Origin of the sequence: Chryseobacterium viscerum, from assembly GCF_002899945.2 — a bacterium.
GTDB classification, from domain to species: domain Bacteria; phylum Bacteroidota; class Bacteroidia; order Flavobacteriales; family Weeksellaceae; genus Chryseobacterium; species Chryseobacterium viscerum.
In genome coordinates this window covers 459,490-517,160 of the sequence record NZ_PPEG02000002.1, presented here as the reverse complement: position 1 = coordinate 517,160, position 57,671 = coordinate 459,490, and the positions used below count along the sequence as shown (strand labels likewise).

The window sequence follows — 57,671 nt, the reverse complement described above, 5'->3', positions numbered from 1 at the left end:
AGATTAGAATTGAGTAAGAGTTCCTGCTGTGGTAATGGCCATAGATTATGATGTGATTTCCAGTTCGGCTTGACCGATATCAATGTATTGAGACGGTTCATACGTTTCAGATCAAGAAAACGATGTCCCATTTCGGTAAAGAACTCTTTTCTGTTTTCAAGCAGTATTTCATTGAGAAGTTCAGGCTGTGTCATTCCACCTGTCAAAGCAGAAAGACCTGCTCTCTGTCTTGTGGCGTTGATATAAGGCAGTGCCTCAGATAATTTATTCTGCTGTACTATCGTCTCTGCGAACAGCAGATAGGCTTCCTCCAATCGGAATACAACCGAGTATTCGGTGGTATTATTGGTTCTGTTCTTATATTTATCCGCCCTGTACCACGTATTTCCGTTAAAAGTGACCGCCACCATCCAGTTCGGTTTTCTCAGGTCTCCATTTGAAAAAGAGTTAACAAGATCCTGGGTTAGCGCATAACTGTCTGGTGCAGAATTATTGAAATAATAAGTAGATGCTTCCTTAGTTCCTTCTCCCGGATATTTAGGTTTTAACTGCCATAGAATATGAGTTCCCGATTTTTGGAAGACTTTGGTTATATTATTCTCGAACTGGTACAATGGGCTTTGTACAATACTTTTCAAAACAGTTTCCGCATCATTCCATCGGTTTTGCAGCATATAAATTTTAGCGAGCATGAGCTGTGCTGTCTTTTTGTTGGGGTAAATCCGTTCTGCATTGCGGTAGTCATCTGTTAACAAATTGGCTGCCTGACCCAGGTCACTTTCCAGTTTGGCTACAACCTCTAAGGACGGTGTTTTGGATAAAGATTGATTGATCTGATAATTGGTGCTCACTACATATGGAATATCCCCGAAGATCTGCTGCAGATAAAAATACAATATCGACCTCATAAGAAGGGCCTCACCCTTGATTCTACTTTTTTCAGCTGCAGGTAATGCTGACGAATTTTCTACCCCTTCTATAATAGCGTTGGCGAGATAAATGTTCTGGTACGTCCCGGACCAGTACGAGTAAATGGTGTAATTGGCAGCGATCTGCTGATTACGATAGAGATCGAAAAGCGCATTAACATATATTGTGACATAACAATCAAGATCATCGGTATAAGATCCGAAAAGTTTACCTGCGTTATCTCCTGCAATGGGTGAACTATCCCGCATTCCGGCATATAACCCTGCAAGCGCCGCATTAGCCGTCTGCACGTCTTCAAATACCTGATCTTTCGTGATCTGATTATTGGGAATTTCTACTTCCACCAGCTTCTCACATGAGATGGTGATTTTTAATAGGAAAAGTATAATGATGAGATATAGTATGTTAAATGTTTTCATAAGTAAGGATTTTAAAGATTAAACTGAGCGCCAAAAGAATAGGTTCTGAGTGGTGGCAGAAAGCCCATACCCAAAAACTCAGGATCGATTCCAAAATAATTGGTCCATGTGATAAGATTCTGTCCCTGAAAAAAGACCTTTACATCTTTAAAGACAGAATTTTTCAAAGGGATTCGATAACCCAGCTGCAGGTTTTTCAGACGGATGAATGAGGCATCTGAAACTGCTGCGGTACTGTTTTGGAATAAATTATGGGCTGTACTCACACCTGATCTGTACGGCATATAGAAGCCACCCTGATTTTCAGCAGACCATACATTCAAAATTTCTAACGGCTGATTGGTCATCCCACCGGGTACGGGCATGATGCTGTTATAGTTTCTGTTTCTTTGTTTGACAAATTGAAATAAAATTGACAGATCCCAGTTTTTGTAGTGCAACGTATTGTTCCAACCTCCGAAATATTCTACGCCTATTTTTTCGATGACTTTATTATCATCCGGTGAGGATATTTTACCATCCCCGTTAAAATCTGTAAACCTGTACTGTCCTGTCTGTGGATCGATTCCTTCCAGTTGGTAGACCTTTATGATTGAGGTAGGCTGACCGATTACATACTGATTGGCATAGGTCGATCCTTCCAGTCCGGGAAAAGAAATGAGTTTATTTTTAGGAAAACTGATATTGAAACCTGTTTCCCATTGAATCTCCCCTGATTTAAAAGGACGTGCATTCAATTCCAATTCAAATCCGGTATTCTCTACCGTAGCGGGCAGATTCGCTAATACGGATGGAAACCCTGTCACAGAAGGGAGCTGAATCCCTACTAATTGATTAGAAGAAAGATTGCGGTACCACGCTGCAGTAAGATTGAGTCGGTTTTTAAAGAATCCCAGTTCAAGGGCTGTTTCCAGTTTTGTGGTCTTTTCCCAACTGTAATCCGGATTGTACAGGCGGGAGGGCAATAATCCCGTAGTTCCATTATATATTGATGAAGAAACCGCATAGGTATCTAAATACTGATAATCCCCGATTTGATCACTTCCGGCAGAGCCATAGCTCCCACGAAGTTTTCCAAAACTGAGCCATTTGTTATCTTTTAGTAAATTTTCCTTTGAAAAAAGCCATGCAGCACCGATGGCACCAAAATTGGCAAAACGCTTATTGGGACCAAATCGGCTGCTGCCGTCTCTTCTTCCTGTAATATTTAGAATATACCTGTTTTTAAACTGATAATTTAATCTTCCGAATACTGCCGCATATCGATATTCGGTACGGATCTGGTCAGAGATTATTTTGGTCTGTGCAGCGCCAATATTCTCTATAAATACATTGCTCTCAAAACCTACACCGGTCATGGTGCCCTGTTTGTTCATTTCCCGCTGGAATGTACCTCCAACTAAAGCATCAAATTCATGCTCATTCTTTTTATACGTCCAGTTGATCTGAGGCTCGATGATAAAAGAAAACCGATCATGATTATTTTTTGAGGCTCTGGAAGTCGCACTAGACTGTCCCAAGGCAAAAGAAGGGTTGTACATCGTATGGGGTTGCAGCGCCAATTCATCAAAGATCTGGTAATTGATTCCCCCGTTGAGCTTGATTTTGATATTGGGAAACAGCTCATATTGGGTATTGACGTTGGTTAAGAACTGTTTGCTTTCATTTGAATAGGTGCTGTTATAGGCTGCCACAGGATTGGCAAAGGTATTGTTCTCCCAGTTGAGGCTTCCGTCCTGATGATAGAGATCAGGGGCATTGGGTGACAGCCAATACGCTTGTCGGGTGATATCAGACCTCAGTACGTTGTTTTTCTGAATAGAAAACAGATTGGATATGGTAAGCTGGAACTTCTTATCCGGTGAGCGATGAGAAATGTTACTGGAAATGTTATTGCTGAGATACTTAAAATCCCTCCCGAAGGCGGTGGTCTGTTCGTTGTGTCCCAAACTCAGTAAAAAGGTAGTGGTTTCACTGCCTCCCTTAAGTGAAAGCTGGGAGTTTGACGAGGCTGCCGTATTGCCGATCAGCGTTTTTACCCAATCTGTATTTCGGTTTTGACCCCATGTACCGTTAATATCATAAGCGGTAGCGGGATAATTGGTGATGCCGTCATTGGCAAACGCCTGTCTGCGCATATCCAGATATTGCTCGGTGTTCATCATTTTCATCTTCGATGCTACTTGACTCAGCCCATACGAGGTTGTAAAATGTAGCCCAAGTTTTCCGGATTTACCTTTTTTAGTGGTGATCAGGACAACACCATTGGCACCGCGCGATCCATAGATCGCGGTGGCATCAGCATCTTTGAGTATTTCTAAACTTTCGATATCATTCGGATTGATGCTGTTAAGGGGATTGATGCTGGCTCCGGGCATGATGACCCCTGAATAGGGAGAAGTCATCTCACTTCCCATCGGTACGCCGTCAATAATATACAACGGGGCATTTCCCGCAGTTCTCAAACTATTTTTTCCTCTGATCTGAATATCAAATCCTCCTCCGGGAACTCCTGAGTTCTGGGTGATATTGACTCCCGCCATACGTCCCTGCAAGGTGGACAATACATTGGTAACAGGCTGGTTTTCGATGTCTTTGGCCGTTACTTTTGAAATGCTTCCGGTACGTTCTTTATCCTTAACGGCGTAGTAACCGGCATTGAGAACGATCTCTTTGATCAATTGTTCCCGCTTTATGGTATCGTTAGGACTTTGTATTTCTGCTTTTACAAGTGCTTTATTTTGCGGGATAGTTTCCGGATCACCGGTTTCTGAAAGATTTGTCTTTGAAGTGCCGGGTTTTATTTCTTTGATGATCACCGAATTAAATTTGATCAGCACTTCAAAAGGCAAGCCTTTAAGGATCTTTTTCATACAGTTTTGTACACTTTCATTGGTGCATTGTACGCCCTGTATGGTATACTTTTCCAACGCTTCTGCGGAATAGGCGTATTCCAGCTGATTGGCGGTTAGAAAATCACTCACTGCCTTTGCAGCCGATATTTTCCCTGTCCGGTAATTTACCCTCTTGTCGGAGATGTGCTGCTGCGCACATAGAGCCGACAAATTGAGAAAAACCAGGATTGCTGTATAGACAACAACATTTTTCATATTTTTGTATTGTTAAATTAGTAACGCGACGAATAATTGTTATTAGTTTTCCTGACCGACAGCGCCAACTGTCGGTCTTTTTGTTACCTGATTATCACGTATCGGATATGACGTGCATGACAAGACACTGCCATATTCTATTTTTCCAATCTGTATGTAGTATCATCGATGTTGAGATTGAGATCAAGATGTGCGGCTATCGTACCGAGAATAGCTGCGGGTGAGACATTCGTATTACTAAGAGAAATTTTATGATCTGCATACTTTGCAGGATATTCAACCTTAACCTGATAGGTTTTCTCAATCACTTCAATGGCATCCTTTACACTGGATTCATTAAAAGAAAGCAGGATCAAAGAATTATCAGCTTCGTATAAATCAGGTTTGTTTCTATCCTCCTTTAACCCTGTAATGGTCGCTACATGCGGTTTACCGTAATTGCTGAAGGTTTTTCCGGGTGCCATAAAATATTCTTCTTTGGTATTTGTTTTTTTGACGGCAACTCGTCCTTCAAAAAGATCGACCTTAAAAGTAGTGCCATCCTGAACCACTTTAAAAACAGTACCCAGTACCCTTGTCTCATAATTCAGCCCATGAACAATAAAGGGATGGTCTTTGGATTTTGCTACCTTAAATATGGCATCGCCCTCTAAATACACCTCCCTGGTATTAGCGGGAAATGATTTTTCAACAGTCAGTCTGGCTCCTTTTAAAAGTTTAATGACGGAACCATCAGCGAGTTTAATGGTTGAATCTCTGGCCTCTGCAAGATATACATAGGGAGCTGTGAGCATATTGTATCCAATGACACTTCCCACAGATAAGAGTATCAGCGTTGCTGCTACTGAAACGATCCTTACCAGGTGCTTTCTGCGTTCCTTAATATCTATTGATTTTTTGATGTTCTCCCACATCAGCTGCTGCTCATCAGGAGTGGGTGGTTGTAAGCGAGTTTTTTTTCCGTCCATAATAAAGAGGTCCTTTATTATATATTAGTCCGGAATCGAAAAAAGGATAGTTGTTTTAGTAAAAATTTAACTTATTTTAAGAAATTTTAACTTGATTCAAGGGTTTTTGTGATGGTTTTTGAGGAAGAGCATAGCTTCAGAGAGATGATGTTTAACGGTGCTTTTCGGAATATTCAATCGAACGGCAATTTCTTCCTGAATGATACCTTCCAGTTTATTCATTGTAAATATTTTCCTGCGTAAAGGAGGAATAATAAGTTTGACGCTTTTTTCAAGCTCGTAAAGGTGTTGTTCTTTTTTATTGACGGATTTTAATTCTTCGGGTGAGGGATCTGCATAATCACTAGCCATTTCTTCAAAGAAAGGCTGTCGATTGGTTGTACGGTAAAATTTGGAGATCTTCTGTTTGCAGGTATTGAAAATGATGCTTTCCGCATTTTCAGCAAGAAGTTTTTCCCGATATTCCCACAAATGGATATAGACCTCCTGCATCACATCCATCACATCGTCCCTATTCTCAATACTGCGGGAGATACAGGTAAAGATCTGATGATTGTAATGATAATAAAGTCCTTCAAAAGAACTTTTTTCAATGATATGCTTTTTGAAAAAAGTCACGGGAATGATTGGGTTAGTGCATCAAATTTAGGTCTTTTTTTAATAGAAAATTAATTAAGTATTACAAATAGATGAATAAATATCATTTATTACACAATATGGCATTATATTTTCCTTATGTATTAACTCATATATAGGCTTTCCGAAAGCCAAACGCTGCCTCTGAGTGCCAAGGACTGCCATATGCTCTGCCTGTATAGAAAGCCTTACTACTTTCATGATCCAATATAAACACCTATTGAAATATGGAACTGATCGCTGTACAAAGAACTGCCCTGGAAGAGCTGACGGGGCAGATGAAAACCTTACTCATCGTAACAAAGAATGCTGCAAAACCGTATGTTTCGATTTTCAGAACTGAAAAATGGCTGGATAATCAGGAGGTCTGCCTTGTGTTAGGGATTTCCAAAAGGACCTTACAGACCTATAAAAACAAAGGGCTCTTGCCCTGCTCGAAGCTCTGCCGCAAGAATTATTTTAAGTTATCGGATGTGCAGGCATTGTTACATAACCATCATAAAGAAAATCACAATGGAACTGCTGACAGGTGAATCTAAGGAAGTCCTTGCTCTTCAAAAGCTGATTGATGAGCTCAAAATGGATATTGAGCTGATATTGGAACATTACCGTCCTGTTATGAACGGGGAAATTTACCTTTCAGGGGAAGAGGTCTGTATGATGCTCCATATCAGTAAACGGACGTTACAGCAATACCGCGATGATAAGATTCTGCCTTATATTCAAGTCGGCGGAAAAATTATTTTTAAGCAGTCCGATCTGATCAGAATTTTAGAAGAGAATTATCACAAAAATTACCAGATACCCTAACATTTCTTTAACTTTAACTTCATATCGAAAATTGCTCCATGAAGTCCTCCCCAACAACTAACGAAAAGGATCTGCTGCTCAGGCTGCGGGATGGGGATCAGTATGCTTTTGAAGACTTGTACCGCACATACAGCAGACGTATTTTTATCAATACGCTCAAACTGGTAAAAGATGAGGATGAAGCGCAGGAGATTCTGCAGGATGTATTTATCAGGATTTGGAACTATCGAAAAAACATAGATCCCGATAAATCTTTTTCGTCCTATTTGTTTTCGATCGCTAACAATCTGGTCCGTGATTTTTTTCGCAAGGCTGCCCATGACCGAAGACTGCAGACGATACTTATTGCCAATGGTACGGAGCTTTATGACCATATTGAAAGCGCCTTATACCACAAGGAAACTACCGCTATCCTTCAATCAGCTATCGAGACACTGCCTGTTCAGCGTAAAACAATTTTCACTCTGTGTAGAATGGAAGGTAAAAGTTATGATGAAGTGGCCGCTTTGATGGGGATCACGGTTTCAACGGTGGGAAACCAGCTGGTCAAAGCGACACGCAGTGTAAAGCAATATTTCTATCTTTCCAGGCATTGTATTACGATCATCATAATGTGGCTTATGATGTAATGCTATATTAAATCATGAAAAAACTATTCGCATTGAAAAATATAGGGATTCAGCCTATCACTGATTTATACAGTGATAAAATCAATATTGCTTATACCGGAAAGCTTCTCCAATTGGGAGTTTTAATTGAGTTTAGGGGTGTTGTTTTTGAGAATGAACCTTATCTGCCGGAGGAAATATTGGTTTTCGCGAATATATGTGCCAATGGTATTATCCATTCCTATGTATTGTTTGTAAGCCATGAGGTTTTGGGGCCTTTACCTGTGTTCCGGGTCATTGCCGATGCCATTGAATTCATAGAGCAGTGTAAAGCCGGATCTGTTATTGAAGAACTGAAACAAGTAGCCACCTCATACTCAGCGATTGATAAGAGCTATGAAAACAAGGAGTACTATAAAAATGAACTATGGAAATATACCAGAGCATTGGGACTCATTAGAAAAAAAAGAGAGCAGGTAAACTGAATCTGATACAATAATTTTTCAAAATAAATGTCAATTTTTCTTTTTTGCTCTCGTACTATTTTAGGATGTACCACCTATAATAAAATTTGTTTCTTTGCATGATGGGACAATACACTCAATTACTTCAGTTAAAACCTTCGGAATTAGCCGGTCTAAAAAGGGAAGAATTATACATCCGGTTTTATCCGGCTGATGGGGCTGCGGGAGATCATCTCATAGATCTTGATAAAAGTTTGCCGGGAATTCAATTCCTTTTATCCGGGAATGTAGATTCTGAGAATCCTTATCAAAATCTGTTGAATGGTGAGATCATACCTCCATCGGAGGAAGAAGGAACAGGTGTGACCTATCATATACTAACTCCTGTAGAGATAGAAAAACTCGATCGGCTATTGCTCGCAATAGATGATTCCGACTTTCAGCAAAATTATGATCCCCTTGTTATGATGGCATCCAATGTATATCCTGATATCTGGGCAAACGGGAGAGAATCATATGATTATTTGTACACCCACTTCCGCGGGCTCAAAAGTTTCATTTCAAAGGCTGCTTATGACTCAAATGTGATTGTCGTAATGACAACATAGGTGTTTACAGTATTGCAGAGCCAAGCCGACAACTTACGCCCATAAAGATTACAATAATTTCAACTATTTTTTTGATTCCGGTAGTAGGATTCTTCCTGCCAAACGTACTCCTAATAAAACAACGTTTTGGAAAATCAGGATCACTTACTGCAATTACTGGAAAAGTATCGGGATAACAGCTGCTCACCCCGCGAGGTGAAGCAGTTGCTCGGGTATTTTCATAAAGACAGCGAAGAGCAGGATCAGCTCATGGAACTGGTGCTCAATCATCTGAAAGAAAAAAATTCCATTGAGGAATCGAATAAGAATTTCAATAGCAGGTTAGACCGTGCCTATCTCAATATTCAGCAGGAAATTACTGAGTCGGACGCAAGATCCAAAGCCACCCGTCGATTATGGAAGAAACTCCTGGCGGCTGCCACCATTACCATTGCTGTTGGCGTGTTGTCGCTGTACTATATCAACCGATACAATATCTATAATAATCGTCCCCTGCAAGCTCAGGATATTCAGCCCGGCGGTCATAAAGCAAGGCTGACACTAGCTGATGGGAGAAGCATTCAATTAAAAGATACTCAGTCAGGAATTATTGTCAGCGATAAAGGCATTTCTTATAATGATGGCACTGCTATTTCGGATCAAAAAATAAATGGATTGATATCCATCAGTACACCTAGAGGGGGTGAATATGAAGTCGTCTTATCGGACGGCTCCAAAGTTTGGCTCAACGCCGCTACCACATTACAGTATTCTGCGGACCTGAGAGAGCGGGGAAAGCGGAAAGTAATGCTGGTAGACGGCGAAGCCTACTTTGAAGTAGCCAAGGATAAAAAGCACCCCTTTATTGTGGTTACAAAAACTCAGAAGGTCGAAGTACTCGGAACTCACTTTAACTTGAGCAGCTATGCTGATCAGAAGCGTATTGTAACCACCCTTGAAGAGGGATCGGTAAAGGTCTCTTCATTGACGGAAGTAACTCATAAACAAAATTTCAACAAAGATCCGGCTTCAAAATCTCCGCATTCCCTGAATGAAGTTATTCTAAAACCCGGTCAGGAGTCCCTGTTTACTGATGGAAGACTTACTGTTAGAAAAGCTGATCTACAGAGCGCTTTGGCGTGGAAAGAAGGGCTGATCTATTTCAGGGATGCCCCGATTCAGGAGGTATTACGACAGGTAAGCCTTTGGTATACTATTGAAATTGAATATGAAGGAGTACCGACTAAGGAAGTCTTTAATGGCGGGATCAAACGGAGTTCTGATCTCTCGGCAGTGCTTCGTATTCTTGAACTGAGTAAGGTTCATTGCAGTCTCAAAAAAAAGAATAATAAAACAATCCTGACCATCTTGGAGGAAAAATAAATGTCCAATGTACCACCTTAAACCACAGAGCCTATGAAGTAATAGTTTTTTTGAATTTTTAGATTTAGTTAATGACGCCCACAAGATAAAAAAGCCGGAACATTCTTGAACAATGCTCCGGCAGATTGTGGGCTTTGTGAACCATCAGAGCAAACCGATTTATCAACCTATTGCAGGAGAATCTTCTAAATTTTCCCCTGCAATACAAAACCTACTCAAATTTATGATTTTTTTCTCAATCAGACGCTATGCCCGCCGGCATGGTTCTGCTGTTTATGGGTATCCTGTCCGGGATACCGGACAAATCAAACCTCTCAAAAAAATACCGATCAGCTTCCATTTAATGGTATTGCTGCTCTTTACGTGTCTTGTTGCTGCGGCAAAGGTAAATGCTCAAAACATCAACATAGAAGCAAAAGCTGTCCCTATTTATAAGATCTTCAAACAGATCGAAAAACAAAGCGGCTATTCGTTTTGGTATACGGGGGACGTCTTAAAAAGAAGCAGCCCCGTAACGATCAGCCTGCGTAATGCATCATTGCCATTAGCTTTGGAACAAATTTTCAAGAAACAACCTTTCACTTTTGAACTTGTCGGAGAAACCATTGTGATCAAAGAAAAATTGCCTGTCAAAGAAAATTCCGGGGAAAAAGAAAAACAAAAAAAACAAACCATTAACGGCACTGTAACCGATGAAAATGGCAAACCCTTGTCAGGTGCCACCATCAGGGTCAAAGGAACCGACAAAACGACCACTGCTAATAAGGAAGGAAAGTTTAGCCTTACCGATATAGAGGAAAATGCAGTACTCGTAGTGTCCTATATCGGTTATACTACGCAGGAGGTCAGCCTACAAAATGCCGAAAGAATCTTCCTTGCCAAATCCGAATCAAAGCTGGATGAAGTACAGGTCATCGCTTATGGTACGACGACCAAAAGATTAAATACGGGTTCTGTGGGAAGTATTTCGGGTGCTGATATTGCCAAACAGCCTGTAAGCAATCCCCTGGCAGCACTTTCGGGCAGAATCCCCGGACTGGTTGTTACGCAATCGACAGGAGTACCCGGCTCTTCATTCAACATTCAAATTAGGGGCAGAAATTCTATTGCTCAGGGTTCACAGCCCTTGATCCTGATCGACGGGATTCCTTTTGCCCCCGGTAATGAGGGTATTTCTTCTTTACCTTCGGCATTGACCAATGGATCGACAGGAACTTCACTGAGTCCTTTCAACAGCATCAACCCGAGTGATATTGAAAGTATGGAGATCTTAAAAGATGCCGATGCGACGGCTATTTATGGCTCCCGCGGAGCCAATGGGGTACTTCTGATCACCACGAGAAAGGGGAAATCAGGTAAGACACAGGTCAATGTCAATATCAATCAGGGTTTTACCGAGGCTGGCAGAACGATGGACCTAATGGACTTGCGGCAATATCTCAGTATGAGAAAGGAAGCCTTTGCAAATTCCAATAGTACCCCAACCATCTCCAATGCGCCTGATCTGATGGCATGGGATCAAAACCGATATACCGATTACAGAACAGAACTCATCGGCGGTACCGGAAAACTGACCAATGCCCAGCTTTCGATATCGGGTGGTTCTTCAGAGATCCAATATCTGATTGGCGGTTCCTTTTACCGTGAGACCTCCGTATTCCCTAATGCCATGCCCAATACCAGGGGAAGCGTGAATATGAATCTCAATCACGCCTCAAAAGACAATCGTTTCAGCTTGAATTTTTCAGGCAGCTTTACGGCGGGTGAGAACAAAACCGCGGGAACCGATCTGACCTACTATACCTTTTTAAGTCCCAATACCCCCGGTTTTTTTACCCCTGACGGTAAACTGAAATGGACAGAGAACGGAGCGCAGTATGAAAACCCTTACCGTTACCTGTTTGAGGGGTATAATGCCAAAACAAATAATCTGGTCAGCAGTGTAAATACCTCTTATAGGATTATTGACGGTTTAACATTGAAACTGGCTATGGGATACAATCGGCTTAATGGAAAAGAGACCAAACTCATGCCCATGAGTTCTCTATCCCCTGATCAGACTCAGATCAGCTCCTCACAATTTGCACTGAGTGAATACAGCAGTTGGAATATAGAGCCACAGGTACAGTATGTACGCACCTTGGGGCGGGGAAAGCTTGATGTATTGGGCGGGGCTACTTTTCATCAAAAGAATAGTTTGGGAAATTATATTTCCGTCAGCGGATTTACTACCGATGCACTCATGGAATCTATCGCTGCTGCAAGCACGATCAATACTGCTTCTAATGCGAAAAGTGAATATAAATACAATGCCGTATTTGCCAGAATCAATTACAATATCGATAACCGATATATCGTCAACCTGACCGCGAGACGTGATGGTTCAAGCCGTTTTGGACCCGGCAAGCAATTTGCCAATTTTGGAGCCGTCGGTTTGGCGTGGATCTTCACGGAAGAGAAATGGTTTCAGGATCAATTTCCACTGCTTAGTTTCGGAAAACTTCGTGCAAGCTATGGGATTACGGGTAATGATCAGATCGGTGACTATCAGTTTCTGGACAGCTGGCAGCCGGGCTCCCAGACTTATCAGGGAACAGGGACGCTTCGTCCTTCTGCATTGGCAAACCCGAATTATACCTGGGAAGAGAATAAAAAGCTGGAAGCAGCGGTAGATCTTGGTTTTTTAAAAGACAGACTGCTTTTTTCTGCCAATTATTACCGGAACAGAAGCTCCAATCAATTGGTGGCGTACCGCCTGCCTTATCTGACAGGGTTTGCATCGATCATCAGGAATTTCCCTGCAGTGGTTCAAAATGAAGGCTGGGAGTTTTCTCTCAGTGCAGATGTGGTAAAAAGCGGCATATTCAGCTGGACCATTTCTGCCAATGCCACCCTTCCTAAGAATACATTACTAAAATTCCCGGGGATTGAAACATCAACCTATGCTTCACTTTATAAAGTCGGAAGATCACTTGGCAGCCTTTACAATTATCACTACGAGGGTATCGATCCGGTCACGGGACTGTATCGGCTTACGGATGTGGACGGCAGCGGAAGCTACAATGCCGGTGATCTGATGATTAATGGAACACTTGATCCGAAAATCTACGGTGGACTCAATAATACCGTCAGGTATAAAGGTATTGAGCTGAGTGTATTTTTTGATTATAGGAAGCAGACCGGAAAAAATTTCTTGTATTCTATTTACAATCTTGCACGAATTCCGGGTATGATGATGAATCAGCCTTCTGTTTTGACAGACCGCCGGCAGAATACCAATACCACTGCTCAGTATGAAAAATACACCGCGGTGGCAGGAACAAATGTTGCGAATGTGGCGTATTCCGACCGTGTGTATAGTGATGCTTCTTTTGTGCGGTTACGGAATTTATCGCTGAGTTATTCACTGCCAAAAGCGGTGAGCTCGAAACTTTCCCTGAGTTCGGCAAGAGTCTATCTGCAGGGGCAGAACCTTTTTACATGGAGTGCCATGAATGGCTTAGATCCCGAAACACAAAATCTCTATTCACTGCCACCCCTAAAAGTTTACACTATTGGCTTACAGCTTAATCTATAATTTTATGAGAGCCTTATCTATTTTAGTCTTACTTGCATTTTTTTGCGCCTGTACAAAATTTGTAGAAATTGATGCACCGATTGGTAAGATCAGTTCTTCAACCGTATTTCAGGATGATGCTACAGCAACTTCTGCGGTATTGGGCATGTATGCCCGTCTGGTGGTCAGCAGTCCTGCCTTTTCCAACGGTGCTGCCACGATCTATCTGGGTACTGCTTCCGATGAACTTAATTACACGGGAACAACCTCCGATATGTCCGGTTTTTATACGAATACTTTACACGGTGGAAATTTAATTGTTTCCCGTGATTTCTGGCGCTATCCTTATGAGACCATTTATCAGGCCAATGCCTGTATTGAAGGGCTGCAGCGTTCTACAGCCGTTACCCAAAGCTTGAAGCCCCAGCTTTTAGGGGAAGCTTATTTTATCCGCGCCTTTTGCTATTACTATCTGAGCAGTCTCTTTGGAGATGTTCCGCTGGTCAAGACCACCAACTTTGAGATCAATGCAAAAGCGTTGAGAACTAAAAGTTCGGAGGTTATAATCTCCATGATCGAAGATCTGCAACAGGCAAGAAGTATGCTGTCCAAAACGTATCCTTCTTCCGGAAGATTACGGGTGAATTATTATACAGCTACTGCACTGCTCAACCGCATCTACCTGCGGGAGCAAAACTGGCAACTTGTGGAGCAGACCGCAAACGAGATCCTGAGTTCAACGGTATATTCACTGGAAACGGATCTTACCAAAACGTTCCTTATCGCAAGCAGTGAAGCTTTTTGGGAGCTGGCACTTCCTGATATGAGTACCTTTAACACCATTGAGGCGAGCCGCTTTATTCCCCTTGCGACAGTCGGTGTGATCCCTGCTTTTACCCTAACGGGCAGTCTGTACAATTCCTTTGAAGCGGGGGATCTTAGGAAGACCTATTGGATCGGATCAAAAACAGTAGGTGGTATCACTTATTTTTATCCGTATAAATATAAAGTACGGGGTGCTGCGGTAAAGACCGAGCATTGCATTGTTTTCAGACTGCCAGAGATCTATTTGAACAGAGCAGAAGCCCGTACCCATTTAAATGATCTGTCAGGAGCTTTACGTGATCTCAATACAATAAGATCCCGCGCCAATCCTGCATGGACTCCATTTGACAGTTCCGATATAAGCATCATACAGGCTGCGATCCAAAAAGAAAAAAGGATCGAATACTTTGCAGAATGGGGACACCGCTGGTTTGATCTCAAAAGAACAGGACAGCTTAATGAGGTTCTGACGCCTTTGAAAACAACATGGAAACCAACTGCCGCTTTATTTCCGATTCCTTCCTCTGAAATCTTAGTCAATCAAAATTTAACTCAAAATCCCGGATACTGACATGAAAAATAAAGTCAACCCATTAACCGTAATATACCTGATGGCATATTTACTGCTTATCAATCCTGTTTATTCACAGGAAATTAAACCACTGACGGTGGGCGATACCGTGCCCGATATGGTGTTAAAATCAGTCCTTAATTACAACAAAAGCTCTGCAAAACTATCTGATTTTGCAGGCAAAGCCATCATATTGGATTTTTGGTTTATCAGATGCGGCTCCTGCAGAGCAGCGATGCCTCACCTGGACAGTTTGCAGAAAGCTTTTAAAGATGACCTTCAGCTGCTTCTGGTCACCTGGGAAGATAAAAAAAAGGTAGAAGAATTTTTTGCCACGGATTTGGACGCCAAAAACCTGAAATTTGTAAACGTGGTCAATGACAGTCTACTGCGCAAAATTTTTCCTGCAAGAGGATTTCCTCATCAGGTCTGGATCGATAAGAATAATAGGATAATTGCTATTACCGACGGAACCAATACTTCTGCTGAGAATATCCAGAAGCTGATTGGTGCAAAAAAAATCGACCTCCCCGTTAAGGTGGACGAGATGGATTCCAAACTGCATCAGGGAACAGATCCGCTAATGACCTATCGATATTCCACTACCAAAGATAAGATCCTCAAATACTCCTATTTAAGTAAAAAAAGAATGGAATTTAGGGGTGGCAAAAGCTTGGAATTAGATACCCTGAATAAAATAGCCCGTGCGAGTTTTACAAATATAGATTTTCTACAGCTTTACGACGATGCCTATACTTCAAGTTTAGGTTCTGATGACCTGCATCGGCCAACGAGAATTATTAGAAAAGACACGAATTCTGTAAAAACCGAGGCAGATTACAAAACTTTTTCCAACGTTTTCTGTTATGATCTGATGTACAAAGATACCACGACACGGGGCTTTGGAAAATATATGATCAGAGATCTTGATGAACGCTTCGGGTTCAAAAGCCGTGAGGAAATAAAAAAAATACAATGTCTGGTTATCAGAGAAAAAGGGTCAGGGAAAGGATACCGCCAACCATTGAATGGGAATGAGAAAAAATTTATGGATATTCAAATGGTTGTGGGAAAAAAATTCAGAACTAACAGATCCTGGAAAGGCTTCTTAACATCAGCTGTAAACCGAAACAATCACATGCCCATTATTGTTGATCTGGATTTTAGCCAGCCGGTATCTTTTGAATTTACCTGGACTCCTGATGATGTAAAATCGATGTCCAAAGAATTGAAAAAATTCGGACTCGAAATGATCATTCAGAAAAGACCAAGAAAAGTCATCATTCTCGAAAATAAATAAGATAAAAGGGCTGGTCACTGACCAGCCCTCTGTTATTATGGTTGTCTTGTTGTATTGTCAACCTGAGGTCCGCTAGGCACCTCACTGCCAGGGCTACCAGAAATAGCGGAATACGCTCTGGCGCACATTGCTAAACCGGGAGTTCCACAATGATCATCCTGTATATTCGCTTTGGTATCCTGACCGAGGTAAGTCGATCCATCGAACCAATAATAAAGGGTAGCTTCTGTTTTTGTTTCTGCTTTTGTAAAGGCAAAAGCTGTAATTGTGCCGACAGCAATGAGTAGTGCTGCTACGGCAGTTTTTAGTGTGTTCATTTTAATTTTTTTTTTTGATTAATAAAAGGCAATAAGTTCATTCATTATTGTTATTGAAATTATTGCGAGTGAACAGACCGAAAAGGCACGGGCAATGGTGGATGCCTATGGTTTACTTTTACGATCTATGGCGGGTTGACGTAGAGTACCGGAGTTATTTCCTAAAGGATTCGTTGCGTCAGCTTGATCATAGATCTGCCGTTACCATCCTGCTCCGTGATCAGCTGAAAGTCCCGGAGTATTTTTCCTCATCCCTCATAAGTTGTGTTGAGGAGCATTCTTGAATCTTTGCTGTGTCCACCTGGTAAGGTGGTAGCCTTTACAGTAATCACACGGATATGCTCTTATCTGTACCGGTTTCCCCCTACGGTGCTTGATGCGTTTTCCTGTCAGTTTGTTGAGTACAGCATTCCTAAACAGATACATCAGGCTTCTTGCCTCCTCCACGGACGGCAAAGATCGTTTTCCTGTTGCGGCACATCTTGGATACATTGATTTTTAAAGATTTCAAAAGTTATTTTTAGGGGCTGCCGCGTAAAACATTACACCGGCAAAGTTTTTTTAATTTCTGCATGGTTTTTAGTTTTTTGAGTTTGAGAATAGCTGCAAAGAAATTGGCAGCAGCTACAGGACAAATGTATTGAGCCTGAGTAATATAAAACAATAGTCTGGTTCTAAGAGGTTGCGAAAAAACATCAGGACAGCCGTTGAAAGCCCATGAACAGGGCCGGTGTTTTTTCACGTCGGGTGCGTAATGACATCCAAAGGGTGTGAAATAACATGGAAATGGATATGAAATAACCTGAAATTTTTATCAATTAATGTTAAAAAAATCAGTGACTTTTGAAATATGTTCTTTTGTGACTACAAACTGATCCTGATGTTGATCTTCCAATAGATTAGAATACTTATTATTAAAGATGAGTTCCAGTGTGTTTCTTTTCAAACCAGGTCGGTAATCTTCTACAATACTAAAGTTAAGAACAACCGAGCGGTTGATCTGTATAAAGCTGCAGTCCTTGAACTGCTGTGCCAAAGACCCCAGGGTTTCTTTTACAGGATATTCTTCACCATTAACTGCAAAGAGTTTTACATGTTTCCTAAAACGGTAGAAGTACAGGATTTCCTGTCGGATATCAAATTGCAGGTACTGCCTACTGTGATCAATAGTTAATGTTTTAGTTTCAATATTTTCACTGTTCTGATCAATTTCTCCGATATACTCTATTGTGGGCTTGGGCTCTGTCAGCAGGATATAGTGTATAACATAATAGAGGTTCATAAAAACGATAAAGGCAACAATAACGGGAAAATCTATCAGTAAAAATCCATTGTCTATAATATTCTGTTCCAAGGTATGAAAGTAGATGGAAATGAGCATCAGATCAGCTGTGGCCGGCAGTATAACACCCAATAAAAACTGTAATAAGGAACGTTTGACAGGCTCGGATCTCCAGGGAGATCTTTTATCGAGCCATACCGTTATTATATGTACAGTGTATGTCAATAAAAATGATATGGCAAAGCTGATGGCTAATGCCACATAAAAGCCGGGTGAGGTGAAAGCCTTCACCAAATTAATGGACCGCCCGTGAAATAGAATGTAAAAAGAGGCTGCAAATGCACCGGTAATGCGTAGCTTTTTGTTATTGTAAGCTATGGTTTTCATGGTAAAATAGTTTTTATATTACACATTTGGGTGAAATATCTTAAGGAAGCCAATATACAAAAACTATTTTTTATTAACTTTGTGTTAATCAGCCTGATAAAACGAATAACTCTAAAATTTCAGAATATGTCATTATTTCCATTTTCTCCGGTGGGTGTTGAGGATATGCTCACTCAATTGTATTCTCTCCCGGATGCTGCTTTGTCCGTTCATGCAAAAGCGATCAAATTATCCTTCAAACAGTGGATGAAACATCGTTTCATTCTCAATGAAAACCAGCTTCGTTTTCTTGGAGGAATCAGTAATGAAGTTTCCGCATCGTACGGAGAGCAGTGTTCTTTCTGCTTTTTACACCGTCTGGATATAAAGCTTGTTTCTCCTTTGGAACCTGAAGTTCCGGGTTACGCAAAATGGATAGGCTCTGATAGTACCATATCGGTAAAAACTGATGGAACGGGAGAAAGTGTTATTTCCGGTGGACTTACTTTTACGGTCAGCTACCAATAAAAAACCTGACGGGATAGTAAATAAAGAAAACTGTTTGGGAAATCCAAACAGCTTTTCTATGAAGATATATTAAAGTTATTTTATCAAAATTACAAAAAATATTTTAACCCGATTGACAACCCGAGGGGGTAGCAATTTACAACTTTTATAAAAACCTGTTTCCTAAGAATTGCCATTCAATACATAATTACGGATTAACAGGTTCTGGTGGGATCATAAAATCAGTGACAACAAAAAAAAAACCGGGATATATGAAATATCCCGCGCCAAAAACCCGCAACGGTATTCGATAATTTTCCGAAAAGGAAGAATGGAGTGATGGGAAAAGGAAATATTAGCGAATGGTGTTGCACCGATTTCCCCGCACAGAGACGTCCACGAGCATCGGGAGTGGTTGTCTTTGTGCCGCCCGATATTTTTCGGGCTTTGAATTTTACACTTTTATGGGTTGGGAGCGAAAATCCTTCAGATTCAGGAAGAACCCCCTGTTTTCTGTCATTCCGTTGCGGAATAAATTCCAGAGTAAGGAACATCCCATTTGTGCCAGTGTAGCATTGATATATAAATCCTGCTTTTCAAGTGCTTCGGCAAGTGAACAGCTCGGTGTGTCGTCGTCGCTTTCGGACTCTCTGAGCAGGTCGCCAAATTCTTCGGTAATAAAAAGCAGATTTGATACTGTCTCGTATTTCTCGGAATTGGGCTGGTGAATATTTCCGATCGTTGAAAGAAGAACCTGACCAAAATCTTTGCCGTTTCCATAGTCCATTACATACTTTACTTTATGACGGTTGAACCTGTCATTACCGAGTTCTTTGAGCATTTCAGCGATTTCAAAACGTGATTTTACACTGTCCACACACGAAATAAACAGCGTGGCAGATGCGTGTTCGGGCAGTTTCCCTAAAGGAGTTCTTTCAAATTTAGCGGTTTCAGCCTTCCAATTGGTTCCGGAAAATCGATTGGCTCGGTTAATTATGGCAACTGATTTATACAAACCCACTTCACAGTCTGCAAAACGCTGTCTTCCTAAATTAGCCTGTGTCACAATATCATCGTCCCATAACCGGACAAACAGCCCTGCGTGTCCCAATTCAATTAAGCTGTGGTTCATTTCCATAAGTGCCGTTAACACCTTTGATCCTGTACCACCAGCTCCGAAAAGATTTATTTCAATCGGGTTGGTAGGGTTGATCAGGTAATTATCCGTAAAGTGGACTCTTGTTTTTTCTGTAGGGAGTATCCCATTTTCTATAGTGATCATGGCAATAGGTTTTTAAGGGTTTGGTTGTTGGTTAAGAGTATATCTTTCGGAAACGGCTCATCGGTATTGACGAGTTTTTTCCAAAGGCTTACACAATTTCCATTGACAGGATTGTGGTCTGCCATCAGGTGGCTGAAATAGGAATTGAAGAAATAGTTTTCCCATGCGGAGGTAAATTCGTCGAGTGATGCTGTTTTCTTTATCCTGACATCTACCGATCCCATACAAACTGCCCCATCATTATATACATTAAAGAATGGAGCATGATAAAGAACTGTTTTTTCTGTGGGTCTGGAATTGGTAGTAAGAGCATACACAAAAAGTCTGTTGCGATTGGCAACCCATAACATTGGAGGAACATTTGCCTTTCCATTAGGGATTTCCAATTTTTCGGCAAAGAACATTTCCCGCTTCATGGCTTTGGTATACCAAATGACCACACCATTATGGATGGGGTCAACCTGTAAAATATAACTGCTCATCACTCCCTGAGATTTAAGGAAAGACTGTTTTTCCTCCGTTATTTTTAAAGACTTTGCCAAGAGATTGGCTTCCCTTACGGTGAGTGGATGGGCATTAATGAGATTACCGTTTTTGTCCATGTCAAAATGTTCCACATATCCGTCTGCATTGGTTTTGTTGGTTTCATAGAACACAAGGGCAGATTTCGGATAGTATAAGGGTTCAAAATTTTCTGTAATGTTGGTTTGATTATTCATGGTGTTGGAATTTGTAGTTGTTTAACAGGTAAATAAGATCGTCCAATACCGTAAATAAGCGGTCTTCAAAATCAAGGCTGTTATTGGTTAATGGTTTGCCGTCAAAGCATTTTTTTACGATGGGTTCTTCTATGTCTCCGTATTCCCCGAATTCATTGTTGACCATTTCAAAAAGACTGTCGGACAGCCATCCTTTATTATCAGCATAAAAAGAAATATACTTTTCAATGGTGAGAATATTGTCATTTTCGTAGTCTTCATGTTCCCACTCGGTGGCTTTGGTATTTCTGAAAAACTTTTCTTCGGGGTATAGTTCATAGAGTTCAAGGGCTTTTTTAGCCACTTCAAAACATTCCCTGTCAAAATCGGTCTTGATTTTAAATTGGTGTAGACGGTCTTTCATGACTTCCAGATTTTTACGGCTGAATAATTTCTGTTCCATTCTCTCACCGATCCATTCTGCCTGTTGGAGTTCATTTTTATAAATATCGGTTTCTTCGGTCTCCTCGTCCTGTTCGAGCCAATCGGTAAGCATTTCATACTGCCAATAGAGATAGGTGTCTTCCTGCCTGTAGTACGGAATATCAGCAATGTGGTACAGATAGGCACAGACCGATAACAGCAGGTGGGCAGATTTCTTTTTGGTTTTGTCCTTTAGCATCAAAAAAAGAGGAATCATCGGGATATAATACAGGGTGGAACTCGTGCTGTATCGTTCCTCACTGATAAGATACGTTTTCGTACCCTCCTGTATTAGTTTGAGACTGTCCCAATGAGTGGCTTTATTTTTGAGTTTCTGCTGAATATCAGACAGGGAAAGGGCAATATTATAGGGATATTCAAAATCCTGTATCGGCATCGGTTCAATCCCGTAATGCTTAGAAAGTCTGGAAAGGGACTTATAAAAATCCCTTTCCATTTTTTGTGATTTCTTACCAGCCTGTACGGACTGCTGAGTTTTCAGTCTCGGTAGAAACGTGGTTTTTAGAAAACCATCGGGAGCTGGCTCAGGGGAACAGACTTTCGTTTGTCTTTTTGGATTTCTCCTGCGTCTTTGGGCTGTTTCATCCAATGGACGAACTCCGTTAACTGCCGATGCAGTTTTCTTTGCTGTTTTTCTTCGGGTGTTTGTACTATCCCCGCTATAATAGGTCGTTGCATAATTCATTTTTTTAATTTTTAGATTTATCCTTATCCTTTTGTTCCCATGACACTCTCGAAATGATATTCTACGGTATCATCTTTGATTTTTGGGGCTGATATTTTGGCGGTGGTTAGTATGGAATAAGTATTGGAGTAAAAGTTCAATACGGCTTCTACGCTCCATTTTGGTTCAGGGTCGGTCAGTTTAATGTCCTGACCTTTATCTTTGAACAGGAATACTCTTTCTAATTGGGTGGCTAATAACATGATTTTTGATTTTTGGGGTTTAACATTTATGTACCTGTTTATTGAACTATTCATTGAAAAGGCTTGGTGCAAAATGATGCTCATAGACGGACTGTTTTTTGCGGATTTGTTCGGCATATTCGGGGTATTCCGAACCCTTTGGAAGTGCTGTCCATGCTTCCTTGAACTTGCCTTCCTTCTCCAATTGCTCTGCTTTTTGCAGGGCTTCATTGTATTTTTTGTCTTTGGCTTCTTTTTCTTTTTTCTCCTTATCGGCTTTTTCCTTTTCCATTGCCGAATGCTTTTTGGTTTCCTCCAACTGTTTCATAAAGGCTTCCATACTGACCATAAGCCCTGAAGCAGACTGCAGGGGCGCAGTAATATTTTCAAAAAAACCGTTATCAAGTTCTTCGGGTGTTCCCCGAAGGGTTAAAGGGGGTATGAGATGTTTGGCATCATCCCCGCACTGCTCGTTTTGGAGCAATATGGATACAATCCAATTGTTTTCTGTGCCCTGTCCGATGGTGATTTGCAGATCACCTGTTATATTCATTTGGGCGATTTGATTAAAAAAATACGTGTTCATGGTATTAAAATTTTAAGGTGTTGGATGCTGTTAATTTTATAAGCCAATCGGCATGTTCACCATTGGCTGTAAACAGGTAGTCATTGTCTTCAATAGTTTCCTGTACTGCCTTGTCACAGATCAGGTATTCGTAAGAATTTCTAAGATTCTCATACAAATAAGTGTTGAGTATTTTCATACTCTGCTCTGCCCAATCTTCTAACTTTTCGAGTTCCTGTTCTATGTTGGGGTACGTTTTAGAGTGGTTGGTCAGCTCATTTTTGGAATGATATTTTACCCAATAGCCTTTGTTTGGCGCTTCCGTCCATATAGAGATTTCAATGTCTCCGCTTTCGATAAGATTTAGCATTCGTTTACCGAATGAGAAAGGTGGAAAATTTAGTTTTAAGGTTGGAGCGTGTTTTCTCCAAGATTCTTGTGTAATTCCTTTGGTAAATTGTTGAATATCAACCTTTGATGCAAAGGTGCTTCCGTCTCCCTGCGACCAAAATCCACTAAAGAAAATCTCCTGCGGGCTTGTCGTGATTCCTAACAGTGAGCAGATACTCACAAAATCATCGTACTCGGTCTCCCACCAATCATGATGGGTGTTACAATACCGAAAACGTTCCAATACTTTTTCCCGCACTTCCTTTTCAAGCTCTGAAAAGGGGTATAATTTGACGTTTATTGTTTTCATTTTTTCTTAATTTTTAATAGAGGTTTATTACCGTTTCGATCATAATTGACCTTATAACCGCCTGTTTCAATGATGCTTTCTAAGAGATTTCTAGCCTGACAGGCATCCCAATCATCCTCTTTGGTCATATCCAGATAATGAAGCCTTTCAAAATCCTTTACCATTCGGGCAATGATGCTCAGTGCCCGATATTCCGTTGTATCTGCCAGATTGCTCATGATGTCTGTTTAGATTTAAGTTGTCGTAATTTCTCGTAGAAGTCCGTCCAATAGAGATTCATCCTCTTATCGAAGTCGGTAAACCGCTTGTCTTCGTGCCTGTAGTCCTTATATTCTTCTGCCATTTCGATGGCTTCGTCCAGATTGGTTACCACAATCGTGTGACCATTGATGTCAATGAGTTTCATACGTGTGGTTTTAATGGTTAATGGCAGTTTTTACACGACTATTTTGGTCTACAAATTTTTCAATAAGAAGCTTTGCTTTATGATTGATTCTGTCGACATATTTTAGGGCTTCTTTCTTGGTTTTACAGATACCTCCGTTGACTTTCCATGTTACTTTTGTTTTATGGACAAGTGAAGGAGTTTTATAGGCATCATAGATTGTCCACAAAATCTCTTCGTCCCGCTTTACCTGTAATACTTCAAGGTATTCTATGCCTTTCCCTGTTTCTCCGTAATGAGTAGACAGGAATAAATTTCCGTTCCGGTCTAAAATTTGAAATTTGACAAAATCGCTGTCATTCAAAATAATATTGAATAGATCATTGATAACAAGATGTTCATTGAGTGTAACGAGCTCTTCATATTTTTTGTAGGTGATAATTCCGATTTTCATATTTTCTGTTTTTTAGTGTTTAATATCTTTTCTATTTAAATGGTCAATGATTTTTTGAATGGAAAATTCTTTTGTCCAATATTCATCGTCCTGTAGGCGATGTGTGGAGTAACTAGCCCAACCGTTTTTTTGAATTTCAAGCATATTACCAAAGCGCCTATTTTCATTGTTGGATAAGAATTTTATATCCTTTTTGCTAGGTATCACAAATGACCAATGCTGATCTCCGAGCAAATCCATAGAATCAATATTGCTATCATCTTTATAGAAATACACTGTTGCGAAATAGTCCATCGTAGAAAGATCATTTTTAGTTATTGAAAAGGGGATTATCGCATTCAAGCGGGTTTGCATTTCTTCTTTCCAATTTTCAGTTATCTGAACTATTGCATAATTGCAATCGTACAGCTCGCTATCGGTTTTTGCCTGTAGCATCAAGTATTCTGTTGGTTTTTCTGATAATTTCATGATGGTGGATTTTGATTGTTATTCATTAAACCTGTTATTTTGCGCTCCAACATCATTTCCAATAGATCGTTCTGGCTTTCGTAGGTTTCACCCTCGAAGTGATATTGGTCCGTATTTTCATCAAAATGGATTTTCTGAAAATCTTTAGCTTCCAAATAGATATGCTCAAAAATGCCCTCGATATAAGTCGCCTTCCCATATCTTCCGTTGGCTAATTCTTCGTATTGGCATTCAAAATGACAATCGTATTCATTAGCGATTTCGGCAAGACGGTTAATATTCGGTCTGTATTTGGTTTGATAAGTGAGGGTATCACATTCATCCCAACATATATCAAAGAAGTAACCTTCATCGGCTTTTATCCAATCGGGTAACTGCCCCTTTTTCTCCTGCTTTTCTTTTTCAGCCATTAATACAAACAGCTCTTTTATTTGTAAAATCAAAAGGTATTCACCTTCAAACAGTACGTTGTTGTAGCACCAATCAGCCATGATTATTTAATTTGTGGAGTTGTTACAATAAATGGATCTATCCCAAAAAGCAGGTGTATCGCCAGTCTTAACCGTTGATTGCAGTCCTCTGTCAATGAATATTCAATAAGGCAGTTGATTGTAAACAGGGCATCATATCCATCAAATAATTGATGAGCAAAGAGTCGGTGGTTTCTCTGAAATTTTTTACCGCATTTTTTTACGGCTTTTTCGATATTCCGAACGAGATCGAACCACAAACCACTTGTTACCAAACTCTGTTTCCATTGGCTTTTAATCAGTTCTTCGTTTTTCAAAAACCGCTGTGTTTCCTGTTCTATAAAAAGGGTGATATTGGGAATCTCTTCGGGTAATAAATCCGCAATCATTCTTCCTTTTTCTACGTTGTATAATCGATGTAATGTTTTCATATCGTTGTTGTATTGAGGTTTATCCTATTTTTTGATGTTAATTTTTTTCATTTTGATAATGGCACTTTCAGGGCATCCTTCAATTGCCATGATTTGGTCTTTTGCTCCCTGCTCACCACTGAGCGATACGACTGTCAGGCTCATATTGCCCTTATTGTGAGTAAGGGTTACGGTATAAATTTCTATGGTCATGAGATTTAATTTTTTAAAGGCAACCACCTTGTCAGGGCGGTCGCCTGTAGGTTGATTAATTAAGGTTGAATATTTCTGCGCCCTCTGTGGCGAAGGCTGTACATAGTTCAAATGCTTTCTGCGATTTGAGTTGCGCTGTTCCACCCATGACAATGGATTGCAATTTGGCTTCATCATCTTTATAGGTACGGACATTCTGGTAGTAGCCTGTCACCGCATTATAGGCTCCGAACAATGTCCCTTTGGTCGAGTCCATTTGTTGGGTGTCGCTTATCATAGCATAGGCAAAAGCATCTTCTACGGTGTTTTTAAATACGGTTGAAATTTCGTCTTCATTACCTTTTTGCAGGTGTTGCAGGGTTTCTTTATTAGGGCATAGGGCTAACTGAATGAGTTTTTTTACTTCTTGGTCGTTGACCTTAACTTTTGCCCACTCGTTAAAAATACCTTCTAACTGTGTACTGAACTTGTTAGCCAAGCCCATTACTTTATGGGCATCATCGAGACGTTGTTTTGCTCCCGAAGTATGACGGATGCGTACGACATTACTCATATTACGGAGTGAAGCGTTAAGGGTATTCTGGCAGACAATGCGGATAGGGGTAAATGCTGCGGTAATACTTCCGCTACCATCGTGTGAGGTGGTCAGGAAAATGTACTTTTCTACGATGTCGTCACCATTACCAATACGGATATAATCAGGCAGTTTGGCGGTGATAAAAATACGTTCTCCATCACCTAAAGCTCCTGCCGTCTCGTACAGGATTCCGTCACCACCGCCTACAATAGAGTCAAAGAAAGAAAAGGCTTCACGGTTCTGTACGATCTGGTAGTCTTTGCCTACTACGCCGAGTACTGCATTGTTATCGTTTCGGATATTGGCGAAATAATCCGGAACACGCAGTTCACTGTCTGCTATCTCAATACCCTGCGAAGTTTCGATAATGCCCGAACCTTTAGTATAGAGCGGGGTTTTGATGACTTCATAATCTAATCCTGCGTGTACAATGGCTTCGGCACTTGTCGGGTAGTCTTCTACGATCTGCCCCAGATTGTGCCAGGCTTTTTCCTTTACGCTGAAAAATGAATATTTGCCTGTTCTGTTGTTGAAATTTAAGTTATGTGCCATGATATTAAATATTTAGAGTTAAAAATTTGATAGAATTGATAGATTGAATTTGATTGTAATGACCGCTGTTAAAATGGGAGGTCGCCCTCTGCTCCCATATTGTTAAACTCGTTGTCCTGCGGGGTTGGGGTATATTCTGAAGCTTGTGAGGTTTCAGGTGTTTCTGCGTTTTTACCGCCACCCCCTCCGTGGAGTTTGATTTGGGAGGTGTGGAAGTTGAGCCCTGCGTGGGGTTGTCCGTCACTGCCTTGCCACGCTCGTGCGTACACTCGTCCCGACAGCTCTACGAGTGTCCCTTTGGTGAGTATTTTTGCGATATTGGGGCTTATCCAATAGGCGCAGTCGAAATAGGTGGTCTGCTTTACACGCTCGCCCTGCTTGTTTTTGTAGCTCTCGTTGGTGGCTACTGAGAAGTTTACCACTTGTTTGTCCTGTAACACTGTGCGTACCTGCGCATCGCTTGTTAATCTTCCGATGATGTTCATGATTTTTGATTTTTAGGGTTTGAGATTTGATTTTTTTTCTGATTTATTCGGTAATGAGAGGAGGTGCTGTTTCGTTTCACTCTAAGTCCATTTCTACTATTATTTTCCATTTCTGACATTTTTTTTATTCGTTTAAAGAGCCGGAGTATGCTTTGTTTCGTTTCATGAGCATAAAAGGTTAGTGTTCAGCAGATGCAATTTTTTGGACAATAAATACGACCCGCATGGGTGGAGATTTTTGGTCAAATCCGCAGGACAACGAAATTTCAGCTGCGGTTAAAACACGGAGATACCTTTGCTCTTGAAACGGAACAAAACAGCAGACCCGGTTCTTTGAATAAAAAAGATGGGAAGCAATGGCAATGTCCATTAGGTAAATGGTCCTATGTGATCGAAACAGCCCTCTCATTCCGAAATTTTTTTTTAGTGGTTGAAGAGAATGTATGTGATATACAGAGAAGAGTTTTTCTAAAAGGAACTGGGCTGTAAAAGTCTATTTAAAGAAAAAAAGAAGCATTACTACCAAATTGCCTTGGTGAAAGAAATGACATTTTTTTATGAAAGTTGGATGTTGCACCGCTCGGTGCTGTAGCAGGTGATAAGACAATCACTGGGAGCAAAAAGAGACGTTCTATTCTCATTGCAGCAATAAAGAATTGAAAAAAGATCTCCACTTCTATTTTAATACGACAGGTTTTGGCGCTATGCGGGTATAGCTTTGCCATATGATATAACGTATTGAACAACAATATACATGTGTTAACAAAAATTAATGAAAATATGGGGTTTTTACGGATGATGTATTCTAATTATTAATAATATTTTTAACCAGTCAAATACACAAGCTTATGAAAAAAAATTATTTCTGTGCTTTAACCTTATGCACAGTCCTGGGATCAGCTCAGGAAGTGGTATGGCAGAAAGAAATCAAGTCAACAACGCAAGACTTTTTAAGCCAGGTCACCACAACAATCGATCAGCAATACCTGATCACGGGAAGCTCTATTCAGAGCGAAAAATTACAACAAGCCAGTAAGCAGAACAATGGTTTCGATTTCAAATTGATCAAACTCAACCAACAGGGAGAGCTGGTCTTTGAGAAATACTTTTCCGGGCAGAACCATGATTATTTATCCGCAACCGTTACTCCTATGTTTGAATCGCACTTAGTAAATAATAAATTTACTAATAAAAAGTGAAGGATCGTGAGAGCAGAAGCGTAACTTAACAACTCCCAAAGTATGTACATGAGTAGATATTGCCTCACGTTCTTTTCCTTTTTGAGTCTGAACAGAATGTAAGAAATATGGCATAGCTATATATTCAGAATATCCACCCAGGAGAAAAGACGAAGGAAGGTTATTCACTTATTTAATTAAACAAATAAAAAAAAGTGATGACAATTTTAAAACAGGTAGCAGGCATTGACGTAGCTCAAAAGGAACTGGTAGTATCCCTAGGACGTATGGATCAGGAATTAACTTTAGAGATCTTTGACTACAAGGTATTTCCAAACAACCCAAAAGGATTTAAAGCTTTAACCCAGTGGGCTGAAAAGCAGGTTAAAAATGATGTAAAGATCCATTATGTAATGGAAGCTACCGGTGTTTACCATGAATCATTAGCCTATTTTCTGACCGACAATGGCTCAGAAGTAAGCATTGTTCTACCCAACAAGATCAGCAATTTTTTCAGGACACTTGATGTAAATACGGTTACCGACAAAACAGCATCACAAGCCATTACCCGCTTTGGACTGGAAAGGAAACTGGAAGTATGGCAAAAGCCAAAAAAGATATTCAGAGACCTGAAGCAGCTAACCCGTGAAAGGGGGCAGCTGATTGCAGATAGAACGGTGTTAAAGAACCAGTTGCATGCGGAAAATGCAGAAGCTTTTCCCAATCAAAGCAGTATCAACAGGACCAATAAACGTATCAGGTTAATCGATAAACAAGATCTGGAAATTAAAGCAGAGATAGGGGCTCTTGTCAAAAAGGATACGGAATTGGTTAAAAAGATTAATATGATAACTACTATACCGGGAGTAGGAAAATTAACCGCAGTAATAGCCCTGGCAGAGACAAATGGTTTTGAACTGATTAAAAGCAAGAAGCAGTTGGTCAGTTACAGCGGGCTGGATGTCAAGCTCAAAGATTCCGGCACCTCGGTAAAAGGGACACCAAGAATATCCAAGAAAGGAAACAGGCATCTTAGAAAAGCGATGCATATGCCGGCTTTATCTGCAATGAGATTTAATGATCAGCATAAAGCATTATTTGTCCGTCTGGTTTCGAAACATGGCATAAAAATGAAAGCCGCAGTAGCGGTACAAAGGAAAATATTGGAACTGATTTATGTGATCTTTAAAACAGATAAGCCATTTGATAAAGATTACATGCCGTCAAACGTGCCAAAAGAGGTAGCAGTGATACAAAAGTTAGAGCAGCCATTACGAAAATGAAACTGCCCTAATGAGGCTAACATAAAGCCGCCTTGAATAAAACAAAATTAAAAAATATTTGGAATTCAACACAGAATCTACTCAGGATGGAGGTTTTTTACTTGCTGGAACGTCTTATTCCGGAAAAGGATTAGATAAGAAAGAGGATTCTAAGGGAGGGTCAGATTTATGGCTCGTAAGGGTTAATCCGTTTGGGGAGGAACTGTGGCAGAAAACATTAGGAACTGCCGCAGACGAAGAAGCCAGAGCAGCCATTCAAACCACCGATTTAGGATTCTTCGTTGCAGGTAACGTGCAAAACGCTGCAAAAGGTTACGGTTCAAAAGATGTTTTAATTACCAAATTAGACAAAGACGGAAAAGAATTATCCCATCTTATTTTAGGCGGAAAAGGTTTAGATGAAGTGGAGAAGATGATTCCAACAAAAGACGGTGGCGCACTACTCGGAATCTACTCAAGAAGTAATGCCGGAGGGACAAAGAAAACAGAAAATTATGGAGAAGGAGATTTTTGGGTGGTAAAACTTTCTAAGGATAATAAAGTGGAATTTGAAAAGAACTTCGGAGGTAAAGCAGATGATCATTTGAGAACCCTGGCATTAACTTCAAGTGGTTTCATTATTGGTGGAGAATCCAGATCAGAAAGATCAGGAAATAAAATGGTAGGAATAGAAGAAGGAACAGACCTTTGGTTAGTTGCCCTTGATGACAAAGGAAATGAAAGGTGGCAGAAGTCCTACAACTTTGGAAACCGTGATATTCTGATGGGCATGAGCGTTTTACATTCAGCAGATGACAACTCTACCAAAGGAATTTTACTGGGGGGATATACTCCTTCCGAGGGCAGAGTGAAGGCAGAGGATAATACTTTTTGGCTACTCTATATTAACCAGTTAGGGAACGAAGCATGGAGAAAATATATTACGGGAGAATCCAGACAAAAAGAAGAGCGACTTTCAGATTTGAAACTGAACAGAGATGGTTCTATTGTTCTGGCCGGAACCAGTGCAGAAGAACTGGGTAAAGAAAACTGGAAGATCATAAAACTGGGCGACAAGCAGGTTGATCAACTCATTGAAAAATATGACATCAAGATCTATCCCAATCCAGTATCTGATTATGCTTACGTAGAAATAGGATTCAACGACTTCAAAGAGGCTGATATTCTATTGTATGACATGTCTGGAAGACAGCTCCAAAGTATAAAAACAAAGAACAAAGTGACTAAAATCAATACGCAAGCCCTTGTTCAGGGAGCATACGTAGTAACGATCAAAACTGATACGAATAAAACGGCGAATGCTAAACTAATTAAGAAATAAAAACACAATGAAAAGAAAAATTATTACTATCCTTTTTCTTGCAGCTATGATTTCTGTTGCAGGTCAAGGTGGGGGGCCTTCAGGCCCGCAAATAACGGGAGGTAACCCTTCCACCTTACCTAAAATATTCCCTTCTTCCCCTGAAGCATTTAAATTAGGCAGTTATGGGAATATACCAGTAAGTCTTTTTACAGGTACGGCTAACGTTAATATACCTTTGACAAATTACGAGGCCGGAAATCTTAGCCTTCCTGTGGCGCTGAGCTATGGGTCGAATGGAATTAAAATCGATGACATGAACGGGTCCACCGGACTCGGTTGGAATATGATCACAGCTGGTGTGATTACAAGGACTATCAGGGATCTTCCTGATGAAGAAAATGTAAATATATCTTTCCCTTCTGATATTGAGAACTTAGGTACACGCCATCCTGTAGTTATGCAGTACTTCCAGAATGCTTCCAATGATCTGGTTGATTCGGAGCAGGATCTATATATGGCTAATTTTAACGGGCACAGCATTAAGTTTGTATTCGACAGAAGAGGAATGCCTATCGTTTATTCCCAGAAAGATGTCATTGTTGAAGGGCAAAGTGGTGGCAATTCTTTCACCATTACGATGGATGATGGGATTAAATATTATTTTACAGATAAGGAAACTACAGAGAACAGGACTTCAGGAGATGGACATTCACTTTTATCTAATAATATCACTGCCTGGTATCTTACCAAAATAGAAGATCCGGCAAGTGGGGAACAGATTATTATTGAGAATCAGAATGCAGGATATTCTACCACCTTGACTAATTCTCAAATGATGCGATATACCATAGGGCCAGCACAACCTTCAGTGTGTGGAGGCTCCGCATTTTCTCTCCCACCAGTAGTTGGTGGACTAATCAGTCATTTACAAGCCGTGGGTGGAAAACAAATCAAAAGGATTTATAGCAATAATCCAAATTATGGAGAAATTACCTTTGAATATACGACATCAACAGGAGATCAAGATTATCAGAAGCTTAGTAAGATTATCAGAAAATTAAATTCTGTGACTATTAATGACATAAATCTGAGCTATTCGCTTACTGCCAATAAAAGGCTGTTTTTAAACAGTATTAGTGATAACATATCAAAAGCAGTTCATTCTTTTGAATATATAAATCCTGAAGAGCTTCCGGCAAGGCTTTCCTTTGCCAGAGATACAGGAGGCTACTATAATGGTATGTTAACCAACACCAATCTTATTCCTCAGTTTTCAATACCATCAATATCTTACACTGGTGCAGCTCAGGGGGTAGTTCCTGCTAAATCACAGGTTGGAATGCTAAAAAAAATAATTTATCCAACCAAAGGAAATACGGAATTTTCATATGAAAATCATACCCAAAAACAAGATAAACTTATTACGCCAGGTCAAAGCAGTGGAGTTTCAATAGGTGCAGAGAGTACCGATATTGATGCCACAAATCCTCATATAACAAAATCAGAAACTTTTACTTCTATACTGGATGAAGAAACTATGCTTGGTGGATCGGCATCTTTCAATGTCACAAAATGTGATCCCAATTTACAGGTAACAGGGAAACATAGAGCTGCTGTTAAACTTACAAAACCCAATGGAGAGCTTATTCCTTTTTATATTAAAAATCCAGGTGGATCAACAACTACAATAGGGACTACGTTTGTTTTACCTCTGAATGGAAATACATTTTATGCGCAGATTCCCAAAAATCAGTTACTAAAACTTTCAATTACCACTTCTTTTGAGTGTACAAGATCATCTATAGCCGCTAGTTACACGACGGCTGAACCTGTTTATGGATACGTCCAGACTGATATTCAAGGGGTAAGAATCAGTAAAATTGTAGATAATTCGGAAAACGGTGTTGCTACAACCCGCCGGTTTGTTTATAAAGATATTGGAGAATCATTTTCAAATGCAATAGTGGTTAGAGAGCCTGTTTTTACAGAGGGATTAAATAAAACAAGAACCTGTGTCCAGAACTCGCTACCAGGGAGTACCGGAGGGTCTATCCCCTGGGGAGTTGAAAGATTTACTTATTGCGCGCTCACTTCTTCCAATATCAACCAACTTAATGCCACGCACCCCAATCTTTTTTATAAAACAGTGCAGGAAATTATCGATGGTAAATCGACGATCGTACATCAGTATTCTACCGAAACTGATTATTTCGGGAAGATTTTGCGGGGAGCAGATATAAAATCGGCACCCTGGACCAACTTTGGATGGAGCAACGGGAATGAGATTCTAACCAAGTATCTGGATAGTGGAAATAATATCGTAAGAACGCTGGAGATGAATTACGAAGAGGACACAACAAGAAAATTCCAGGTAGACGGCTTTGCCATCAGAAAGAACTACGATGTTCCGGTATCAATGAATGTTACCCAGACCTGTACGGCTGCAAAGATTAATGCAACGTACGAACAAACTTATTGTACCACAAATCATAATCATTTCAGAAAGTCTGTAGACGGCTATAAAAACTGCTATACACCTGGAGCTAATAATGTAACATTAGTTTACAAACATCAATGCTATGGTAAAAACGTTGGTGACATTATTACTTTTGATGATCAATTGGACAATCTTGATATTGTACAATACAAAAATATTTCCCATTTCGAGTACCTAAAGTCCCAGAAAACTACAGATTATCTGAATGGAACTGCGATGAAAACAGAAACTCAGTATTTCTATAATAATCCAAAACATACTCAGCTGACGAGCCAGAAAACTATTTTTCCGGATCTGTCCACAGCAGAAAAAACGTATCAGTATGCCCATGAGAAAAGCAACCAGCTGATGATTGATAGAAATATGGTAGGCATTCCACTGGAAACAAAGACGCAGCAAACTGTAGATAATATAGCCAAAGTAACCTCCCGTGAGGAAACTATTTATCCACCTGCTCTGCCTCATGCAATCACCGGAAATTTAGTACTTCCTCTGTCTGAATATTCTTATGATACTCTGAACCCAACTGTTTCCTCTAAGGAGGTATCTTATGAAAAATACGATGAAAAAGGAAATATTCTGCAATACAGAGAGAAAGACGGTACTCCTGTAAGTATTGTCTGGGGATATAACAAAACCAGACCGATTGCCAAAGTTGTAGGCTCTACCTATAGTCAAATCGAAGGAATGATCAGTACTATCGTAGCGAAATCCAATGAAGATGCCACTGATCCTACTAAAGAAGCAGAACTCTTATTGGCTCTTGATGCCTTCCAGCCTGTGGGGATGGTAACCAAATATACCTACGATCCTTTGGTGGGAGTAACCACCATTACACCACCATCAGGAATAAGAGAGCTGTATGTCTATGACACTGCTAACCGATTGAAACAGGTTCAGATAAGGGAAAGAGACAACGCCGGAAACTACAGCTTCAAGGTGGTGAAAGAATTCAAGTATAACTATAAGCAGTAAACACCAATGAAAAAAATAAAACTATTAGGTCTGCTGTTTACAGCCATGGTGACCTATGCACAAAGTACAACAGAAAACTTTATACAGTCCAAAACCTGCCTAAGCGGTGACTGCAGTAAAAAAATAGAGACGGTAACCTATATCGATGGGTTGGGAAGACCTAAACAGATTGTTAGTGTAAAAGCTACCACTACAGGGAAAGACCTGGTTACCCCCATTACCTATGATGCTTTTGGAAGACAGGCGAAGGATATTCTTCCTGTTCCGGCTAATACCCTCAATTCTGCTATCCATACAGGAATTGTGAATGAAAGTACAGCTAATTCTTATTATGGTGCGGCCAATGCCTACACGGAAAAAGAAATTGAAAACTCTCCATTAGACAGAGTATTACAGCTGGCTCAGCCGGGTGATCCGTGGAAGATGGGAGGTGGACATACCCAAAAGTATAAATATGAAGTAAACCAGGGCTCAGAGGTAAAGAAATTTATCACGAGTACAACTACAGCTACCGCTGGAACAGATAACAAAACAATTTCCACTGTATCCATAGCACCGGGAAGTGGCTTTTACGATGCGGGGATTCTGTACAAAAATACCGTAACCGATGAAGACGGGACTCCGGTCGTTCAGTTTCAGAATGGACGTGGTGAGACGGTACTGGTACGTAGAACCGATGGATCACAGAACATTGACACCTATTATGTCTACAACGAATATGGGCAAAAAGCATTTGTAATTCCCGCTCTGGCTCTAAAGAAGATAGAACAGAATAACAATGTTATTTCTGCGGATATTTTGAACAGCCTGTGCTACCAGTATCGATATGATGGACTGGGCAGACAGGTGGAGAAAAGGTTACCAGGAAGGGATGATTGGGAATCTGTGGTGTATGATGCTGCAGACCGCCCGGTTCTTACCCAGGATGTGAACCTGAAAAATAAAGGGCAATGGCTGCTGACCAAGTATGATGCCTTTGGCCGTGTTGCCTATACCGGGCTTATCTCTGGAGGAAGCCGGGCAGATCTACAGGGACAGATTAGTAATCTTGTTATTAGCGAAACACCTACTGCTACAGGCTTTAGCAAAAATGGGATTATGGTGTATTACACCAATACTCTTTTTACTAATTTTCAGACTCTTCTTTCAGTTAATTACTATGACTCTTATCCAAGGGATACCAAGGAGTTTCCTCCTGCGAAAATCCTCGATCAATATGTAGTTAACGAAGACAAGTCACTTAACGGAGGGGCTAATACCCAAGGTCTGCCAACAGCTTCTTATGTAAAGAATATTGAGGATGACAACTGGACGAAAACCTATTTCTATTATAATACCAAAGGGGGAAAGATTGCTGAGAAAAGCTGGAACCATTTAGGGGGGTACACCAAAAAGGAATTTAAGCTTGATTTTTCCGGGGCAGTAGATGAAAGCTATACCTATCACAAAAGATTGGATGCCAGCACAGAAGTTGCCCTCAAAGAAAGGTTTGTGTATGATGATCAGAAAAGACTGCTGAAGCATTATCATAAGGTGAACAACCAAACAGAAGAACTGCTGGCAGAAAACACCTACAATGATCTGGGACAGCTTACCAATAAAAAGACAGGCAATACCACGGGTACGCCTTTGCAGTCTATAGACCAAACCTACAATATCAGAGGCTGGCTTACGAAAGTAAATGATCCTGCCAACTTGAACGGAAAGCTTTTCGCTTATGAACTTAAATATCACAATCCTGCTTATTCTGAAGTTTCTACAGGAAAATACAATGGGAATATTGCAGAAATGGACTGGCAGGCTGCTGATGGTGGATGGTTTAGAAGATATAATTACCAGTACGACGGATTAGATAGATTAAAAAGTGGGATTTATTCTGAACCCAATGGAACAATTCCCAAGAATAATCGTTACAATGAAACCCTTACCTATGACGTAAACGGGAATATCCAGACCTTAAAAAGAAACAGGTATTTTCTTGGTATCGAAGTACAGCTGATGGATGATCTGAGCTATACCTACACAGGGAACAGGCTTACATCAGTAACTGATGCTTCAGGTAATTATGCAGGGTATCCTGATATTTCGGGAAATCCTATCCCTTATGACAGCAATGGGAACATGACCAAACATTATGATAAAGGTATTCTGCAGATCGATTACAATCACCTTAATCTTCCCAACTATATAAAATTTGATAAGGAGTATCTTTCCCGTGAGAACGGACAGTTTTATAAAGTCAATACAAAATATCTGTACAATGCAGGGGGAACTAAGCTCAGAAAGACGTACACCTATGGAGCAGGAAGAGGACAGAGCGAGGCCGTAAGTAAAACAGACTATCTGGACGGCTTCCAGTATACCAATGATGTACTGAGTTTTGTCCCTACCTCTGAAGGATATTATGATTTCGTACAAAATAAGTATATTTACAACTATACCGATCAGGTAGGAAACGTCAGATTAGCGTATTACAAAGATGCTTCCGGAAACCTGAAAATAGACAGAACCAACCATTACTATCCTTTTGGATTAGAGTTTGGCGGAGATTTGAATCTTAATGGTACAGTATCGCCAAACTACAGATACTCTACTCAGGGGCAGGAAAACCAGGCAGATAGTAGATGGAGCTCTTACCGATGGAGGAACTATGATGCCGCTATGGGAAGGTTCTTCAATGTAGACCCATTAAGTGAAAAATATGCTTATCAGTCGCATTACAATTTCTCAGAAAATAGGGTTGTTGATGGTAGAGAGCTGGAAGGCTTAGAATGGATACCAATACCAGCATACGGAGTTGGAGCTATGACACCTCCTCCTATTTACGCTGGAAAAGCGGGAGCAGGATCTGCAGTGTATGAGCAGATGAAGGGTAATGCTATTAATAACTATAATGGCTTATTAAGAGTAATTGGTACTCAGATAAATGTGGCAGCAGCAGTAGGTAGTACCGGATTAGTAATCGCTAACCGTGTACTTAACAACGATAGTGATAAAAAAGTAAAAAGCGGAGATAGTGGCTCTTCTGCTGAAAAGAAGAAAACAACTTTTGAAAATAATAAGACTAAGGGAAAAAAAGCAGAGAAAGAAGTTACAAATGAACTTGAAGATGAGTTTCCAGATGATGACGTATTAACGCAGGTTACAGGTAAGTTTAAAGATGGTAAAACAACCGTATTCGATAATGTTATATTGGATGGTCAAACAAAGAAAGTTAAAGGAACTAACGAAACTAAAACAGGAGAAGCTAAACTTAGCAAGCCACAGAAAAGGTATCGTAATGGAGAAACAGTAGAACTTACAGGGAAAAAGGCAGGAGAAGCAAAAGGACAAGAAATAAATATTAATAACATACCAGATAGAGTAACAAGACGATGAAAATAAAAGAAGTATCACAGCAGATAAGTGAAGGCATTTTAAAAAGCTTTCAAAAGCATGGATTTAAATACAGAAAGACGCAGACTGAATTTATTCGAAAAACAGAGACGTCAGATCAAATATTTCGGTTGCACTATTATAAGGAAAACGACATTACTATAACCATAAAACCTGAACTAATAATTCATGTACATGCGATAGAATCTATTTATAAATCAATTGCTCAAATTGAGGGAAGACCTTATTCAACACTGGGAAATTACTTTTCTCATATCCGAGATTATGATGGTGACGCTACTAATTACAAGAGGAAGCCTACTAAATATTGGCTGATTGAGAATGATAATGATATACAACATCTAATTAAAGTCATCCCTGAATATCTTGAAGAGGATATTTTACCATATTTTGATAGCAATTCTACTGTCAGTCGTGTAGATGAGCTACTGAATGAGTACCCTGATAAAATGTGTGTACACAACTATATATATCCATCAAGAGCGAATATTGCCATAATCGCTGCAAAACTCAACAACAACCCTCATTATGAGAAACTTGTAAAAATATACGAAGAACGAATGGAAGATGCAGAAGAAAATACCAAGATTGAATTTTTCAAGCTTAAAGAGTTGTTGGCTTCCAAAAAATACAATTAGAGAATAATATTATTTATGGAAACAGAAATAATAGATAGATGTAATCAAATACTTGAAGAACTTTATAAATTCTCATCTGAAATTTTATTATTAGGTGAAGAAATTTTAGATACCAGATTAGAGGATTTCGAACAAAAAATAGGATTTAAACTTCCTGAAGACTTTAAATACATCTTAAAAAAACATAACGGAATTACATTGGCTGGAACTGAAGTATTTGGACTATCATCAAAGTTTAAGGGTAATTCCCTAGATGAAATTTATGAATTTGAACATTCAGAAGTAGAAAATACAATGCCTAACTTTTTTGTTCCTTTTTCTCCAGATGGTCAAGGAAATCATTATTGTTTAGATTTATCAAAATTAATTGAAGGTATATGTCCAATAGTATTTTGGCAATGGGACTTTGATTATGCGAATTTTGAAGATGTAGAGGTCAGTAATGCGAATTTTACAGAGTGGATTGGTGAAGTTATGATAGAATGGACTCTTCAAAATTACAATTTTGATGGTACAGAAAAATAGTGATGATACAAATGACAATATTTAAAATATATAGTTAATAATTTCGGGTATTGAAAAATAATACCCGAAATTTTAAAGGTTAATACGTACTTGTTCCTATCAGGTAGGAAACGTCAGATTAGCGTATTACAAAGATGCTTCCGGAAACCTGAAAATAGACAGAGCCAACCATTACTATCCTTTCGGTTTAGAGTTTGGTGGAGAGCTGAATACTTCCAATTCAATTACTCCAAACTATAAATACTCTACACAAGGACAGGAAAAGCAAATAGAAACAGGATGGAGTTCTTATCGATGGAGGAACTATGATCCTGCGATGGCGAGGTTCTTTAATGTTGACCCGTTAAGTGAAAAGTACGCTTATCAATCGCATTATAATTTCTCTGAGAACAGGGTTGTTGATGGTAGAGAGCTTGAAGGTCTGGAGCATTTACCAATGAATGCAGCAAAGGTTTATGAAGAAAGGTTAAAACGAGCTAACAGTCTTGATGCGCGAGGACAAAGTGTTGAAGCTTCCAGATTAAGAGAACATGCTGATGCAATGCAGGAAGTTAACACCTTGGTTATTTCTGCACCTATATTTGAAATTGAGGAAGTTGTACTATCCGTAAGAGCAGCAAGTGCATCAGGGTTCTTTGGAAGAGTTTGGTCTGCAATGAAAGGAGTTTTCACGGGTGCAGAAGCCAATGCTGGTATTGCAGAAACAACCATAGGAAAAGTGCCGAATCCCTATGGAAAAGCTGGAGGACCACTACATCAGTCGAAAATAGAAGAAGTTGGAAAAAAATTAGAAGCTGATGGATTCACAGAAATAAGACAAGAAGCATTGGTAAGAACTCCTGATGGAGTTAAATCGAAAAGATTTATTGATATACAGGGAAGAGACCCAAAAACTGGTGAGATTAAACGTTTTCAAGTTGGTAGGCAGAATAAAAACGGTACTCCGGTATCAAGAGAAAAAAAAGCATTAGATGATATTGAAAAGGCGACTGGAACAAGACCTGAATTTGTACCTTATAATCAAGTGACTCCCAAAGTCTACCCTAAGAAATTGGATAATGCAGGAAGAATTGCACCTTAATATTTAAAACAGAAACAAAAATGGCTTCGAAACAATTAAATTTCTTTATTACACCAGATGACCATGATAGAATCAATGAGATGATTTTAGAAAGGAATATTATGGTGATACTTAAACAAAATATATCGGATACCTCTGAAATTGTAACTTCTAAAACATTACCTTCTATCGAAGAAGGTATATTTCAAGTATACTTATTAATATCTCAATTCTTAGACAAGATAGTAGTTCTTTCAACAGACAATGGTAAGAAATATTTTGACATCAATAGAAGTTATTTGTTAGAATTTAGTTTAGGAGGTTACTATGCCTATGATAGAAATATTTTACAAAGTGGTAGATTATATTTTGTCAAATCATTTTACAACAATTTAGACGAACTGGAAGAAAAATCTCATTCATTTTGTGAATGGTGTGATAGCGTAATTAGAGACTTTAAAAAAGAATTTTTACAAAGGTATTCTAATGATAAAGATTTTTTTTATTCTAAATCAGCAATTGAATGGATTGAAAAAAACAATGCTGAAGAGACAGACGGAGGTTTAGGATGGAAAAAGAAGATTTAATTATTTTTTTATAAGTAATTTTTCAAATGTATTGATCATGGTTTAGGGTGTTGTTTTCAATACCCTAAATTTTAAAGGCCAAAACATAGGTAGGAAACATCAGAGCTGCGTATTATAAAGATGCTTCCGGTAACGTTAAAGTAGACAGGACTACCCACTATTATCCTTTTGGATTAGAGTTTGGTGGAAATTTTAATCTTAATGGTACAGTATCGCCAGACTGCAATAGAAAGTTATTTTTTTATCGGAAGCTATCAATGGGATGGATCACGTTTATATATAGATAAAAAGATACTAATATTGTACATTGTTGTTCACCAGACGATGCAACTTCAAAAGTTCAATGGAATTCATTTCAAGAAATGTTATTATCTGAATTGAAACGTTTGTATACATTCTTTGATGAAGAAAGGAAGAGAGATAGATGAAGATGCTTCAACACTTCCATATTAATGCAAATTGAGCAGAAAATATGAACAACAATAATACTGATAATGTCTTTCAAATGGTTAGATTCAATGAATTAGAAAGCGTAAAGAAAATTTTAAATGAAACGAATGTAAATAGATTTGTGAATGAATATAAGCAAAATCTTCTTCATGAAGCAGTTGCTTATGATGCATTAGAAATTTTGAATTATCTTTTATATTGTAATATCAATATTAACAAACAAGATGATGAGGGTAAAACACCTTTGCACTATAGTGTAGATCATAATAATTATGAGTTTACTAAATTGTTATTAAATGCTAAAGGAATAGAGAAAGATATTAAAGATCAATATGGGAATAATGCAATGTGGGTTGCTGTTTTTAATTCTGATGGAGATTATGATATAGTTAAACTTCTAAAAGAATATGGTATTGATTCAAACTCTAAAAATAATAGTGACAGATCCCCATTAGATCTGGCAAAGCAGTTTGGCGATGAAGAATTGCAAAGAATCTTGACTAAATAAGTAACATTGATAAATAAGCCATAGATATTGTGGCTTATTTTTTACAAGTAATGAACAATATATACATTGAAAAACAAGAAAAAATTTGCAGAAAATATTCGCAGATAGCAGATTTTGTAGAGTTAGATTCGTTAATTGCTTTAGGGAAAAATTTTAATCCTTCTTTACAGATAAATGGATTAAGGCATCCACGTACAGAAACCCTGAATGGTTGGTATATATGGTCAGGTGAAGACTTCAATCCAGAAGATTTTGATTTTTTTAACCCTTCACACACCCATCACTTATTAGACAAGGCTTCTTTTGTTATTAAATATTTGGGGTTACCTCCAGGAAATAGGTTTCTTATAGATAGCAAGGGATATGAAGATGTTTGGTTTGATGAGAGTTTATTGCTAGAAGATTAAGGATAGAAGAGCATAATATGTGTCTATGAAATTGTAGCATGGGTTTATTATCCGTGCTGTTTTAGTAGATAAATATATTGCTTACAAATATTTAAAGGATGCAATTTGGTGAAAATTAGCTAGTAAGATTTAATTTGTAACGTTCTATGTTAGCTTACAAATAAATAAGCTAAAAATTAGACATTTATTGACACTTTCATTAAAAAGCAGGATCGTAAAATCCTGCTTTCATTAAGTGGGTGTCATTAATTATCATGCGATAAACTTCTTACATCACGAGTTCATCTTCCATGGAAATGAATGCAACTTCCATTTTTTCAAACTTTTTGGATACAAGATCCATATCCTTGCTTATCTTTTGGTTGACTATTTTAGCATAGATCTGTGTGGTAGCAATATTCTTGTGTCCCATCATTTTGCTCAGGCTTTCAAGCGGTACCCCTTCGGTCAGCAGCATCGTACCAAAGGTATGACGCCCTTTATGGAAAGAATCCCGGGTTTCGGTAATCACTCCGGCTTCTGCAATGGCCTTTCTGAGATGCTTGTTACAGGTGCAGTTAACCGGCATGGGGAAAATAAGATCACTCCCTGTGATACCGGTGTATTTTTCAATGATCCGTTTGGGTATTTCCAATAACCGGACATTAGAAGTAACATCAGACTTCTTTCTTCTGCTGATGATCCATTGATGACTGTCAAAGAAGGATTGGATATTGCTTTTTTTCAGCCTTTTGATATCGATGTAGGAAAGTCCTGTAAAGCAGCTGAAAATAAACATATCTCTGACAAGTTCAGTCAATTTATTGGCGGGCTTACAGAGCATAATTTTCTCCACATCTTCTTTCAGGAAATAGCCACGGTCGGTTTCTTTCATAGAGATACTGTACTCTTCAAACGGATTCTTATGTATCAGCCCTTTTTTCCTCGCCATCTCTACCATTTTTAACACAGGCATGGTATACACCCATACCGTATTATGGGTAAATTCCTTGTCAATCCTTAAAAAGCTGTCAAACTCCCGGATAAAATCGGGAACCAATTCCCGAAATGCCATATCATTCCTGTGATGCCGTTCCTTAATAAATTCGGCGAGGTGACGGTAGACGATTTCGTACTTGATGTAGGTGTTTAAAGCTTTTTCTTCCTTATCTACCTCTTTTTTAAAATCTTCGTTATGCTTCTTAAAAACCTTCAATAACGAATCGCTTATTACCCCAATACCCAAAAAGGCAATTTTCAGCTTGTCAGCCGTCACAAACCCCTCATTGTGCATCATTTCCAAATAATGTTTGTCTATCAGGAGCCTCAGCTTGTCTAATTTTTGATTGATTGTTCTGGCTTCATCACTTTTCCCTGAAACCCTTCCGAATTTCAGATCCCAGTTTTCGGGATTGATCTCCAGCTTTGTACTGAACTGTGCCATTTTCCCATCAACCGTAACACGTCCCATAACGGATACTCTTCCATTTTTCTTAGGGGCGTTTTTTTTCAGGTAGAACAACAGCTTGAACGTGGATCTTTTTGTCTTTTCCATAACTCAAAATTTAATGGTATAAAATTAATTTTTAATGAGTTACAAGGGCATATGAAAAAGAATGTAAAATACTGAAATATAAGCAATTATGAACTTCATGCTTTTTAAAGACCGGTAACGATTTGGTAACCTATCTTTGTTATTTCAAGTCTAAATCTACCGGGACACCAAGTTCCAAATCATTCCTATGGATTCCTAAACCATTGACTATCTGTTGTTTTAATCATTTTGCCTACTTTTGCTTTCTTATAGTGTTTTTTATCAAAAAAATAGCTGCAGAATAGCAGAAGCATATCATTATCACCACCTTGATTTTCTCTAAGATCAATAATCAGAGCGTTGGTATTGGCAACAAAATTCATGGCTGCAGCCAATGTCCCTGCACTGGATTCTGAGGAAGCAAAGCCTTTAAAATTAATGTACCCAATGTTTCCCTCTAATCGTTGAACGCTTTCAAAACCAAAATTTTCGAGGCTGTTGTGAAAATCATGCAGCTTTTTCTTTTCTTTCTCATCAACCACCTTTTCGGGGCTGTAGTTTTCGAGATATCTAAAGGAAAAATGCTGATCTCTTATATCCGATCGCAATTTCTTCGCGAGAAGCGCTGCAAAATCATTTTTATTCAACTTTTTAAAAGTTCCTTTTTTAACCTCACTTTGAAATGAAGAATCTACTTTTTTATAAGCTTCTTTATCAACATAATAATGCTTCACTTTTTCTGTGATTTCAGAAAGAACCATTTTTTGATCATCCCTTTGTGCGTAAGATACGAGGGAATGAAAAAGGAAAATCCCTGTCAGTAACTTTTTCATAGAAATTGGTATTTATTTATTTTTATTGGTGATGTCAATTGTGGTCTCCAGAGCATCTCTTGTTAAGGTGACAGAACTTACCTTTCCATTCTTAAAATCGAATTTTAAGACGTTCGGATAATCTACAATTTTAAAGGTTCCATTTTTCAGATACAACAGCTCATTCGCATTTTTCCCTTTAAAATGTTCCAAAAATGGCGATTGCACATAGAGTCGGTTATTCTTCTCTACAATTTTTGTTTCCATTCCCTGCCCATAGAGAAAATCGTTATACGTTCCGATGAGTTGTTTTTTGAGATTTGAAGGGATCTCCTGACTGTTTTCATGGACTATTTTCTTATTCCAGTCCATCAATTTCAGAATCTTTATACGGGCGTCATTCATTACCGGAATACGATTAGGTTGTTCACCATTCGCCAGAATTACGATCCCATTTCCATCTTCCATCGTTGCAAGAATATTACCTCCCACTCCTGTATTGGAACCACTGCACATAAACCAGTCATAGTTGTTATAGGCAACAGATTTTTGCCATCCATAGCTCCAGCCGCCAACAGCATTTTTCAAAGCCGTTACTTGCGTTACTTTTTTTGCGACCTGATGAGAAATCACGTTGTTATTCTTATTACGTAAAGCATTTTGTATCTCAATAGAAAGTTTAGCCAAATCTGTAGGAGTAGACCATACTCCCGACGCTCCAACCTGTGGCGTAATAGGTAAACCTTTTTTTATCACGTTCCCTTCTTTATCATGAGCAAAAGCGACATTCGTTAGAAATCCTTTTTCATTAGGCTGTATCATGGTCGTGTTTTTCATACCAAGCGGTGAAAAAATATATTTCTGTGCAAGCTCTGCAATAGATCTATTCAAAGTGTCTTCTAAAGCCATTTGTACAATTACATAGCCCCCACCGCTATATTGAAAATCAGTTCCCGGTACAAACAGAAATTCAATTTCCTTATTATTGTATCTTGGGATCTGCCCTAAAAGACTTTGTTTTAGAGTTGGGATAGCATCTCCTTCATAATAATCTGCAAATCCGCCCTGGCTTGTACCCGCTGTATGATTGAAAAACTGTCTCCAGGTAGGGCTGTTATGTTCAGTAAACTTACTTTTTGGCAGATGCCATCGTTTTAAATATTGATCTATTGGGTCATCCAAATTGATGAAACCTTTCTCTTCAAGAATATGACAAAGAAGCGCTGTTATTGATTTTGAAATGGAGGCAGTGGAAAAAGCCGTATTTTCATCTAGCTTTTCTTTAGAATTCATAGATTTCACTCCAACCTGATTAGAATATACAATCTTATAATTTTCAAAAACGACAAGGCTAAATCCTGGAAGTTTATACTTCTCCAATTGCTGTTCTGCATGTAAGCTATCTGTAAGAAAGCTGTAGTCTTTTTTTTCTGAAAGTAGTTTGTGACTTGTTCCGCAGCTTGAAAGCAGAACTATAAGAATTAGGATATAAAAGCTATTTTTCATTGTATCGTTTTTTGGTTTAAACATTTATTTCGATACAAAGATGTGGAAGACGCTGAAGGTATGCGACCGAATAAAAGTAATCGATCCCAATTATCCGGAAAAATAAGTACGAATCTTTAATAAAAAGAGTACGAGTAATTACAAATTACTATAATACAACAATTTACAATGAAAAACAGGCGTGTTACTTTTGTCTATTTTAAAGACAGTATTAAAAAAAATCTTTGAAATTCTCTACTACTCTACCACACAGAATACCGCAGATATAAGCTTTTTTAAGTATTTTTACATGATAATATAAATAACTTATGAAAAGAATCATATTGGCAGGAATGGTGACTCTGGGAGGGCTGATGACTGCACAGGCACAATGCAAACCTGTATCTGCAATAGCAGAAAATTTTGATACATGGAAGGATATGAACAAATGCTGGACAGCCCAGGGCGGAAAAGCAATGCTGTATGCCAGTGACAAAAAGATCATTTTCTATTCTATGACCAATCCTGGTGAGAATATGTATCTGGTAACTCCGGAAATAAAAGCAGGAACCTATACCCTTAGCCTTGATATTTCGGACAACGGAGGAGAAACTACTCTGGAAATTTTCTCAGTAGGCAGCGCAACCGATGCAAAATCATACGCTTCAATCGCTAAAGCATCCAAAATAACAGGGGAGAAGAAAACCTATACCATTTCTATAAAAAAAGATACCCACCTGGGTCTGAAAGTTTTACTGAACGGCGTACACCAGGCGGTGTATGTAGATAATTTTTCTTTGACTCCTAAGAAATAAATGGCTTAACATAAAAAAGTCGCTAGCTGAAAAACTGGCGACTTTTTTATACCATAATCAGCCAAAAAACCGCTGATTCATCTCTTTGATTACCGTTTCTATTCCTTCTTTCTTCAGCCACTCATATTCTGCTTTAGCAAGATCACCCGCCATATAATGCAGCTGCTGTCTATTGTCTGTTGCTGCTGTATAAACAACCTCGGCAATGGTTTCAGGAGTATCCCGTTTTGCCGTTGAATCTCCCCTCATGGCCGTTATATATTGAGTAAAAACCGTTTCATAATCCGGATGAGAAACCATTTGTGCATTGCTTCCGAACTTGGTCTGCATATAAGCAGGAACTACGGTTTTGATCCTAATTCCCCACTCTTTTAATTCATAGCTCATTCCTTCGGACCATTTTTCCAATGCAGATTTTGTGGCGGCGTACACAGAAACGAACGGATAAGGAATATTGGCTGTGGATGAGGTTACTGTAATGACAGTTCCTTTTTTTCTGGTTCTGAAATACGGAAGAAATGCCTTGGTAATAAGCATTGTTCCTAAAAAATTAGTATTGATGAGCTGTACCAGTTCTTCGTCAGTGGTTCCTTCAAAAGGTCCCATCAGCCCATATGCAGCATTGTTCAGTACTACATCTACCGGACTTATTCCTTCTGCTTTTGAAGCTATTCCGGCCACCTGCTCCGGATCGCTGATATCCAGCTTTAGAAGATGAATATTGGGAAATGCAGTAAGCTCAGTTTCCTTTTCAGGGTTTCGCATCGTTGCAATCACCGTCCAGCCTTTTTCAGCAAATAGTTTTGCCGTTGCTTTTCCTAATCCTGAAGAGGCTCCTGTAATGAAAATTGTTGGGTTCATTTTTTAATTTTTAAAAGTGATGCCACAAAGTTGCACCGATAAAAAAAGAACCTGTTTACCATTTGGTAAAAAGCAGTCTAACGGATATTTTTTCTTATTCTGCTTAATGACTGCTGAGTAATCCCCAGATAAGAAGCGATGTATGACAAGGGAATACGATTGACAAGAGTCGGATATTTTTCCATAAATTCCAGATAACGGGTGGTAGCATCCTGAGAGATCAGCGGGCTTACTCTTTCCAGTTTTTGGGCCAGTGCTTTATTCGTCACTTTTTGAATGATGTTTTCCCAATCTATGATTGTATCTGAAATTTCTTTCCAATCCTGATTAGAAAAAACGAGCATTTTGCAATGGGTTGCTGCCTGTATATATTCTGTAGAAGGCACATTTTTCAGATTGAAGAGCAGATGTTTTTCTTCAATAAAGATCTTGGTAATTTCTTCTCCTTTATTGTTATAATAGCAAATACGAATGATTCCGTCAAGAATAAAACCTACCTGCCTAAGGACTTTTCCTGCCTCTGCAAAATACTCATCTTTGCTCAGCTCAATCTCTTTTGCTTTGCTTGTGATGAGGTCAATTTGCTGCTGGTTCAGATGACCAAACTGTAGGATGTATTCTATAAACTCTTTCATTATAACAAAGTTAGCAATACTTATCGGGGAATATTTACCATTTGGTAAAAAGTGCTTTTGAAGGGAATGAAAAATGCAATGAACCCCTATTGAATATCTATTCTTTAAAATCTGTGGATGAAGAAAGCGCTTTCCACTGCTGTATCTGTTCAGATAATTCCGCAATTTTGTTTTCTGCTCTCTGGGCTGCATCCGTTCCTAAGAAGAATAATACCGGCGGATTTGAAACCTCTGCCAGTTTCATAAAAACAGCAGCAGCTTTCTCCGGGTTTCCCAATTGCTTCCCGTCTATTTCATTCATTTTCTTATGTGCCGTTCGCAGGAATCGATAATCATCGATCTGATTTTCGCCAAAAGCAATAGAATCCGGCTTAGCAAAGCTGGTACGAAACCATCCCGGCAAAACGGCTGTTACATTGATTCCCAATGGCTTCAGATCATTAGCCAAAGCTTCTGACAATCCCGTTACAGCAAATTTTGCAGCAGAATACATGCTCCATCCCAATCCCGGAGTAAAACCTGCAATGGATGAAATATTAATAATATGCCCGGAACGCTGATTCCTTAAATAGGGCAATGCCTGCCGGATCACTTTTAACACTGCAAAAAAATTGATCTGAAAATTTTCTTCAATCTCTTCAGTACTGAGTTCCTCTATGGCTCCACCTAGTCCATAGCCTGCATTATTGACCACCACATCCAAATGCCCGAACTGCTTTATTGTTTTCTCAATGGATTGTGCGATAGACTGTTCATCTTTTAAATCCACTTCCAAGGGAAGAAAATTGTCCGGATCGGCATCCAATCCTTCAAAAGCTGTAACTGTTCTCGAGGTGGCTGCTACTTTATGTCCTTTTTCCAACAGCTTTTTTACTAATGAAAACCCCATCCCTTTCGATGCTCCAGTGATGTACCAGATTTTTGTATGACTCATATGTTCTATTTTTATGCAAAATTATCTTAAGCATCAAAACCTATTTTGTGATATACAAACCAATAATTGTCAAATTCAAACCTGTCTTACACTGTTTGGGCTGCTTCCCGTCTGTTTCTTAAAAAAGTTATTAAACTGAGCCTGGTCTTCAAAGCCAAGCACATGGCTGATTTCGGAAATATTCCACTCCGTATATTTTAAAAGAACTTTGGCCTCGGAGGTAAGCCGTTCAAAGATATGCTCTGAAGTGGTTTTTCCCGTCTGTTTTTTTATAGCGCGGTTGAGGGAATTGACGTGGATAGACATTCTATCAGCAAAAGCTTTTGGAGAACGCAATTCAAAACGTTGTGCAGTAGATTCGATGGGAAACTGACGTTCCAGCAATTCCATAAATACAATGGTAATTCTTGAAGCGGCATTGCTATGGTCAGAAATACTATTGACAGGTTGTAATTTCATCCCATAATAGATTAATTCACTGACATAATTTTTGATAAGGTCGTATTTATAAACAAAGTCTGAATCAATCTCCTTGATGATCTTTTCAAATATTGTTTTTATTTCTGAAGCTTCTTCCTCTTTTAAACTGAAAACAGGATATGTACCTGCTGTAAACAAAGGAAATTCAAATAGATTTAAACGAAAATTCCCTTTAAAAAATTCATCTTTGAAAACACAGAAACAGCCGTTAGTATCTTCCTCTAAAGATTCATACGTATAAGGCACATGAGGAGTAAAGAAAAGCAACGTACTCCCTATTATCGGAATGCTCCGGTCTCCATAATGAAATATATTGTTACCCTGAAACAGCATGATCTTATAAAAATCTCTCCGGATAAAGGTGGGCGACGAAGTGCCGGTATTTATTCTGTCTTCAACTCTAAAGACATTAAACTGTCCGTCATTTTTAGGATAGTCTCCCGATACGGCGCCATATTTATGTCTGTAAAACTCATCAAGGGTTTCGGTCGTTTTTGCCATAGCCTTTATTTTTCCTGTTATAATGGGTGCTTACTTCTTTTTATATCTCCAAATGCATATCGATGAAACACTGCAAAGCTCTCGACTGCGGGCCGTCTTTTCTAAAAACAAGAATCGTATTCATTATTCCCAGCTGCTTGTTCAGTCCATATGTCTTAATTTCTCTTCCTGCGTAATATTTCGAGACCACTTCTTCCGGCAATATGCTGACTCCCAACCCTGCTTCTACGAAATTGATCACTCCCTCAATAGAATTCAGAACCGTACTTTTGTAGTTGAGAATTCCTTTATGGCTTAACCAGGATTCTAATCTTTCTCTGAAAATACATCCTTCATCAAATACCACAATCTTTAAGGGTTCTTTTTCAATAAGGGTCTGGAGACCGGGACCTTTCGAAGATGTCAGAATAACAAGCTTTTCTTCTTTAATACAAATTTTTTCCAATCCCTTCGCATTCACAGGAGCCGCAACAAAAGCCGCATCAAGGGCGTAATCCAGCACATCAGATAGGATGGAATCTCTTGAGTCTGATTTAAATTCCAGCTCAATATCGGGATATTTTTCATCAAATGTGTTGAGAATTTCAGGCACTTTTAATGCCATCGTAGTCTCGATACAGCCTATTTTCAAGTTTCCCCGGATATTTTCACCGCTTTGGATATTATGCTTCGCCTCCTCCACCAAATGCTGAATCTGTCTGGAGTATTGCATCAGGATCATTCCTTCGGAAGTAAGTTCTACCTTTCTCGAGGTACGTGAAAAAAGTTTTGTATCAAATTCTTCTTCAAGACTCTTTATCCTTGCTGTAACATTAGACTGAACCGTAAATGTCATAGTGGCAGCTTTTGTAAAACTTCCACTTTCGGCTACGGCTTCAAATATTTTCAAATCATTTATATTCATTTTAATTAATCATTAAAAGTGATTCAATTGATTACAATTAATCGTTTTCAGTAATCAAATATCCGTATTAATTTTGACCTATCAAAAAAAATACATGAAAATAATATTCAAACAATTCATTACAGCCTTGTCACTGGGCCTACTTACAACCAATGTGGCAATGGCACAATCTCATCAAAAATTAAATAATTACATTATGGAAAACCAACCCATCCACTATCGCAACATCAAGGTCAATGATTTAAACCTGTTTTACAGAGAAGCAGGTCCTGCTGATGCTCCTACCATTCTCCTTCTGCACGGATATCCGACCTCTTCTCATATGTTCAGAAACCTGATTCCCCTACTGAGCAAAAAATACCATGTCATAGCACCTGATCTCCCTGGATTTGGATATTCTGATGCTCCGGATCATACGCAATTCTCTTACACGTTTGATAATCTGGCGGAAACAGTGCAGGCATTTGTTGACAAACTTGAGATGAAACGTTTTGCAGTCTATATCTTTGATTATGGAGCTCCGGTAGGTTTGCGCCTGGCCATGAATAACCCGGAAAAGATCACAGGCATCGTTTCGCAAAATGGAAATGCCTATGAAGAAGGATTAAGCAGTGAATGGAACCCCATACAGAAATACTGGAAGGAACCATCACAGGCAAACCGCCTTGCGTTAAAAGATTTCGTTTCTAAGGAAGCTACTACATTTCAATATTATCATGGTGTTTCCGATCCTTCTTTAATTGCACCGGAATCTTACACTCTTGATCAAAAATTCCTTGACAGACCGGGGAATATAGAGATACAACTCGACTTAGTGAAAGATTACAGAACCAATTTAGCCTTATATCCTAAGTTCCATGAATATTTCAGAAAGTATCAGCCTAAATTATTATTGGTGTGGGGAAATAAAGATCCTTATTTTCTTCCTGCAGGAGCAGAAGCTTATAAAAAGGATATACCAAATGCGAAACTAAAATTTTATAACACCGGACACTTTGCCCTGGAAACACATGCTGTAGAGATTGGTGCTGAAATAGTAGAATTTATGGGAACATTGCCGAAATAGCTCATAGAATCTATAAACTAGCAAATCAATTACTAAAAAATACAGGAACATCACTATATGAAAACAATTGTCATAAAAAACTATGGAGGTCCGGAAGTTCTGCAGGTGACCGAAATGCCTATTCCTACTATCACAGATCCTTCACAAGTATTGGTAAAAGTAAGAGCAACCTCAGTAAATCCACTTGATTACCAGGTAAGACGGGGTGATTATGTATCTTTTTTTGAACTGCCGATTATAACCGGGCATGATATTGCTGGTGATATTATAGCAGTGGGTGAAGCTGTTAAAAAATGGCAACCCGGTGATAAAGTCTATTATTCACCTCGTTTTGGCAGCTCCGGAAGTTATGCAGCGTATCATCTGACAGAAGAATCGTCATTGTCCAGAATGCCTGATAACATCAGTTATGAGGAAGCTGCAGCTGTTCCGCTTATTGGAGGAACGGTATGGGAAATGCTCGTGGTACGGGCTCAGTTGAAAAAAGGAGATACTATTCTCATCCTTGGCGGTGCAGGCGGGGTGGGAACACTTGCGATACAGATCGCCAAATCATTAGGCGCTTTTGTATATACAACTGGGCAGAGTGTTTTACATGAAAAACTTCAGAATCTGGGAGCTGATGTCGTTATTGACCATCATCAAAAAAACTGGATTGAAGAAATACAAGTACATACGAAAGGAAAAGGAGTGGATGTCATTATTGATACTGTAGGAGGAAGTACTCTCTCAGACAGTCCGCTTGCCTTGGCTGACTATGGAACCGTTGTAACGCTGGTTGATATCGCCCAGTCACAAAACCTTATTCATGCCTGGGAAAAAAATGCGACTTACCATTTTGTTTTTACCCGACAAAGCAGGGATGAGCTCTATCATATAACCCAATTAATTGAAACCGGAAAAGTAAAACCTGTTATCGATAGCATATATCCGATTGAAGAGATAAAAAATGCCCATCAAAGAATAGAAGATGCAAAACGGGACAGACCTTTATTTGGAAAAATTGTGTTGACATTGTAAGAATCTGTTCGAAGGAGGTTCACAGAAAGCTTGGGCAAATATCTTCGATATTTGCCCAAGCTTTTATTATATTTGAAAGAAACATCAGAAACCTGTTGTCTTCGAATTTAAAATATGGAAAAGAAGTTGGCATTAGAGCACTTAAAGCGCGCAACATTAGACAGCCAGGGGCTCACACAAAACGCATCGTTCGGAACTGGAAAGAATGCTGTTCTTCATGCTTTGGAGCATCTCGGATACGTACAGATTGACACTTTGTCTATGGTGGAACGGGCCCATCATCATACTTTATGGACGAGAATCCCTGATTTTCAGGCAGATTTTCTGGAAGAGCTGGTAGAAGAGCGTAAAGTATTTGAATATTGGTTTCATGCAGCTTCTTATCTTCCTATACGGGATTTCCGCTATGCTTTGCCCCAAATGCTTACCATCAAACGAGGTGAATCCCGCTACTACAATGCTGATCCTAAAATGATGGAATATGTCATCGATACCATCCGTAATGAAGGTCCTAAAAGAGCAAGAGATTTTGAAAACGAAAGCCATAAGGCAGGAAGCTGGTGGAATTGGAAACCTGCTAAACTAGCCCTGGAAAGACTTTTTATGCAAGGTGACCTGATGATCAGCGGACGTTCCGGCATGCAGAAAACGTATGATCTTACCGAAAGAGTTTTACCTTCTTTCATCGATACCACAGAACCTTCTCAGCTTGAGTTTGCGGAATATTTAGTAAAAACCAATCTCCGGGCGTATGGATTTACGACTTTAAAACAGATCACCCATCTTAGGACTGGAAATGATTTAAAACAAAATGTCAATACGGTATTACAAACGATGCTTGACGAAGGATTAATATCTCAAATCAAAATAGAAGGATTGCCTTCCGTCTTTGTTCAGAACGGTTTTTTTGAAAAGACATTTGATACGGCGGATTCCAATATACAGCTCCTGTCTCCGTTTGATAATTCCATTATCCATCGTGACCGGATCAAACAGATCTTTGATTTTGATTTCAGGTTGGAATGCTATGTTCCAAAGGAAAAAAGACAATACGGTTACTTCTGTCTGCCTATCCTGTTTGGTGATCAGTTTATCGGAAGAGTTGACTGCAAAGCTCACAGAAAGGAAAAAAAATTGGAGTTGATCCATTTGCATATTGAAAACACTACGATAGACATTGAATCTTGGCTTAAACCTTTTATAGAAACAGTAAATCGTTTTGCCATCTTCAATGGTTGTGAGTCTTTATTCCTTACAAAAGTAAGCCCGGCAAAATTGAACCCAACTGTAAAAAAGGGATTGTCAAAATTCGGTTTAAAAAAGTAATTCCTTTTATCTCACATCAATATTTCTATTAAAAGACAAATCGCATCATGAGTTCCATAATGCGATTTTATTTTCTAAGTTTAGTTTAATTTCTGATTCGTTTTTTGGACAAAATCATTCCATTGCTGATTCAAGTAAGTTATTGCTTTCTTTTTCTCATTGTCGTTCAAAGAAGAATAATTAACCGAATTAAAAACCAGTTTTTTCAATGCTCTCAGATCCAGTTCCCAATACACTATAGCTACCCAGAAATCATAGCTAAGGCCTGTATATCCGTACACTGAAGGATCATCACTATTAATGGAACATTGTACACCATTGCTCAGTAAAACTCTTGCAGGATGATTCCTCAGATCGCTCACATATCCCAAAATCTGATTGCTGAGCGGGCTTACCTCAACCAGTTTATTTTGTTTTCTGATCTGTTCCATTGTTTTTGGGAAATAAATCAGATTCAGGCCATGGCCAATTCTTTTATTGTCCAGAAGAGCGATGTCCAGAACATTTTCATTAAAGATAGAATTGCTTTCTCCGGCGTGAAGGAAAAGAGGCATTTCCATCCCATACTTTTTATTAAGTTCCTTCAGTTTGGTCCAGTTTTTCTCAAAAAAGCTAATACTGTGTCCTGCAGCCTCATCTGCCACAAGGTCAAAACCTGTGATCATATCGGGAAAACTTTTCTTCAACTCGAAAGCCATTTCCAGTTGTTTATCAATATTCTCAGTATCTAAAAATTTAAAGCTGGAATAGATCAACTTCAAGCTGAACTGCGGATCAGACTTCTGTATTTCTTTAACAACATCCTGCAGATCTGTAATGGATGTTTTTAAAGGATATTTTCCATTCTTAAAGTCGTAAAGCTCGTCAAAGATAAATCGGATCTCTACATGCTGAACTTTATCTTTTATGAGTTCCTGAAAGCCTTTCAAATAATATTCCTTAAAGAAAGGACGATAAGGCAGCAGCAGGCTGATTCGTTTAAAACGTTTTTCAAATTCAATCCAATAATCTGTGTAAGAGCAGAGGTTATCCCTTTTCAGGGTAAGAAGCTCCTGTAGCTGTTTTTCAAAACCAGGATCTGAGCTCAGTTTTTTATCCAGACTGACAAATCCGTTCGGAACTTTTCCTTTTTCAAAAAAACCCAGTTGTCCAGTAATGAATTGGTCATTGTCTTTCTGATCGTACACATAACATTCCTGGTATTTTCTGGCAGCTGAAATAACCCATTTTACATCTGTTATCCCTCCACTGTGGGTATGCAGCAAACCTCCTTTCGGCATCGTCTGAAATATTTCAAACAGCTTACTCTTCTCTATCATTGGTTTTATTTCAGTGAAAGAACTGTTATATAACGATACTTTTTTCGCTTCTGTTTCGCTGATAAACTGCTTACGAATCTGGAATATTTTTTTATCCAAAGCTATTTCGGCATCAGACAATTGCAGGTCAGCATCAAATGCTAAGGCTTCATTTCCCTGCTTTTCCTGCAGCCAGTTCTCTTGATAGGCTGTTTTTTCAACTGTTTTATTTTGACCCCAAAATAGAGGTGCTCCCAGAAGTGTTATATAAGTAAGGTATTTTTTCATCATAGATTATAATATTATATTGGAAGGGTGTCCGTTAAAAGTAGCTTGTTACAGCAAAAATTGTGCAGAATAGAGCTGTTTTAAAAATAATATTAATTTTTCTGTTAAAAACCTTCAATAGTGCTTTAAAACTGAACTTTCGTTTTTTTACGGGAATCTGACAGATAATAATGCCATAGTATCATTGATGCGACTGATCTTAAGGGGGCCCATTGTTTTGTCATTTCAAGGATTTCCTCTCTGCCCATCTTGGGAGAAAGGTTTTTCAAGCGTTTTAAAGCATTGACAGCTGCCAGGTCACCAATAGGAAAAATATCTGTTCTTTGAAGCGTGAACATTAAGTACACATCAATAGTCCAATTACCGATTCCTTTAAGTTGAATTAATGTTTTGCGAACCTCATCATTAGGCATTTCCGGCATTTTCTCAAGATTAATTTCTCCATTAATCATTGCTTGTGCCAGCCCTCTGATATAAATCGTTTTCTGGCGGCTTACATAGCAGGCTCTCATTTCTTCATCGCTGAGCGCAAGAATCTGCTCCGGAGTGATGGTCTTTGTTTTTTCTATTAACTGCCGTAAAGCTGCCAAAGCCGATGCTAAAGAGACCTGCTGTTCCAGAATAATATGAACAAGCGTTTCAAAAGTATTTTCCCGTGTCCACATTGGTGGATATCCATGAGTATCTAAAATTAATTTTAAATCAGGATCCCGGTTTGCTAAATAATTGCACAATTCATGGAAGTTTTCTGAATGGAAAACCTCTGTCGTAATTGCTGAGGTTTCAGAATCTGTTTTTTTATTCATCGTTCCTTTTTTCATTAAAATAAAGAAGGCATTGCATATCCTCTTTCCAGATCCAGAAGTATCAATTTATTTTTTAATCCTCCTGCAAAACCGGTCAGTTTTCCCGATACTCCAATGATTCTGTGACAGGGAACAATGATGGATACTGGATTTTTGTTTAAAGCTCCCCCTACAGCACGAACGGCTTTCACATCACCCAGGATTTTTGCAAGTTCTCCGTATGTTTTTGTTATACCGTATGGAACTTTTAATAAAGCGGTCCAAACTTTAACCTGAAAATCGGTTCCTTTAAAATCAAGAGGTACGGTAAAAATGGTTCTTTTATTTTCAAAATATTCTTTAAGCTCTTTCTCTGCCTGCAAAATAATGGGATGCTCTTCTGTTTTCACAGGAGCAGAAAGCTTTGTTCTTGTGTAGTCTTCACCTTCCCAGATGATCGCAACAAGTCCTTTATCAGAAGCAATCACTTTGATCAGTCCCACAGGAGACAAAACATCTTTATAAACCAATTCATCAGGATCTTTCATTATGTTTTTATAATTTTTTTACTGCGTTCACTTACAGGTTCAGAGCCTGGTAATACTTGCAGCATAACGCCTACCATAACCAGGCAAATCAATATACAAATAATTCCGAAGTGGTAAGCAGTCTGCCAGCTTTCTTTTGAAAAATAGAAAAATACTCCCCCAATAACACTTACTCCTAATGCAGAAGCGGTCTGCTGAAAAGTGGAATAAATTCCTGCTGCGCCTCCCGCATATTGAGAAGGAACATTTTTAAGGGCAATATTCAATAATGAAGGAAGCACAAGA

59 protein-coding genes (2 of these 59 only partly in view) are annotated in these 57,671 nt (G+C 39.1%); 25 read left to right on the top strand and 34 right to left on the bottom strand.

Translation table 11 applies throughout. The features are described 5' to 3' along the window. The 4 genes from C1634_RS05985 to C1634_RS05970 form a co-directional block, all read right to left on the bottom strand. A protein-coding gene (locus C1634_RS05985; RefSeq protein ID WP_103234250.1) for a RagB/SusD family nutrient uptake outer membrane protein crosses the window boundary here: on the bottom strand, positions 1-1,349 show its 5' portion. 25 nt of this gene lie to the left of the window's left edge; 1,349 of the gene's 1,374 nt are visible here — the first part of the coding sequence; the start codon lies at positions 1,347-1,349; its stop codon lies off the left edge, out of view. 11 nt (positions 1,350-1,360) lie between these two features. Beyond that, the gene (locus C1634_RS05980) at positions 1,361-4,459 is read right to left on the bottom strand and encodes a SusC/RagA family TonB-linked outer membrane protein (RefSeq protein WP_103234249.1); all 3,099 of its coding nucleotides are present in this window, start codon (positions 4,457-4,459) and stop codon (positions 1,361-1,363) included. Positions 4,460-4,596: 137 nt separating this feature from the next. Further along, positions 4,597-5,427, bottom strand: coding sequence for a FecR family protein (locus C1634_RS05975; RefSeq protein ID WP_103234248.1), 831 nt, complete (start codon positions 5,425-5,427; stop codon positions 4,597-4,599). Between the two features lie 96 nt (positions 5,428-5,523). Further along, complete coding sequence (locus tag C1634_RS05970) at positions 5,524-6,045, bottom strand: RNA polymerase sigma factor (RefSeq protein WP_165835266.1); 522 nt, start codon at positions 6,043-6,045, stop codon at positions 5,524-5,526. 245 nt (positions 6,046-6,290) lie between these two features. Between C1634_RS05970 and C1634_RS05965 the strand changes: the two genes are divergently transcribed. From C1634_RS05965 to C1634_RS05925, 9 genes are all read left to right on the top strand, one after another. After that, entirely contained in the window at positions 6,291-6,596 is a 306-nt protein-coding gene (locus tag C1634_RS05965; RefSeq protein ID WP_103235256.1) for a helix-turn-helix domain-containing protein, read from the top strand. After that, the gene (locus tag C1634_RS05960) at positions 6,577-6,873 is read left to right on the top strand and encodes a helix-turn-helix domain-containing protein (protein WP_103235255.1); all 297 of its coding nucleotides are present in this window, start codon (positions 6,577-6,579) and stop codon (positions 6,871-6,873) included. Before C1634_RS05965 ends, C1634_RS05960 begins: the two co-directional genes overlap by 20 nt. A 38-nt stretch (positions 6,874-6,911) precedes the next feature. After that, positions 6,912-7,502, top strand: a complete 591-nt coding sequence (locus tag C1634_RS05955; protein ID WP_103235254.1) for an RNA polymerase sigma factor — start codon at positions 6,912-6,914, stop codon at positions 7,500-7,502. A gap of 14 nt (positions 7,503-7,516) precedes the next feature. Beyond that, the gene (locus C1634_RS05950) at positions 7,517-7,966 is read left to right on the top strand and encodes a hypothetical protein (protein ID WP_103235253.1); all 450 of its coding nucleotides are present in this window, start codon (positions 7,517-7,519) and stop codon (positions 7,964-7,966) included. 98 nt (positions 7,967-8,064) lie between these two features. Beyond that, entirely contained in the window at positions 8,065-8,553 is a 489-nt protein-coding gene (locus C1634_RS05945; protein WP_103235252.1) for a DUF1877 family protein, read from the top strand. A 126-nt stretch (positions 8,554-8,679) separates the two neighbouring features. Next, positions 8,680-9,915 (top strand): FecR family protein, encoded by a 1,236-nt coding sequence (locus C1634_RS05940; protein ID WP_103235251.1) that lies wholly within the window; start codon positions 8,680-8,682, stop codon positions 9,913-9,915. A 223-nt stretch (positions 9,916-10,138) separates the two neighbouring features. Further along, positions 10,139-13,492, top strand: coding sequence for a SusC/RagA family TonB-linked outer membrane protein (locus C1634_RS05935; RefSeq protein WP_165835265.1), 3,354 nt, complete (start codon positions 10,139-10,141; stop codon positions 13,490-13,492). A gap of 4 nt (positions 13,493-13,496) precedes the next feature. Beyond that, the gene (locus C1634_RS05930; protein ID WP_103231893.1) at positions 13,497-14,867 is read left to right on the top strand and encodes a RagB/SusD family nutrient uptake outer membrane protein; all 1,371 of its coding nucleotides are present in this window, start codon (positions 13,497-13,499) and stop codon (positions 14,865-14,867) included. Between the two features lies 1 nt (position 14,868). Next, positions 14,869-16,167, top strand: a complete 1,299-nt coding sequence (locus C1634_RS05925; protein WP_103231892.1) for a TlpA family protein disulfide reductase — start codon at positions 14,869-14,871, stop codon at positions 16,165-16,167. A 35-nt stretch (positions 16,168-16,202) separates the two neighbouring features. On the opposite strand, the gene C1634_RS05920 is transcribed toward C1634_RS05925, so the two are convergent. From C1634_RS05920 to C1634_RS05910, 3 genes are all read right to left on the bottom strand, one after another. Next, positions 16,203-16,484, bottom strand: coding sequence for a hypothetical protein (locus C1634_RS05920; RefSeq protein WP_103231891.1), 282 nt, complete (start codon positions 16,482-16,484; stop codon positions 16,203-16,205). Positions 16,485-16,739: 255 nt separating this feature from the next. Further along, positions 16,740-16,976, bottom strand: a complete 237-nt coding sequence (locus C1634_RS05915; protein WP_103231890.1) for a hypothetical protein — start codon at positions 16,974-16,976, stop codon at positions 16,740-16,742. A gap of 322 nt (positions 16,977-17,298) precedes the next feature. Continuing rightward, positions 17,299-18,153 (bottom strand): LytTR family DNA-binding domain-containing protein, encoded by an 855-nt coding sequence (locus C1634_RS05910; protein WP_103231889.1) that lies wholly within the window; start codon positions 18,151-18,153, stop codon positions 17,299-17,301. Between the two features lie 126 nt (positions 18,154-18,279). Between C1634_RS05910 and C1634_RS05905 the strand changes: the two genes are divergently transcribed. Then, complete coding sequence (locus tag C1634_RS05905) at positions 18,280-18,660, top strand: hypothetical protein (protein ID WP_103231888.1); 381 nt, start codon at positions 18,280-18,282, stop codon at positions 18,658-18,660. A gap of 433 nt (positions 18,661-19,093) precedes the next feature. Here C1634_RS05905 and C1634_RS05900 read toward each other — a convergent pair whose 3' ends face one another. The 15 genes from C1634_RS05900 to C1634_RS05835 form a co-directional block, all read right to left on the bottom strand. After that, positions 19,094-19,921, bottom strand: coding sequence for a PRTRC system ThiF family protein (locus C1634_RS05900; RefSeq protein WP_103231887.1), 828 nt, complete (start codon positions 19,919-19,921; stop codon positions 19,094-19,096). Then, the gene (locus C1634_RS05895; protein WP_103231886.1) at positions 19,918-20,640 is read right to left on the bottom strand and encodes a PRTRC system protein B; all 723 of its coding nucleotides are present in this window, start codon (positions 20,638-20,640) and stop codon (positions 19,918-19,920) included. The genes C1634_RS05900 and C1634_RS05895 overlap by 4 nt, the downstream gene beginning before the upstream one ends. Then, complete coding sequence (locus C1634_RS05890; RefSeq protein ID WP_109738035.1) at positions 20,633-21,808, bottom strand: hypothetical protein; 1,176 nt, start codon at positions 21,806-21,808, stop codon at positions 20,633-20,635. Before C1634_RS05890 ends, C1634_RS05895 begins: the two co-directional genes overlap by 8 nt. A gap of 23 nt (positions 21,809-21,831) precedes the next feature. Next, the gene (locus C1634_RS05885; RefSeq protein ID WP_103231900.1) at positions 21,832-22,050 is read right to left on the bottom strand and encodes a PRTRC system protein C; all 219 of its coding nucleotides are present in this window, start codon (positions 22,048-22,050) and stop codon (positions 21,832-21,834) included. A gap of 46 nt (positions 22,051-22,096) precedes the next feature. Continuing rightward, on the bottom strand, positions 22,097-22,615 hold the full coding sequence (locus C1634_RS05880) for a PRTRC system protein E (RefSeq protein WP_103231884.1): 519 nt from the start codon (positions 22,613-22,615) through the stop codon (positions 22,097-22,099). 4 nt (positions 22,616-22,619) lie between these two features. Beyond that, positions 22,620-23,294 (bottom strand): hypothetical protein, encoded by a 675-nt coding sequence (locus C1634_RS05875; RefSeq protein WP_103231883.1) that lies wholly within the window; start codon positions 23,292-23,294, stop codon positions 22,620-22,622. Then, positions 23,291-23,512, bottom strand: coding sequence for a hypothetical protein (locus tag C1634_RS05870; protein WP_103231882.1), 222 nt, complete (start codon positions 23,510-23,512; stop codon positions 23,291-23,293). The genes C1634_RS05875 and C1634_RS05870 overlap by 4 nt, the downstream gene beginning before the upstream one ends. Beyond that, on the bottom strand, positions 23,509-23,700 hold the full coding sequence (locus tag C1634_RS05865) for a hypothetical protein (RefSeq protein WP_103231881.1): 192 nt from the start codon (positions 23,698-23,700) through the stop codon (positions 23,509-23,511). The genes C1634_RS05870 and C1634_RS05865 overlap by 4 nt, the downstream gene beginning before the upstream one ends. A 10-nt stretch (positions 23,701-23,710) precedes the next feature. Further along, positions 23,711-24,133 carry a hypothetical protein gene (locus tag C1634_RS05860; protein WP_103231880.1) on the bottom strand — a complete coding sequence of 141 codons (423 nt, stop codon included), beginning with the start codon at positions 24,131-24,133 and terminating at the stop codon, positions 23,711-23,713. A gap of 12 nt (positions 24,134-24,145) precedes the next feature. After that, positions 24,146-24,601, bottom strand: a complete 456-nt coding sequence (locus C1634_RS05855; RefSeq protein WP_103231879.1) for a hypothetical protein — start codon at positions 24,599-24,601, stop codon at positions 24,146-24,148. Beyond that, positions 24,598-25,092: a DUF1281 family ferredoxin-like fold protein gene (locus C1634_RS05850; protein WP_109738034.1), complete on the bottom strand. Its 495-nt coding sequence runs from the start codon at positions 25,090-25,092 to the stop codon at positions 24,598-24,600. Before C1634_RS05850 ends, C1634_RS05855 begins: the two co-directional genes overlap by 4 nt. A gap of 2 nt (positions 25,093-25,094) precedes the next feature. Beyond that, on the bottom strand, positions 25,095-25,502 hold the full coding sequence (locus tag C1634_RS05845; protein ID WP_123921388.1) for a hypothetical protein: 408 nt from the start codon (positions 25,500-25,502) through the stop codon (positions 25,095-25,097). Positions 25,503-25,526: 24 nt separating this feature from the next. Beyond that, positions 25,527-25,694, bottom strand: a complete 168-nt coding sequence (locus C1634_RS25885; RefSeq protein ID WP_165835264.1) for a hypothetical protein — start codon at positions 25,692-25,694, stop codon at positions 25,527-25,529. Between the two features lie 55 nt (positions 25,695-25,749). Continuing rightward, the gene (locus tag C1634_RS05840) at positions 25,750-26,823 is read right to left on the bottom strand and encodes a DUF932 domain-containing protein (RefSeq protein WP_103234529.1); all 1,074 of its coding nucleotides are present in this window, start codon (positions 26,821-26,823) and stop codon (positions 25,750-25,752) included. Positions 26,824-26,891: 68 nt separating this feature from the next. Continuing rightward, on the bottom strand, positions 26,892-27,308 hold the full coding sequence (locus C1634_RS05835; protein ID WP_103234528.1) for a single-stranded DNA-binding protein: 417 nt from the start codon (positions 27,306-27,308) through the stop codon (positions 26,892-26,894). A gap of 848 nt (positions 27,309-28,156) precedes the next feature. Between C1634_RS05835 and C1634_RS05820 the strand changes: the two genes are divergently transcribed. The 11 genes from C1634_RS05820 to C1634_RS05770 all read left to right on the top strand — a co-directional run bounded on the left by C1634_RS05820 (position 28,157) and on the right by C1634_RS05770 (position 42,115). Further along, a complete protein-coding gene (locus C1634_RS05820) occupies positions 28,157-28,507 on the top strand; it encodes a hypothetical protein (protein WP_228409998.1) in 351 nt (116 codons plus the stop codon). A gap of 197 nt (positions 28,508-28,704) precedes the next feature. Continuing rightward, positions 28,705-29,769, top strand: coding sequence for an IS110 family RNA-guided transposase (locus C1634_RS05815; protein ID WP_103234525.1), 1,065 nt, complete (start codon positions 28,705-28,707; stop codon positions 29,767-29,769). A 58-nt stretch (positions 29,770-29,827) separates the two neighbouring features. Further along, entirely contained in the window at positions 29,828-31,090 is a 1,263-nt protein-coding gene (locus C1634_RS05810) for a T9SS type A sorting domain-containing protein (RefSeq protein ID WP_228409996.1), read from the top strand. A 7-nt stretch (positions 31,091-31,097) separates the two neighbouring features. Further along, positions 31,098-34,544: a hypothetical protein gene (locus C1634_RS05805; RefSeq protein ID WP_109738033.1), complete on the top strand. Its 3,447-nt coding sequence runs from the start codon at positions 31,098-31,100 to the stop codon at positions 34,542-34,544. Positions 34,545-34,550: 6 nt separating this feature from the next. Continuing rightward, positions 34,551-37,922: a DUF6443 domain-containing protein gene (locus tag C1634_RS05800; protein ID WP_109738032.1), complete on the top strand. Its 3,372-nt coding sequence runs from the start codon at positions 34,551-34,553 to the stop codon at positions 37,920-37,922. After that, a complete protein-coding gene (locus C1634_RS05795; RefSeq protein ID WP_103234076.1) occupies positions 37,919-38,578 on the top strand; it encodes a hypothetical protein in 660 nt (219 codons plus the stop codon). The genes C1634_RS05800 and C1634_RS05795 overlap by 4 nt, the downstream gene beginning before the upstream one ends. 15 nt (positions 38,579-38,593) lie before the next feature. Further along, positions 38,594-39,103, top strand: coding sequence for an SMI1/KNR4 family protein (locus C1634_RS05790; protein ID WP_103234077.1), 510 nt, complete (start codon positions 38,594-38,596; stop codon positions 39,101-39,103). An 82-nt stretch (positions 39,104-39,185) separates the two neighbouring features. Then, on the top strand, positions 39,186-40,184 hold the full coding sequence (locus C1634_RS05785; RefSeq protein WP_185145117.1) for an RHS repeat domain-containing protein: 999 nt from the start codon (positions 39,186-39,188) through the stop codon (positions 40,182-40,184). Between the two features lie 20 nt (positions 40,185-40,204). Continuing rightward, positions 40,205-40,750 (top strand): hypothetical protein, encoded by a 546-nt coding sequence (locus C1634_RS05780; protein ID WP_103234079.1) that lies wholly within the window; start codon positions 40,205-40,207, stop codon positions 40,748-40,750. Positions 40,751-41,222: 472 nt separating this feature from the next. Next, a complete protein-coding gene (locus tag C1634_RS05775) occupies positions 41,223-41,708 on the top strand; it encodes an ankyrin repeat domain-containing protein (protein WP_109738030.1) in 486 nt (161 codons plus the stop codon). A gap of 50 nt (positions 41,709-41,758) precedes the next feature. Next, the gene (locus C1634_RS05770; protein WP_103234082.1) at positions 41,759-42,115 is read left to right on the top strand and encodes an immunity protein Imm33 domain-containing protein; all 357 of its coding nucleotides are present in this window, start codon (positions 41,759-41,761) and stop codon (positions 42,113-42,115) included. Between the two features lie 268 nt (positions 42,116-42,383). Here C1634_RS05770 and C1634_RS05765 read toward each other — a convergent pair whose 3' ends face one another. The 3 genes from C1634_RS05765 to C1634_RS05755 form a co-directional block, all read right to left on the bottom strand. After that, complete coding sequence (locus C1634_RS05765; protein ID WP_109738029.1) at positions 42,384-43,649, bottom strand: site-specific integrase; 1,266 nt, start codon at positions 43,647-43,649, stop codon at positions 42,384-42,386. A 185-nt stretch (positions 43,650-43,834) separates the two neighbouring features. After that, entirely contained in the window at positions 43,835-44,461 is a 627-nt protein-coding gene (locus tag C1634_RS05760) for a S41 family peptidase (RefSeq protein WP_109738028.1), read from the bottom strand. Positions 44,462-44,473: 12 nt separating this feature from the next. Further along, on the bottom strand, positions 44,474-45,946 hold the full coding sequence (locus C1634_RS05755; RefSeq protein WP_165835263.1) for a serine hydrolase domain-containing protein: 1,473 nt from the start codon (positions 45,944-45,946) through the stop codon (positions 44,474-44,476). A 308-nt stretch (positions 45,947-46,254) separates the two neighbouring features. Between C1634_RS05755 and C1634_RS05750 the strand changes: the two genes are divergently transcribed. Beyond that, positions 46,255-46,740, top strand: coding sequence for a hypothetical protein (locus tag C1634_RS05750; RefSeq protein WP_103234427.1), 486 nt, complete (start codon positions 46,255-46,257; stop codon positions 46,738-46,740). A gap of 57 nt (positions 46,741-46,797) precedes the next feature. Here C1634_RS05750 and C1634_RS05745 read toward each other — a convergent pair whose 3' ends face one another. The 5 genes from C1634_RS05745 to C1634_RS05725 form a co-directional block, all read right to left on the bottom strand. Next, positions 46,798-47,601 carry an SDR family oxidoreductase gene (locus tag C1634_RS05745; RefSeq protein WP_103234428.1) on the bottom strand — a complete coding sequence of 268 codons (804 nt, stop codon included), beginning with the start codon at positions 47,599-47,601 and terminating at the stop codon, positions 46,798-46,800. A gap of 77 nt (positions 47,602-47,678) precedes the next feature. Further along, on the bottom strand, positions 47,679-48,236 hold the full coding sequence (locus C1634_RS05740) for a Crp/Fnr family transcriptional regulator (protein WP_103234429.1): 558 nt from the start codon (positions 48,234-48,236) through the stop codon (positions 47,679-47,681). 97 nt (positions 48,237-48,333) lie between these two features. Further along, positions 48,334-49,170, bottom strand: coding sequence for an SDR family oxidoreductase (locus C1634_RS05735; RefSeq protein WP_103234430.1), 837 nt, complete (start codon positions 49,168-49,170; stop codon positions 48,334-48,336). A gap of 75 nt (positions 49,171-49,245) precedes the next feature. Continuing rightward, positions 49,246-50,151 (bottom strand): helix-turn-helix domain-containing protein, encoded by a 906-nt coding sequence (locus tag C1634_RS05730; protein ID WP_103234431.1) that lies wholly within the window; start codon positions 50,149-50,151, stop codon positions 49,246-49,248. A 40-nt stretch (positions 50,152-50,191) separates the two neighbouring features. Further along, positions 50,192-51,040, bottom strand: a complete 849-nt coding sequence (locus tag C1634_RS05725) for a LysR family transcriptional regulator (RefSeq protein ID WP_262509911.1) — start codon at positions 51,038-51,040, stop codon at positions 50,192-50,194. A 109-nt stretch (positions 51,041-51,149) separates the two neighbouring features. Between C1634_RS05725 and C1634_RS05720 the strand changes: the two genes are divergently transcribed. The 3 genes from C1634_RS05720 (at position 51,150) to C1634_RS05710 (ending at position 54,467) form a co-directional block, all read left to right on the top strand. Further along, positions 51,150-52,121, top strand: coding sequence for an alpha/beta fold hydrolase (locus tag C1634_RS05720; RefSeq protein WP_165835262.1), 972 nt, complete (start codon positions 51,150-51,152; stop codon positions 52,119-52,121). A 57-nt stretch (positions 52,122-52,178) separates the two neighbouring features. Continuing rightward, positions 52,179-53,141, top strand: coding sequence for a zinc-binding dehydrogenase (locus C1634_RS05715; protein ID WP_103233372.1), 963 nt, complete (start codon positions 52,179-52,181; stop codon positions 53,139-53,141). Positions 53,142-53,255: 114 nt separating this feature from the next. Then, a complete protein-coding gene (locus C1634_RS05710) occupies positions 53,256-54,467 on the top strand; it encodes a winged helix-turn-helix domain-containing protein (RefSeq protein ID WP_103233371.1) in 1,212 nt (403 codons plus the stop codon). 80 nt (positions 54,468-54,547) lie between these two features. On the opposite strand, the gene C1634_RS05705 is transcribed toward C1634_RS05710, so the two are convergent. The 4 genes from C1634_RS05705 to C1634_RS05690 form a co-directional block, all read right to left on the bottom strand. Next, the gene (locus tag C1634_RS05705) at positions 54,548-56,056 is read right to left on the bottom strand and encodes an amidohydrolase family protein (protein WP_103233370.1); all 1,509 of its coding nucleotides are present in this window, start codon (positions 56,054-56,056) and stop codon (positions 54,548-54,550) included. A gap of 122 nt (positions 56,057-56,178) precedes the next feature. Then, positions 56,179-56,859 (bottom strand): DNA-3-methyladenine glycosylase family protein, encoded by a 681-nt coding sequence (locus tag C1634_RS05700; protein ID WP_103233373.1) that lies wholly within the window; start codon positions 56,857-56,859, stop codon positions 56,179-56,181. A 14-nt stretch (positions 56,860-56,873) separates the two neighbouring features. Next, positions 56,874-57,386, bottom strand: coding sequence for a methylated-DNA--[protein]-cysteine S-methyltransferase (locus tag C1634_RS05695; protein WP_103233369.1), 513 nt, complete (start codon positions 57,384-57,386; stop codon positions 56,874-56,876). Beyond that, positions 57,386-57,671, bottom strand: the 3' portion of a protein-coding gene (locus C1634_RS05690; RefSeq protein WP_109738026.1) for an MFS transporter. Its footprint extends 1,127 nt past the window's final position; the window shows 286 of its 1,413 coding nt (coding positions 1,128-1,413); its start codon lies off the right edge, out of view; it ends in the stop codon at positions 57,386-57,388. Before C1634_RS05690 ends, C1634_RS05695 begins: the two co-directional genes overlap by 1 nt.

What these genes read in the sequence shown, in the direction of transcription:
- C1634_RS05915 (WP_103231890.1), bottom strand. Translation starts at nt 16,976, where the DNA reads ATGTATCCAAGATGTGCCGCAACAGGAAAACGATCTTTGCCGTCCGTG.
- C1634_RS05815 (WP_103234525.1), top strand. Translation starts at nt 28,705, where the DNA reads ATGACAATTTTAAAACAGGTAGCAGGCATTGACGTAGCTCAAAAGGAA.
- C1634_RS05965 (WP_103235256.1), top strand. Translation starts at nt 6,291, where the DNA reads ATGGAACTGATCGCTGTACAAAGAACTGCCCTGGAAGAGCTGACGGGG.
- C1634_RS05950 (WP_103235253.1), top strand. Translation starts at nt 7,517, where the DNA reads ATGAAAAAACTATTCGCATTGAAAAATATAGGGATTCAGCCTATCACT.
- C1634_RS05850 (WP_109738034.1), bottom strand. Translation starts at nt 25,092, where the DNA reads ATGGCTGATTGGTGCTACAACAACGTACTGTTTGAAGGTGAATACCTT.
- C1634_RS05780 (WP_103234079.1), top strand. Translation starts at nt 40,205, where the DNA reads ATGGCTTCGAAACAATTAAATTTCTTTATTACACCAGATGACCATGAT.
- C1634_RS05770 (WP_103234082.1), top strand. Translation starts at nt 41,759, where the DNA reads ATGAACAATATATACATTGAAAAACAAGAAAAAATTTGCAGAAAATAT.
- C1634_RS05790 (WP_103234077.1), top strand. Translation starts at nt 38,594, where the DNA reads ATGGAAACAGAAATAATAGATAGATGTAATCAAATACTTGAAGAACTT.
- C1634_RS05975 (WP_103234248.1), bottom strand. Translation starts at nt 5,427, where the DNA reads ATGGACGGAAAAAAAACTCGCTTACAACCACCCACTCCTGATGAGCAG.
- C1634_RS05960 (WP_103235255.1), top strand. Translation starts at nt 6,577, where the DNA reads ATGGAACTGCTGACAGGTGAATCTAAGGAAGTCCTTGCTCTTCAAAAG.
- C1634_RS05855 (WP_103231879.1), bottom strand. Translation starts at nt 24,601, where the DNA reads ATGAAATTATCAGAAAAACCAACAGAATACTTGATGCTACAGGCAAAA.
- C1634_RS05980 (WP_103234249.1), bottom strand. Translation starts at nt 4,459, where the DNA reads ATGAAAAATGTTGTTGTCTATACAGCAATCCTGGTTTTTCTCAATTTG.
- C1634_RS05820 (WP_228409998.1), top strand. Translation starts at nt 28,157, where the DNA reads ATGAAAAAAAATTATTTCTGTGCTTTAACCTTATGCACAGTCCTGGGA.
- C1634_RS05925 (WP_103231892.1), top strand. Translation starts at nt 14,869, where the DNA reads ATGAAAAATAAAGTCAACCCATTAACCGTAATATACCTGATGGCATAT.
- C1634_RS05910 (WP_103231889.1), bottom strand. Translation starts at nt 18,153, where the DNA reads ATGAAAACCATAGCTTACAATAACAAAAAGCTACGCATTACCGGTGCA.
- C1634_RS05700 (WP_103233373.1), bottom strand. Translation starts at nt 56,859, where the DNA reads ATGAATAAAAAAACAGATTCTGAAACCTCAGCAATTACGACAGAGGTT.
- C1634_RS05920 (WP_103231891.1), bottom strand. Translation starts at nt 16,484, where the DNA reads ATGAACACACTAAAAACTGCCGTAGCAGCACTACTCATTGCTGTCGGC.
- C1634_RS05865 (WP_103231881.1), bottom strand. Translation starts at nt 23,700, where the DNA reads ATGAAACTCATTGACATCAATGGTCACACGATTGTGGTAACCAATCTG.
- C1634_RS05745 (WP_103234428.1), bottom strand. Translation starts at nt 47,601, where the DNA reads ATGAACCCAACAATTTTCATTACAGGAGCCTCTTCAGGATTAGGAAAA.
- C1634_RS05775 (WP_109738030.1), top strand. Translation starts at nt 41,223, where the DNA reads ATGAACAACAATAATACTGATAATGTCTTTCAAATGGTTAGATTCAAT.
- C1634_RS05710 (WP_103233371.1), top strand. Translation starts at nt 53,256, where the DNA reads ATGGAAAAGAAGTTGGCATTAGAGCACTTAAAGCGCGCAACATTAGAC.
- C1634_RS05720 (WP_165835262.1), top strand. Translation starts at nt 51,150, where the DNA reads ATGAAAATAATATTCAAACAATTCATTACAGCCTTGTCACTGGGCCTA.
- C1634_RS05840 (WP_103234529.1), bottom strand. Translation starts at nt 26,823, where the DNA reads ATGGCACATAACTTAAATTTCAACAACAGAACAGGCAAATATTCATTT.
- C1634_RS05800 (WP_109738032.1), top strand. Translation starts at nt 34,551, where the DNA reads ATGAAAAAAATAAAACTATTAGGTCTGCTGTTTACAGCCATGGTGACC.
- C1634_RS05890 (WP_109738035.1), bottom strand. Translation starts at nt 21,808, where the DNA reads ATGAATTATGCAACGACCTATTATAGCGGGGATAGTACAAACACCCGA.
- C1634_RS05885 (WP_103231900.1), bottom strand. Translation starts at nt 22,050, where the DNA reads ATGTTATTAGCCACCCAATTAGAAAGAGTATTCCTGTTCAAAGATAAA.
- C1634_RS05805 (WP_109738033.1), top strand. Translation starts at nt 31,098, where the DNA reads ATGAAAAGAAAAATTATTACTATCCTTTTTCTTGCAGCTATGATTTCT.
- C1634_RS05905 (WP_103231888.1), top strand. Translation starts at nt 18,280, where the DNA reads ATGTCATTATTTCCATTTTCTCCGGTGGGTGTTGAGGATATGCTCACT.
- C1634_RS05740 (WP_103234429.1), bottom strand. Translation starts at nt 48,236, where the DNA reads ATGAAAGAGTTTATAGAATACATCCTACAGTTTGGTCATCTGAACCAG.
- C1634_RS05860 (WP_103231880.1), bottom strand. Translation starts at nt 24,133, where the DNA reads ATGAAAATCGGAATTATCACCTACAAAAAATATGAAGAGCTCGTTACA.
- C1634_RS05955 (WP_103235254.1), top strand. Translation starts at nt 6,912, where the DNA reads ATGAAGTCCTCCCCAACAACTAACGAAAAGGATCTGCTGCTCAGGCTG.
- C1634_RS05895 (WP_103231886.1), bottom strand. Translation starts at nt 20,640, where the DNA reads ATGAATAATCAAACCAACATTACAGAAAATTTTGAACCCTTATACTAT.
- C1634_RS05835 (WP_103234528.1), bottom strand. Translation starts at nt 27,308, where the DNA reads ATGAACATCATCGGAAGATTAACAAGCGATGCGCAGGTACGCACAGTG.
- C1634_RS05735 (WP_103234430.1), bottom strand. Translation starts at nt 49,170, where the DNA reads ATGAGTCATACAAAAATCTGGTACATCACTGGAGCATCGAAAGGGATG.
- C1634_RS05730 (WP_103234431.1), bottom strand. Translation starts at nt 50,151, where the DNA reads ATGGCAAAAACGACCGAAACCCTTGATGAGTTTTACAGACATAAATAT.
- C1634_RS25885 (WP_165835264.1), bottom strand. Translation starts at nt 25,694, where the DNA reads ATGACCATAGAAATTTATACCGTAACCCTTACTCACAATAAGGGCAAT.
- C1634_RS05845 (WP_123921388.1), bottom strand. Translation starts at nt 25,502, where the DNA reads ATGAAAACATTACATCGATTATACAACGTAGAAAAAGGAAGAATGATT.
- C1634_RS05945 (WP_103235252.1), top strand. Translation starts at nt 8,065, where the DNA reads ATGATGGGACAATACACTCAATTACTTCAGTTAAAACCTTCGGAATTA.
- C1634_RS05755 (WP_165835263.1), bottom strand. Translation starts at nt 45,946, where the DNA reads ATGAAAAATAGCTTTTATATCCTAATTCTTATAGTTCTGCTTTCAAGC.
- C1634_RS05875 (WP_103231883.1), bottom strand. Translation starts at nt 23,294, where the DNA reads ATGAAAACAATAAACGTCAAATTATACCCCTTTTCAGAGCTTGAAAAG.
- C1634_RS05715 (WP_103233372.1), top strand. Translation starts at nt 52,179, where the DNA reads ATGAAAACAATTGTCATAAAAAACTATGGAGGTCCGGAAGTTCTGCAG.
- C1634_RS05705 (WP_103233370.1), bottom strand. Translation starts at nt 56,056, where the DNA reads ATGATGAAAAAATACCTTACTTATATAACACTTCTGGGAGCACCTCTA.
- C1634_RS05930 (WP_103231893.1), top strand. Translation starts at nt 13,497, where the DNA reads ATGAGAGCCTTATCTATTTTAGTCTTACTTGCATTTTTTTGCGCCTGT.
- C1634_RS05935 (WP_165835265.1), top strand. Translation starts at nt 10,139, where the DNA reads ATGATTTTTTTCTCAATCAGACGCTATGCCCGCCGGCATGGTTCTGCT.
- C1634_RS05750 (WP_103234427.1), top strand. Translation starts at nt 46,255, where the DNA reads ATGAAAAGAATCATATTGGCAGGAATGGTGACTCTGGGAGGGCTGATG.
- C1634_RS05765 (WP_109738029.1), bottom strand. Translation starts at nt 43,649, where the DNA reads ATGGAAAAGACAAAAAGATCCACGTTCAAGCTGTTGTTCTACCTGAAA.
- C1634_RS05760 (WP_109738028.1), bottom strand. Translation starts at nt 44,461, where the DNA reads ATGAAAAAGTTACTGACAGGGATTTTCCTTTTTCATTCCCTCGTATCT.
- C1634_RS05870 (WP_103231882.1), bottom strand. Translation starts at nt 23,512, where the DNA reads ATGAGCAATCTGGCAGATACAACGGAATATCGGGCACTGAGCATCATT.
- C1634_RS05880 (WP_103231884.1), bottom strand. Translation starts at nt 22,615, where the DNA reads ATGAACACGTATTTTTTTAATCAAATCGCCCAAATGAATATAACAGGT.
- C1634_RS05795 (WP_103234076.1), top strand. Translation starts at nt 37,919, where the DNA reads ATGAAAATAAAAGAAGTATCACAGCAGATAAGTGAAGGCATTTTAAAA.
- C1634_RS05695 (WP_103233369.1), bottom strand. Translation starts at nt 57,386, where the DNA reads ATGAAAGATCCTGATGAATTGGTTTATAAAGATGTTTTGTCTCCTGTG.
- C1634_RS05900 (WP_103231887.1), bottom strand. Translation starts at nt 19,921, where the DNA reads ATGATCACTATAGAAAATGGGATACTCCCTACAGAAAAAACAAGAGTC.